This window comes from Bacillus sp. FJAT-27445, assembly GCF_001510665.1.
In the GTDB taxonomy this organism is placed as follows: Bacteria; Bacillota; Bacilli; order Bacillales; family Cytobacillaceae; genus Bacillus_D.
The window spans coordinates 1,828-59,498 of record NZ_LMTI01000005.1; the positions used below are offsets into that span (position 1 = coordinate 1,828).

Consider the following 57,671-nt stretch of genomic DNA (forward strand, 5'->3'; position numbering starts at 1 on the left):
TATATATATCGGCGGCATAGCCAAGTGGTAAGGCAAAGGTCTGCAAAACCTTTATTCACCGGTTCAAATCCGGTTGCCGCCTCCATATGAAGTCCAATTCATTTTATTATGCCGGTGTGGCGGAATTGGCAGACTCGCACGTCCCAATATAGTGTGCGAATAAAAACACCAGCATTTTAACTTTGCCCGAGTGGTGGAATGGCAGACACGTCGCACTCAAAATGCGATGCCGCGAGGCGTGCCGGTTCAAGTCCGGCCTCGGGTATCTTTGAATGTTTTAGGTTAAGGTTAATAACCGTAAAAAAGGCTCAAGAACGTTGATGTACCAACGTTTTTGAGCCTTTTTTGTATATCTTTTATATGATGCTAATCTAAACATTACTAAATATCATTATAATAATGATTATACCGTTGATTTTACCAGTGTCATCAAGGCCTCCAACAATACCAATAATTAGTATTGAATTCATTAGTATAGAAATTCTACGGCATTTAAAATTAATTTCCGTTAGACTCGACCAATTAATTCTACTTTAAGTCTTCTCTGATTGACTTTAAGTAATTGTAATGTAAAATGGTAGTCATTGAGTTATAATATTCTGATTTTTAAGAAAAAACCTCCATACCTCTTGAAAGGTGCGTGCTTAAATTGGAACAAGAGAAGAAAGTACAAGAAGAACAATCAGGTAGTCTGGAACGTATGGGTATTTCGTTAGCTAATTGGAGTGAGAAGTGGTTTCCAGATGCGTATATTTTTGCTGGCGTTGCAGTTGTAATCGTTGCCATAATTGCTTTGTTAATGGGAAGGACACCTGTCGAGGTGGGGGTCGATTTTGGAAAACACTATTGGGATTTGATTCCTTTTACAATGCAAATGGCTTTTATTATTATTACAGGCTACGTAGTGGCTTCTTCAAAACCTGTTCATAAGCTCATTGCTAGGATTGCGGAAATCCCTAAATCACCGAAAGTGGCTGTAGCTTTTGTAGCTTTCTTTGCCTTAGTTACATCACTAATTAGTTGGGGCTTTAGCTTAGTGTTTAGTGGCATCCTGATTAAAGAAATTAGTAATCGAGTCAAAGGTGTCGATTATCGAGCGATGGCAGCAGCAGGATTCTTAGGCCTTGGAAGTATTTGGGCATTAGGGCTTTCCTCATCAGCGGCATTATTAATGGCAACGAAATCTTCCATTCCTCCTGAATTGTATGAAATTAGCGGTACGATTCCAATGTCGGAAACGATTTTCACCTGGCAAAACTTAGTCATGATTGTTGTTCTAATTGTCTTATCCGTTTGGATTGCTTATGTGTCTGCACCTAATAAGGACAAGGCAAAGACTGCGGAAATGGCTGGTCTTGATTATAGCCGAGTAGAATCTCTTGAAAAGAAGAAGGCTGATAGACCAGGAGAATGGTTGGAATATAGCCCAATTTTAACTATTTTATTAGTTACTCTAGGCTTTCTTTATATTGGAAAAATTATGGTGGATACAGGACCAATCGCAGCACTAAATCTCAATAATTATAACTTCATACTTTTAATGTTTGGGTTACTTTTGCACTGGACACCGAGAAACTTTTTGAATTCAGTTTCTAACTCTGTGCCTGCTATTAGTGGAGTACTTATACAGTTTCCATTATATGCAGGGATTTTCGGAATTTTAATGAATTCAGGACTTAACGATGTATTAGTAAACTTCTTTCTTTCCATTTCGAGTGAAAATACTTTCCCAGTCATTGCAGGAATCTATTCAGCTGTTCTAGGACTCTTTTTACCTTCAGGCGGAGGAAAATGGATTGTTGAGGCACCGTACTTGCTCGAGGCTGCGAAAGAGTTAAATGTTAGTATGGCTTGGATCGTGCAAGTATATAATGCGACAGAAGCACTTCCCAACATGATCAACCCGTTCTTTATGTTACCGTTGCTGGGAGTATTGGGGATCAAGGCAAAGGACCTCGCTGGTTATTCAATATTACAATTGATTTTTCATGTTCCAGTTGTACTTTTCTTAGTTTGGATTTTAGCAAAAACAATGCCGTATGTTGCTCCTGTCTTCCAGTAATTTATTTCATTGCAAAATTCAGCCCAAAATAAAATTTCTTACATATATTCACAATTTTTTCGCCAATCCTCAAAGAACCCTTATACATCAAGAAGTTAGAGGGAATATTATACCCCGGCGACCGGTATTAACTAACGAAAGAATATTGTAGTATCAAGGCTTTTCACTTCATTGTGAGAAGCCTTTTTATTTATTTTCACTATAGAATATCCACAATCCTCGGTTTCACTTCAACTGCTCATAAAATAAGGGAGAAGGCTGCTTGATACCCGATTTTACAAAGCAGGGGCAAATCTCACTTTAGGTACGTAAGTAGGTTACATTACGACTTTCTATTAAGTTAATTACCAAAATTCTCATGCCAAAATACCTATTCCTCTATTCGTACACCTTTTACACTGAAAAACTTTTCGAAGAATTCCCCTTTATTTCTCGTAAGTTTTCACTTAAAAAATTAATTTCAAGCCCAAAAGCATCTTAGATTCGACTAGAGTCGCTCTTTTTCGGGAGCCAACAGTCAATATTTGTAGCTGAGGCTGAATAGCACAACTTAAGACCTACGACTTTTTTCGCTATCCCTAAAAATAGGAATTTAGTATAGTAATATTACTGAAAATTTTATGTTTTCAGTTAAAATTCATTGAAGGAGGATAGTATCTATTATTTTCTTTAGCAAAAAAGATAAGGGGGAAGGACATGAGTAAAAGAATTACTGCAATAATATTCGTTTTTTTGTTAGCATTTGGCAACAGTGGATTTGCCTCAATAGGCAATGTCACGCCGGAGCAATTGGATTTACATAAACCGACACTTCAAAAATCAAATCTTACAGCAACTGACCAACAAAGCGTTGATCCGGACAAAGAGGTCCGTGTAATTGTTGAATTGGATGGCAGCGCACCTGTTGAAACAGCAACAAAGAAAGGCGTAAAGTACGATAAACTGGCCAAAGCTGAGCGGAAGCAGCTGGAAAAAGCTGCGAAAGACAAGCAAAAGGCTGCAAAGGATAACATCAACGGAAAAAAACTCGGCATTAAATACGAGCAGGAATTCAATGCCATAGTAAACGGCTTTAGTGCAAAGGTAAAGTACAGTGATATTGAAAAAATCAAAGAAGTGCCAGAGGTAAAACAAGTATACCTCGCAACCGAGTACAAACTTCCTGCTGAAAAGCCGGATATGAAATACAGTAAAGAGTTGGTCGAGGCCCAGAACGCCTGGCGTGATTTCGGCTATAAAGGCGAAGGGTTGGTTGTCGGGATTATTGACTCTGGGGTTGACCCGTCCCATAAAGACTTCCTTTTAACTGATTCTTCTTCCGCTAAACTATCCAAAGGCGCGGTAGAAAACGAAATCACTGAGTCAAGCCTTCCAGGACACTATTTCAATGACAAGGTTCCATATGGCTGGAACTACATGGACAATAATGATGACATTCTTGATGGTAATGCCGATACGGGGATGCACGGAATGCACGTGGCCGGAACTGTAGCCGCCAATGGTGACGAAGAAAATGGCGGCATTAAAGGCGTTGCTCCAGAAGCGCAATTGCTTGCTTTACGTGTCTTTGGCGAAGAACAGGCATCTACATGGGGCGATATTTATATTAAAGCGATTGATGATGCGATTAAGCTTGGCGCTGACGTATTGAATATGAGCCTCGGTTCGACAGCTGGGTTCGTAGATGCGAATTCACCTGAACAGCAGGCGATTACACGTGCTGTGGACAACGGAGTAGTGATGTCCATTTCTGCTGGAAACTCAGCTTACTTTGGAAATGGCTATTTCTACCCATACGCTTCAAATCCTGATTATGGGTTAGTTGGTTCACCGAGCGTATCCAAAGATTCCATTTCTGTCGCATCATACGAAAATACTCGCATGGATGTAGATGCGGCTAATGTTTCAATTGATGGCGGGGATGCTGAACAAGTAATGTTCCTATCTGCCAGCCAGACTGCCCCTACAGTGGGTACAAGCTTTGAAATGGTGTATGGAGGATTAGGACAACCTGCCGATCTTGAAGGAAAAGAACTGAAAGGAAAGTTTGCATTAATACAGCGCGGGGGAATTGCGTTTACCGAAAAAGCAATAAATGCCCAAAATGCTGGAGCAGCCGGTGTAATCATTTACAACAATGCCGGTGGAACCGTTAATATGGCAACCGATGCTGCAATTACGATTCCGCAATTGTTCATGTTAAAAGCGGATGGTGATCGCTTTGCGGCAGCACTCCAAGCTGGGAAAGCTGTTACAGTGAGCTTCGATGGCGGAAAAATGACTGTCCCTAACGCTGAAGCAGGCAAAATGAGCGCCTTCACATCGTGGGGTATCACGCCTAACCTTGATTTCAAACCGGAAATCACCGCGCCAGGCGGACAAATTTATTCTACTGCTGATGGTAATGAATACCAGATTATGAGCGGCACATCAATGGCGGCCCCGCACGTATCCGGCGGTTCTGCATTGGTTTTGGAAAGAGTGGATAATGAATTCGGGCTTCAAGGAGCGGATCGTTCCAAACTTGCGAAGAAATTCTTATTGAATACTGCTAAGCCAGTTGTATTTGGAAAAGCACCTGTTTCACCACGCCGCCAGGGAGCAGGCCTAATGCAGCTTCATGCAGCATTATCAACGCCTGTAACCGTGACTGACTCTAAAACGGGTGAAGCAAAGGTTGCTCTGAAAGAAGTAAAGAACAATGTTGTAACGTTTGCGTTAACGGCGGAAAACTACTCTGACAAAGCCGTAACATACGATGTCAGTGCAAGTGCTCAAACAGATTCTCCTGTTACGGCAAGCGGTGTATTGGTATCAGCCGCGAACCTAACAGGTGGCCTTGATTTAGGGGCAATAGCGACAGTTAACGGAAAGACAGTCAGCACAATCGAAGTGCCTGCCAAAGGTAAAGCAACTATCGAAGTGTCTGTTGATGTCAGTGGCTTGGATGCAACGTTAAAATCCTATTTCACAAACGGCTATTGGCTGGAAGGGTTTGTTAAGTTGACTGACCCAACTGATACGAACCCTGATTTGGTTGTCCCTTACGTCGGCTTTAAAGGCGACTGGAATGCGGCTCCAATCCTTGATACTCCTGCTTGGGATCCTATGTCCTACTACGGATACACAGGCGTTCTGACACATGTTGGCGGCGGCAGCTACGACTATTTAGGTGTTGACCAGGCAACTGGTAACCTCAACCCTAATTTGATCGCCATTTCGCCAAATGGTGACGGTAAAAACGATAGTGCGACTTATATTCTATCCTTGATCCGTAATGCCAAAAAATTCGATTTAAATGTATTGAATGCTGACGGCAAGGTGGTAAAAGAAATCGCGTCTGAAGAATTTGTGCGTAAAAATTACTATGACGGCGGCAGGGGAGCCATGTACTACCTTTTCTCTGACTGGACATGGGATGGTAAAATGCATAACGGCAAAGTGGCTCCGGAAGGACAATATTACCTGCAGGTGAAATCGACACTTGATTATGAAGGTGCCAAACCGCAAATCGTGAATCTGCCTGTGAAGCTGGATGTTACTAATCCAAAACTTAAAACAGAATTAGGGAAAGACGGAAAAACAGTGGCAGTCGATATTTCCGATAAAACTAGCGGTGTCGCCTACTGGTATGTAAAAGTTGACGGAAAACTTCTTACGGAAGACCCATTTGTAAATGGGGAAACTTCCTTCGTACTCAAGGACCCAGTGAAAAATGGCCAAACTGTTGAAGTCATTGCCGTAGACAATGCAGGGAATGCATCGTCCAATACAGTTAAAGTGGGCAGTAACGGCAACAACGGAAATTCTAAGAAATAAAAATTAATTCTAAAAAGGAAGGCAAGCAACCATTCAGGCTGCTTGCCTTTTTACTATCTTCTAACAAGGATTTTTCCGTACCCGCCTAAAACATTCCGTATTCATTTGGCGAATCCTCTGGTAGGGGTTGGCCTACATCCCATAGTTCAACGATTTGATTATCTTGAAAACGAAAGATATGTACAACAACGCCTCCAAAATCATTAGGATTCTGCTTTACATGGGAGTGAACCACAACGATATCTTTTTCTTCAATTGCAAGTTTGACTTCAAGTATCTTTTGGGGGTTTTGAGCCGCATTTTCTTCCAATGCACGCATTAGCGATTCTGCATCCCCACGGAAATAGGGATTATGATGGCGGAATTCAGGTGCTATGTAGCTCTGGTATGCTTCACGGACTTTTCCTGAAGCGACCTGTTGCAGAAATGATACTGCTATCTCCTTTAGAGAGAGGTTGGATTTCTTATTCATATTCAATGCACTTATCCTTTCCAGGCAAGCATTATCCTATAATAGAGTTAATAGGAGTTTAAGGTATATGAAAATTTTAGTCAATTGAGGAACAATGTAGTAGGTAAACAAGCATAGTATGTTGAAAGTATTAGTATGATAAACCCGAAATGGGATAATGATTAAATTCTTATCATTAAGGAGGAAATCAGCATGGGCATTCGCTTTGAAGTAAAAAGAACCGCCAAGGTGCCCTTACAAGCAGCCTACGAGAGTTTGCTGGATCTTGATTCTGCACAGCATTGGATGATGGGATTTGTAGGAATTGATCGATTGAATGATGGGCCAATGCAGGTGGGGAGCCAGTGGAAGGAATCGAGAAGGATGTTTGGGAAAGTGGCGTCGGAACATTTTGAAGTTGTTGAACTCGAAGAACCAACTAAAATTGTCCTTCGCTGTGATGGAACAAAAGGAACAACGGGGAAAGGAGAATTTTTGTTTACATACAAACTTGCACCTTCAAATGGTCATACAGAGATTAAATTAAGCGGAGAAATAAAAGGGCTTACTGGTTTAGCAAAATTTTTCGGGAGAATGTTGGCTGGGACTTTTAAAAAAGCCTGTGAAAAAGACTTAGATTCGCTTATCGGTTATTTGGAGAAATAATATGATTAAAAAGGCCAATTTGCGAATAAAGAGATAAAGGAGTAACCATGACAATTATAAATAAATTAAATCTTGGAAAGTATAAAAATTTGGCTGTTTTAAATCAACCGGAAGATTATGATTTGTTTCATGGTTATAAAACGGAATTAACAGGAGGCCATGATGCCATTTTCATTTTTGTAGAAACGATGGAGGAAATGGTTAAACACACTCAAAGCATTATCAAAGAGCAGCAATTACTTGCAAAAGGATACTTGTTTTTCGCATATCCGAAAAAAGGCAATAAAAGGTATGAGACCTATGTTCACCGGGATGAAATCTTTCCAGCAATGAAAGTCGGCAAGGATGGCTATGTAGGCGACAGCGATTTAAAATTTTCGCGGATGGTAAGTATGGACGATGTATTTACTGTTGTGGGATTAAAACGTGAAAAAAAGACAGCTCAAAAGTCTTCAGCCGCAAGTCAGAGTGTTGGAGATTATGAGGAAAATGTAAAAGATATAGAAACACTGCTGGTTGACTATCCAAATGAGCTAAAATCATTTTTAGGACTAACCCCAGGCTATCAAAGGGATTGGGCCCGTTTCATTTTTTCCGCCAAGCAACAGAAAACACGTGAAAAGCGCCAAGAGCAAATGGTTGAAATCTTATCACAAGGGTATAAGTCTGTTGATTTATATCGGCAGCAAAAGAAGTAAATACAAAAATACCAAGTACCATTAGCAATTGGATAACGTAAATTTCAATGGCTTTTATTATGTTTTGAAGGAATGACAAATAAAATATTTAACTAACGCAAAACATTTTATTGTTTTCCATAGTGGAAACCTTTATAATTCTCATTAAAGAACTTGCTGTTCTTTAAATTAGATGAATGTGAGGGATTTCTTATGGCTAACAAACGAAAAAGTTTAGTCCGTATCCTGCTCTTGTCATCTGTCTTTACCTTCTCAACGGCCGCGGTTGCTTCTGCCCATTATTGCTATGTTGCAAACAAGCCTAACGGTGCTGGAGCTGTAACTGAGGAGGATTTAAAAGTTACTGGCAATGGAAAACTGGTTGCGCCGGGCGCATTTATTGATTTATCCTCAGAAGGGTTAAAAGATGTTTTTATCCGCGGGGGAGAGAAGTCTCCTGAACCATTTGTAGTTGGTGAAGGGTCGTTGCATAATTCACCTGCTACAGTAAAGGGCAGCCCGAAGAATGGAGTTCAGAAATATCCTTTTGATGAATAACACTGAGAGAAGCGTTTACCCTTTATAATCCTTGTTCTTATAACATGAAATTTTTATAAAAGATATTCACCATTGAGACCCATCGGAAAAGCTTAATAGCACTCTCCGATGGGTTTTTATGTAATCTTTTTTACATGGAGATTTTGCTGTTTCGTATAGACCTTTTTGTATTAAAAAATGGAGAACCGATCTTATTATCTTTTTCACATGAAATTCTCACGAAATAGTATTGACAGTAGTGTGTTCAAAGAGTAACATGAAGATTGTCATTTTTAATTTTTTCGACAAAATCCGCTAAGATTCTACTATGCGGGTGTAGTTTAATGGTAAAACATCAGCCTTGCAAACTGATGTAGTTGTTTGATTTACATCACCCGAAAAACTTAACTTTTTTACTAACGCAGTGTTTCGTAAAAGACGAGGCATTGCGTTTTTTATTTCCCTGAAAATATGACCTCATAAGATGCTTCTCCGCCGTGTATCTGGAGGAACATGTCCATAAGAGATTTCGATAACTCTTCGGCCTTTTCGCGTTCGATGGAAGGACGATGGTAAATAATTTGGATTGCGTTTTTTGTTCCTGTTGTTACAGGTGCACGGTCTGAGTCTACGAATGGGCTGCCGAATGGACCTTTATCATCAGAGGAAATAATGAGGTTTTCCAGTGAGTTCGTTCTTCCGTTTAAACCCTGGTATTCCTCTCCTTGCCCGCCGATTCGGACTGTAATGCTGCCCGAAAGTTTATCCAAATCGTATACACCAATCGGTACCTGGTACTGGAGTGAGAAGAAATTATTCAAGTCAATCGCGCTCTGGACGGAGGGCAGGTAGTTTTGTTTCTGGACCCGGCGGTAAAGCGCTTCAGCGGAATGCCTGTAGCGGTTCGGGTCCTTACCCGTTTGTTTGAAAACAGACCGCCACTCCTTGATCCCCTCCATGTCGGTTACGTTCTTATCCTCCAAATCAAAAAAGATGGATTCTTGAAAAAGCTGAAGCCTTCCCTTAACCATTTGCGGTGACTCGCCGATCGTGATGTTCCTGTATTGAATGATCCCTAGCTTAAAGCCGGTAATCTGTTCCGAAAGTTCGTTTGAAATGCTGATTTCCAAGTAATACACCTCCAAATTTGCCTGAAAATAGTTTATCATATAATGATGCGGAACTTTAATTTCCTGAACTATTATATAGATGATTCCAGTAAGGAAGGAGGCGCGAAAATGGATTACCGCCAATTGAAAAAAGATCTTATTTCCTATAGTAAGGAGATAGGGATTGATAAAATTGGTTTTACAACAGCGGCCCCATTCGATGAGCTGAAGAACAGGCTGGTCCGCCAGCAGGAGCTTGGCTATCAATCAGGATTTGAAGAGCCTGATATTGAAAAGCGGACAAATCCAGCACTCCTGCTTGAAAAACCGCGTTCGATTATCGCAATCGCGCTTGCCTATCCTTCTAAAATGTCCATAAGGGTCGAAAGTAAAAAGGGTTTGCGGCGCGGCATCTTTTGTCGGGCATCATGGGGCCTTGATTACCATCATATCCTGCGCGACAGGCTTGCCAAGCTTGAGGCGTTCCTTTCCGAAAGGGTGCCTGGGGCCCTTCTGAAATCTATGGTCGACACCGGGGAGCTTGCCGACCGCGCCGTTGCTGAACGGGCGGGAATTGGCTGGAGCGGTAAAAACTGTTCGATCATCACTCCTGAGTTTGGCTCCTATGTGTATCTTGGTGAAATGATTACGAGCATTCCGTTTGAGCCGGATACCCCAATAGAGGATAAATGCGGTTCGTGCACGAAATGCCTGGATGCCTGCCCGACCGGAGCACTCATACAGGGAGGCCAGCTAAATGCGCAACGCTGCATTGCCTTTTTAACGCAAACAAAAGGATTTATCCCAGAGGAATTTAGGGAAAAAATCGGTAACAGGATTTATGGCTGTGACTCATGCCAGACAGCCTGCCCTGAGAACAAGGGCCGTGACTATCACTTCCATGAGGAAATGGAGCCCGATCCCGAGATTGCAAAGCCTCTATTGAAGCCCATCCTGACGATTAGTAACCGTGACTTTAAGGAACGTTTCGGAAAGGTTGCAGGCTCGTGGCGAGGTAAAAAGCCGATCCAGCGGAATGCCATTATTGCTTTGGCCCATTTTAAAGATGAAACGGCGGTTGAAGAGCTTAAGGAAGTTGTCGAAAAGGATCCCCGTCCAGTAATGAGGGGAACGGCTGCCTGGGCGCTTGGAAAAATTGGCGGCAGGGAATCGTCATTTATTTTACAAAAGGCCCTTACGATTGAAAAAGACGAAGATGTTATTGCGGAGATAGAAAAAGGGATTAGCATGATTGAAGAATGAGGATGGCGCCGATGCCATCCTTTTTTGGTACACTTTGCAAATAGGTTCAACTTTTCTTACCTAAACAATAGCGCTGCTACATATGAATGGTAGGAAAGGGGGCGGTGAAAATGCGGGAGGCGCTTCAGGCACTGCTTGAAAAAAGGATTAAGGAATTTGTGAAGGATAAAGCGGAAAGGCATGCAGACGAAAAGGATGAGCGGAAGATACAGGCATGCTCCGATAGGAATGCAGCGATTGTTAAAAGCTATGCACGTGGAAAGATACTAAGACAGCATTTCAGCGGTGAAAATCAGACAGTCCTGTATGAAATTCATTTTCAACACCTGATAAAACAAAAGGAACATCTCTATTTAGAGGAAGAAGTTGAGGTCAGAGAGGCGAGCTTTCACAGAGGAATGGTTGTGGATGATTATGAAATCGTCCCGTCCCAATTGGAGGCGGCCATTTCTAGTGATTTATTCATACTGGAAATGGAGAGCGGTGAGCGGTCTTCGTATACATACGATAGGAGGAAGGCCGTCCAGTATGCGGAGCGCTGGTGGAACTCCTACAATCCCGCCTTTAAAAAGTTCGAAGTCGATTGTACCAATTATATATCACAATGCCTGCATGCTGGCGGCTCACCCATGAGGGGTTATCCCAACCGGGGGCAGGGATGGTGGATGCGGGGCAATAACTATAGTTACAGCTGGGCGGTTGCAAATTCACTTCGCTGGTATTTGGCTGGTTCAAAGGGAGGCTTGCGGGCGAGAGAAGTGGGGAGCGCGGACGAGTTGATTCCTGGGGACGTGATCTGCTATGACTTCCAGGGGGATGGCCGCTTCGACCATAATACAATTGTCGTTGCGAAGGATGCGAACGGGATGCCGCTCGTGAATGCCCACACCTATAACAGCCGAATGCGGTATTGGGAATACACTGATTCTTCGGCCTATACCCCGAAGATTAAATATAAATTTTATTCAATTATTGATGACAGCCGTGAATGGTTGTAAGGGAAAGCTTGAGTGGTATAATAACGGAGTGGAGTTTTATATGTATATAGAACACGTGGCGCCGCAGAATCGGCGTTCACGCAAGTAAAGTATGGGGTGAACCTTCTTGGCAGTGCATGTTGTATTATACCAGCCGCTAATCCCGGCCAATACCGGCAACATTTCGAGGACTTGCGCCGGCACAGGCGCCTGGCTTCATTTAATCAGGCCCCTTGGCTTTTCGACGGATGATAAGCAGCTTAAACGGGCGGGGCTTGATTATTGGGAGCATGTTAAACTTGTTTATCACGATTCCCTGGAGGACTTTTATGAGGCCAGCAAAGGCGGGGAATTTTACTATATAACAAAGTTCGGCGATAAACCGTTCTCATCATTTGATTTCAGTGACTCGGAAAAAGATTATTATTTTATTTTCGGCAAAGAAACGACGGGGCTTCCACAGGAAGTGATTGAGGCGAATCCGGAGAGATGCCTTCGCATCCCGATGAACGGGCACATTCGCTCATTGAATCTGTCAAATACCGCTGCAGTCCTCGTGTATGAGGCATTGAGGCAGCAAAACTATCCGGGTTTGATATAGGGCCTGATTGACAGGCTTTTAATAAAATCTTATAACCCTATCCTAGTTCCAGAATAATTCGCAGCAAGGGGGAGCGTTTGCCATGAATGAAACTATTTCGACCATCCTCGGCCACAGGTCGATCAGGAAATTCGAGGACAGGCCTTTATCGGATGAACAAATTAAAACCATTGTAGAGTGTGCCCAGGCTGCGTCAACTTCGAGTTTTATCCAGGCATATTCAATTATCGGCGTAAAAGACGCGGAGAAGAAACAACGGCTTGCCGAGATAGCAGGCAGCCAAATGTATGTTGAAAATAATGGGCACTTTTTCGTATTCTGCGCAGATCTATACAGGCATTTCCTTATCGGGGAAAAGGAAGGCAGGGAAGTGCTCGAATCCATTGAAAGCACTGAAAAATTTATGGTGGCCGTCATTGATGCCGCGCTTGCAGCGCAAAATGCAGCCGTTGCAGCAGAATCGATGGGCCTTGGCATTTGTTATATAGGAGGCCTTCGCAACAATTTGGAAGAGGTGCAGAAGGTGTTATCCACGCCGGAACGTGTCATTCCGTTGTTCGGCCTGGCTGTTGGCTATCCTGTACAGGACCCTGGAACGAAACCGCGCTTGCCTCTCAGGCATATATATCACGAGGATAGCTATGAGCAGAACCTGGATGCCTATAAGGCGGGTCTCGAAGAATATGACAGGCAAATCTCGGTCTACTATGAGGAACGGACAGCTGGGAAGCGCCGGGATACATGGAGCGGACAAATTGCGGGCATGCTGGAAAAACAGAGCAGGATGTATATGAAGGAATTCGTCAACAAAAATAAGATGAATTTGAAATAATAAAAAGTAAAAAGCTGCCGTTGCTGGCAGCTTTTTTTGTAACCATTATTTGCTGTTCGATCCCGGCTTATCATTGTATCCGGACGTGAAGATGGCTGCGAGGAATGCAGCGGTAACACCCAATATTAAAATCAGACGCATGTTATGTAAGCCCCCTTTGTCCTGGAAAATCAAAAGTTAAAGATATACACATCCATTATATCCTAACAAGGCCAATCTGGAAATGAATATACTAGTTTTTTTCAATACTAGGGAGACCAGATTTTTCCTGGTTGCCTGTTTGCATGTTCAAATCAGTGCCCGCATAGAGTATAGTAATCGTCTCTGATTTTAGCGACAGGGGGAGGACTTTATTTTATGGATATTTTAAGGAAAATTGAGATGTACAGAGAAGAGGAAGAAAAGCTGCGCTGGGAAGGCACCTTTGCAGAATACCTGCAGCTGCTGAAAGAAAAGCCATGGGTTGCCCAATCCGCGCATTCCCGGGTTTTCAATATGATTAAGGATGCGGGGATTGCAAAAGAGAAAGGCAAAAAGACATACGAATTTTTTAATCAGCAGCTATTTGGCCTTGAGGAAGCGCTAGAGAGGCTGGTTGAAGAATATTTCCACCCTGCCGCAAAACGGCTTGATGTCCGCAAGCGGATTTTGTTGTTGATGGGGCCGGTAAGCGGCGGGAAGTCAACGTTGGTGACAATACTGAAGCGCGGGCTTGAAGCATATTCCCATACAGATAATGGAGCGGTTTTCGCAATAAAGGGCTGCCCGATGCACGAGGATCCGCTTCATCTCATTCCGCATTATTTACGGAAGGATTTTTTCGAAGAGTATGGTATCCGGATTGAGGGGAACCTATCTCCGCTTAATATGATGCGGCTTGAGCAGGAGTATGAAGGCAGGATTGAAGATGTACAGGTAGAACGGATCTTTTTTTCGGAGGACAGGAGAATCGGAATCGGCACATTTAGCCCTTCAGACCCTAAATCCCAGGACATTGCAGATTTGACCGGCAGCATCGACTTTTCTACAATTGCCGAATATGGTTCAGAGTCCGACCCAAGAGCCTACCGATTTGACGGCGAGCTGAACAAAGCAAACCGGGGAATGATGGAGTTTCAGGAAATGCTGAAATGCGATGAAAAGTTCCTGTGGCATCTCCTTTCACTCACTCAGGAAGGCAACTTCAAGGCGGGAAGGTTTGCGCTAATCAGCGCGGATGAACTTATCGTTGCGCATACGAACGAAACGGAATACCGTTCGTTTATTTCAAATAAGAAAAATGAAGCGCTTCATTCCAGGATTATCGTTATGCCAATTCCATATAATTTGAAGGTTTCCGAGGAAGAGCGCATTTATGACAAAATGATTCGGGAGAGCGATGTTGCGAATGTGCATATCGCACCGCACACGCTAAAGGTTGCTGCAATGTTCACGATACTAACCCGGCTAAAGGAGCCGAAGAAGGGCGACATTGACCTTGTGAAAAAAATGAGGCTTTATGACGGTGAAAATGTTGAAGGCTATAACCAGGCGGACGTCGATGAACTGAAGAAGGAATACCAGGATGAAGGGATGAGTGGCATAGACCCGCGTTATGTCATTAATCGAATCTCGTCCACAATTATCCGCAAAGAGGTGGCCGCGATCAATGCGCTTGACGTGCTCCGATCATTGAAGGATGGACTGGATCAGCATCCTTCCATTACGGCGGAGCTGCGCGAGAAATATATGAATTATATTTCGCTTGCACGGAAAGAGTACGATACGATTGCCAAAAAAGAAGTCCAAAAGGCATTTGTCTATTCATATGAGGAGTCCGCCAAGACGCTGATGGACAATTATCTCGATAATGTTGAAGCTTATTGCAACAAGGCAAAACTGCGGGATCCATTGACAGGGGAGGAGATCTCTCCGGATGAAAAGCTAATGAGGTCAATTGAGGAACAGATTGGCATTTCCGAGAATGCGAAAAAGGCCTTCCGCGAAGAGGTGCTGATCCGGATTTCCGCCTATGCGAGGAAAGGGAAGCGGTTCGATTACAACTCGCACGACCGCCTCCGTGAAGCAATCCAGAAAAAGTTGTTCGCTGATTTGAAGGATGTTGTCAAAATAACGACTTCCTCGAAAACGCCTGATGAGCAGCAGCTGAAGAAAATCAATAATGTCGTGGCTCGCCTCATTGATGAACATGGCTATAATTCAACGTCTGCAAACGAGCTGTTAAGGTATGTTGGAAGCTTACTGAATCGTTAATCTTACACTCTAAAGAGCCGGGGACTTTTTCCGGCTCTTAGTTTATGCTTTTTATTTTCGGGGAAAAAGGTTGGTAGAGGTGAATCGCATGGATAAAAAGAATAAAGATGTAGGGCTTGATAAAGATTACCAGCCGGAAAATGGTTCAATGGCTCCAGATATGGAGGATATCAAAAATCTTGGCAAACAAATGGAAAACCGCCGCTCAAACAAAGAATTAAAAGAAGACGGTAAAAACCCGGATCCAATCCAGCATGTAAAAAAGGATGATTACCTCCGCTAAATGGCGGAGGATTTTTTTAATACCAGGAAATTTTAAAATAGAGGATTGTGGATAACTCAAAACAAGTTATTGTAAGTTACAGCTCGAGCTTCCGAGAATAATCATCGCAGGGACAGGCGATTCTTGCCTGTCGCGAAGCGGTCTGTACTTGTCGCGAAGGCGCTTACGCATTTTGTTCTTTTCCAAAAATTTTTCCGCGGACAATTTTCGAAATAATTTGTAAATTATCCACAGAAACGGCATAGGATAGAGTAATCAATATTACCAAAGTGTTTTGGAGCAGGTTTAAAAGAGGAAGGAAAAATTGAATAAGGGAGGGGTTTGGAATGATCGACGAGAGCAATCACCATTTTGTGATCTCAAAGGAAGATTGGTCCCTCCACCGAAAAGGCCAAGATGACCAGCAACGGCATCAGGAAAAAGTCCAGGAGGCAATCCGCAACAATCTTCCAGACTTGATTACCGAGGAAAGTATTATTATGTCAAATGGCCGCGATGTTGTTAAAATACCAATTCGTTCACTGGACGAATACAAAATTCGTTATAATTATGATAAAAACAAGCATGTCGGCCAGGGAAATGGCAAGTCCAAGGTAGGCGATGTTGTTGCCCGGGACGGGTCGGGCGACAAGAAAGGGCCCGGTAAAGGCCAGGGTGCAGGCGACCAGGCGGGTGAGGACTATTTTGAGGCGGAAGTATCGATGATGGAACTGGAGGAAGCCCTTTTCAAGCAGCTTGAACTGCCGAACCTGAAGAGGAAGGAACAGGAAGAGCATGTCGTGGAACATATCGAGTTCAATGACATAAGAAAGACTGGCCTGATGGGGAACATCGATAAAAAAAGGACAATGATATCGGCATTCAAGCGAAATGCGATGCACGGTAAGCCGGCGTTCCACCCAATTTACAATGAAGACCTCAAATTCAAGACATGGAATGAAATTATTAAACCTGATTCAAAAGCTGTCGTCCTCGCGATGATGGACACGAGCGGCTCGATGGGATTATGGGAAAAGTATATGGCGAGGAGCTTTTTCTTCTGGATGACCCGCTTTCTTAGGACTAAATACGAGACAGTCGAAATTGAGTTTATTGCCCACCATACGGAGGCGAAGGTTGTATCAGAAGAGGATTTCTTTTCAAAGGGCGAAAGCGGCGGAACGATTTGTTCATCTGCCTATCGAAAGGCACTCGAACTAATCACGAATAAATATGATCCTGTTAAATTCAATATATACCCATTCCATTTCTCGGATGGGGATAACCTTACCTCGGACAACGCCCGCTGTGTGAAGCTTGTCGAGGAACTAATGAGTGTTTCGAACATGTTCGGCTACGGGGAAGTGAATCAGTATAACCGCCATTCAACATTGATGACCGCCTATAAAAACATTAAAAATGAGAACTTTAGATATTATATCCTTAAACAAAAGGCAGACGTCTTCAACGCAATGAAAAGCTTTTTTTCCAATGAAGAAGAAAAGAAGTATGCTTGATAGAGAAAAAGCCAGCAAGAGCTGCTGGCTTTTTCATTTTTTACAGGAAGGCAAGTCTGTCAACCCATTCTAAGTTTCGTCCGCACCCCCGACCAGATGCCGATTGCTAGTCCGCCAAGTGTATCGGCAATCAGGTCTGTCATTGTATCCTTGTTGCCCCCTCCCTGCAGGTCCATCCCAAATAGCTGGTCTGAGCTGAATTCATAGATTTCCCAGACGACTCCGCCGAAAACGGCGAAGGAAAAGACGAATAGGAATACAAACCATGGGGAAATCAGGTTTCCCGCATCCCGGTGAATCATTCGTTCATACAGGGCTACACCCGCAAATCCTAGAATTGCTCCGCTGATGGCATGAAGGAAAATATCCCACCAACCAAGGCCGTACCATCCCCTTATCGAACCAAGGTACTGGGCACAGAAAAGAAAGATGATATAAGAAAGGACAAGCGGGAGATTGAATTTCCATTTGATGAAAAACCCTAGGATAAGAGGAACCGCTCCACAGCCGATTCCAGCGGCCGCTACGGAAAAACGGAACGAATCATTCTCGGCATGAAAGCGGAAAGCGAGCCAGGCCATGAACACCATGTAAAGCAGACTGAAAATAACAACAAGCTTGCGGCCCATTTAACCGCCTCCTTTATAAATGTGCCTTCCTTGCAGCTGCATAAATGCCAGCAAGCAGGCCTCCGGCAGTCCCGGCGAGCAGGTCGAACATCGTGTCCTTGTTGCCACCGTGCTGCATTGTATGGGTAAAAAGCTGGTCCCCTGTAAATTCATATATTTCCCAAATTACACTTGATGAAACCGCGAGCGAAAACGCAAATAAAAAAAGGATTGGCCGTGACACCGCATTTCTAGCTCGGCCAGGAACCCATAGCTTATAGAGAGCAATACCAATTAAGCCGACGAGGATTCCTTTATAGAAATGAATCGTTGAATCCCACCATTTATGCTTTAGGTAAAAAGACGCAATCGAACCGAGATAGATTGTACAGAAGATAAAAACATAGTAGCCGATAATTAGCGGAAGATTGAAAGGGTTCCTTTTGCTAAAAAGGAGCAATAGAGGCAGGGCGCTTACTCCAATCCCGCCTAAGGCTACCTGCCATCTGGAGTTGTCCCCTTTATGAAAATAAAAAATAAATAGGGCTCCTATGAATACTATAAATAAGAGGCTTAGCCCGATAATCCATTTTCGTTTCATCCATTTCACCTCATACAGGTCAGTATCCTTTAGTATTGCCAGTCTCAAGCAAAATGATGATACATTCCCTTCCAAATGGGATACTATTGGTGTATGAGACTTAGGAGGGAGGCGGAGCGGATGTGCCTCATTTTATTTGCGTATAAGGCCCACCCGCGTTTTAGGCTGATTGTGGCGGCGAACCGGGATGAAAGCTATGCGAGGCCGACTGCCGCGGCGGATTTCTGGAAGGATGAACCTGAAATCCTGGCAGGGCGGGACCTTGAAAAGATGGGAACCTGGATGGGAATCACCACGGACGCGAGGTTTGCGGCGCTGACCAATTACCGTGACCCAAAACAAATGAATGCCGTGGGAATGCTGTCGCGCGGTGAGCTTGTGGCCGGATTTTTAAAAGGGAAAGTGAAGGCAGGGGATTATATGGCTGGCCTTTCCGCGACAAGGGGACTGTACCCCGGCTATAATTTGCTGGCGGATGACGGCGAAAGCCTTTATTATTACTCCAATATTGAAGGTATAGTCCGGGAAGTGGAGCCTGGAATCCACGGAGTTAGCAATCACCTTCTCAACACGCCATGGCCAAAGGTTGAGCGCGGCAAAAAAGGGCTTGGTCAACTGCTTAAGGAGGACGCGGGCAGCCTGGAGCAGGAACTGTTCTCCCTTTTGCAGAATGTCGAGCCCGCCCCGGACTTAGACCTGCCGGATACCGGGATCGGCTTAGAATGGGAGCGGGTCCTCTCTCCGCTGTTTATCCGGAGTGAAGGGTACGGTACGAGGTGCTCCACTGTCCTGCTAGTAGAAGAGGATAAGCTATCTTACTCAGAGAAAGTATATAACTTGGATGGAATTGCCGAGAATAAGTTTAGTTTGCCTTTAACTTGATTAGGAGGGATTGAAGATGGGTTTTTTGGACGGATTAATGGGAAATGCTTCTGAGGTCAGCCTGCCGGAGGTTCAAAAGGAATATGCGAAGGTTCTGGCGCCAGGGGAGTCGATTGAAAAAGCGTACCAGCTTGTCAGGGACATGTTTATTTTTACAAATCGGCGGCTTATCCTTGTCGATAAACAGGGAATTACAGGGAAAAAGACGGAGTACCATTCCATTCCTTACGGTAGTATTACCCACTTCAGCATTGAAACGGCCGGCAGCTTTGACCTGGATGCGGAGCTGAAAATTTGGATTTCCGGCAATCCTATTCCACTTCAAAAACAGTTTAACAAAAGTTTGAATATATATGAGCTCCAGAGTGTTCTGGCAGCATATGTGTTGAAATAGCCAGCCGCATTTTCCTTTTAAAAGAGAGTCTATGGGGAAGCATTCTGCTATCATACGATTAAGTAGAATAAGGGGGAAGGAATATGAGTGTTTTGCCAATTGCATTTTCGCTTGTGGTCGTCGTCCTCGTTTTGGTGGCTTTTTATAAGGTATTTGTAAAAAAGAAAGGCATAACCCCGTCCTATACACCTTTTGATGAAATTACTGGACATTCACCTACAGCTTTTCGTGAAAACAGCGCGGAAGTTGTAATTGATGAAGGCTCGGGGGATGGCAAGGGGAACGGATAATGGGCAAATGGTTTGCGTCTCTATATGACATAGGAATGAGCGGTCTTGAAAAAAGGTCCTTTAGGAAAATACGGGAAAAGCTGTTGGAAAATGCATCGGGAAGGGTGCTAGAAATTGGCTCCGGCTCGGGAATCAATTTCCCTCTCTATAGGATGGCTGAAAGAGTTGACGCGATCGAACCGGATCCATTTATGATTCAAAGGTCTGAGCAAAGGGCAAACCAGGCAAAAGTGCCCGTTACAGTCCATCGACAAAATGCTCAGCAGCTTGAATTCCATGATAATAGTTTCGATGCGGTTGTGGCAACGCTCGTTTTCTGTACGATTCCGGATCCTGCCCAGGCACTGTCGGAATTGAAAAGAGTTTCAAAGCCTGGCGCCACGCTTCTATTTTTTGAGCATGTAAAAATGCCTCAGCCTGCTCTTGCAAAATTGCAGGAGATACTTAACCCGGCATGGAGGGCAGTGTGTGGTGGATGCAACTTGAATAGGGATACGGTTTCAGAATTAAAAAGGGCCGGAATAGAGATTGAAAAAACGGAAACGTATTACAATGGCCTTTTTATTACGATCCAATGTACGAATAATAAGTGTTAAAACGCCAGATGCCGGGAATGGTATAAGGAGAAACGTTTGCTGGGAGTGTTTCAGGATGCCAGTCTACTATATCCATATAGCCGTTCCGGTCGAAAAGCCAGGAAGTACATACATGAATGGAATGGAAAAAGTGAAAGCGGAGCCGTTCATGTTCGATATTCGGGACAGGTTCCGACTTTTCCACCGAGAGGGTGACCCAGTCCTGCAGCTTGCTGAAGATGACCGAGGCAATTGGTATTTTATGACCTTCTTTACCTCGAAAAGTTTATCAGGCTTGAAGTGGTCCAGACAATCAGCGCGGCCCGCGTATGTGGAGGAGGGGACAACCCTCCCGCTTATCAGCCTGCTTGAAGAGGAAGGGTTGAAGCCAAAGGAAGATGGGTTCGACAAGGCATTTGCCCATACGAGTGTGTTAGTGGAAAATCTCAGTAATTTCCCGCCGGAAATGCAAGCACGCCTTGCGAACACGGACGGCGAGGATGATCCAACCGTAGTCGGAAACATCCATTTCCTAAGGAATACTTTTGAAGGGAAAGAAACACGGTATATTTGCGGAGCGGAAACGGGTTCGTTTGCGACTGCGACCGAAAATGGGCCGTATTTCAAGGACATTCATCTTGAAACGAATGCATTCTTATACCTGCTTTTTTTCGTGTACTTTCAGGAAAACAATGAGCTGCCGTCTAAACAAATGGTCCCAAGGCTTCTCGGTAATCTATGGGCTTCGAAGCAGATGTTAAACTCAAACTGGAATCCCACTTTGCTGGAAGCGGAACAATTTTAAAAAAACGGGCAAAACCGACTTAAAAGGAGCTACAAAAAATGAAGGTGAAAATGAACCGCAATGCCGCAAAAGTATTGAAGGAAATGCTTAACAATGCGGAGGAGGGCAAAATATTCCGCGTCATCATTACACATATGCACGGCGACCATGCCCACTACGACCTTGTTCTAGATACTCCCAAGGAGCATGATGTGGTAGTAAAGACTGACAAGGATATCGACATCATCCTAGATTCGCGTGAGGAGCATTTGGACGGGGTTTGGATTCAGTATTTCTATGTCCCTCGTGAGGAGTTTGTGATTACGAATCCTTCGAAAGGTGCCCATCATCACCATTAAACGGGTGATGGTGCATCTTCCCCCTGGAAAGAAAAAATAGGAATTGACTTTCCAATAGTAATGCGCTAAAGTAGATGAAATTGAATAGTTATTCTTATCGAGAGAGGTGGAGGGAACGGCCCTTTGAAGCCTCGGCAGCAGGCCTGTACGGGTACTGTGCCAATTCCAGCAGGCAAATGGCCTGAGAGATAGGAAGAGAACGGACATCGCCCTCTTTTTATCAAAAAGGGTTTTTTTAATACCCGAAATGTGAGATGAGGAGAGATAACCAGATAAACTAACAGGCCTCTTCCTTATCGGGAGAGGTTTTTTCATAAAATCTTATAGATAGGAGAAGGAAGGAAAGTGGCAAAATTATCACAATTGGTCGAGAAGAGGAAAGAAAAGCTGATTGAAGAACTGCTCTCAAGGAATGTGTACAAAACATCGGATGAAAAGCATCTTTACGACGCACCTCTAAAGACTCTTGAAAACGAATACATGCTAATTTTGAAAAAAGAGGCCAGGCGATAATTGATACCGGCCTCTTTTTTCTTATTTCCATTCTAAAGACAAAAGCAATTGGTTTTTAAAAAGCTGGAGTAAAAACTCCGTATAGTACTCCTGCTTTAGGGAGACTTTTGCCTGTTTGTCCAGGCTTGTATAAAAGTAGGCATCAGTCAGGTCATCATTCCCGTAGAAATAGTCGCGGACTGAGGAAAAACTTTTTTCAAGAGCAGGGTCTGCAAAATTAAGCGTGAATTCTACATCTGTTCCATCCTGCTTCTCAACGATTTCTAAACGGGTCCGATCATATGTGTAAAGCAATTCCATTACAGGTTTCCCCCTCTTATTGTAGGTACCTAAAATAAACATAGACCGTACAAATGGCAATTGTCAGTAACATGAGCGGGAATGCGACGATAAGGTATTTCACGAAGGAAATTGGATGTTTTTCCTTAGCGGCCATTCCGGCAACAATGACGTTGGCGCTCGCGCCGATCAAGGTTCCGTTCCCGCCAAGGCATGCCCCGAGCGCAAGGCTCCACCACAGCGGTTCAAGGTCGGTAATTCCCATCGAGCCCATGTCCTTAATCATCGGAATCATCGTGGCGACAAATGGAATATTGTCAATGAATGCGGATGCGATGGCGCTGACCCAAAGAATTAGCAGCGATGTTGCTGTAACATCCCCACCGGTAAGTTCCATCGATTTTTTAGCGAGCAGTGAAATAACTCCTGTTTCCACTAAGCCTCCGACCAGTACGAATAAACCGATAAAGAAAAAGATGGTTAGCCACTCAACTTTTTTCATCGAATCCTCAAGATAATGTTCCCCGGTCATAAGGAGGAGGAGGAAAGCGCCGGCCAATGCGATCGTTGCGTTTTCGACTTGGATGAACTGGTGGATAAAAAAGCCGAAAATTGTTACCGCGAGAGCAAAAAGCGATTTCTTTAGCAAGACTGTATCGGTGATTTCCGCTTTTTCATCAAGGTTCATAATGCCTGCTCTAAGTTCTTCAGTGGTATGAAGCGATTTTCTGTAAAGGAAACCCAGGATCACAATATTAACGATTAGGGTAATAAACGCAATCGGAGCCAGGTTTACGATGAATGCTGAAAAGGTAAGCTCCTTTACCGCGCTTCCAATCATAATATTCGGAGGGTCTCCAATCAGCGTTGCGGTTCCTCCTATATTCGAGGCGATAATTTGAGTAATCAAATACGGCATCGGATTCACTTTTAGCTGCCTTGTGATACTGAAGGTAACTGGGACAATCAGCAAAACGGTCGTAACGTTATCTAGGAATGCGGAAGCCAGTGCGGTAATCAGCCCTAAAACTATGAGAAGCTTTAAAGGGTCACCTTTAACTTTCTTTGCCGACCAGATAGCCAAATAACGGAATAATCCTGTTTCAGCCGTGATTGCAACGATCAGCATCATCCCTGTCAACAGGCCAAGAGTGTTAAAGTCAATGTGCTGAAGCGCTGATTCCTGGTCGAGTATGCCCAAGAGGACCATGGCGATGCCCCCTGCCATCGCGATGATTGTCCTGTGGATTTTCTCGGTTACGATAAATGCGTATGCAACCAGGAAAACTCCAATGGCAAGCAATGCTTGGTTTGTCAAAATCCCCATCTCCCAATATTATAAGTTTAATTAAAAGCTTTTGAATTTTTAAAAAAAGCTTTTCTAAAATTATATTTAAATAAAAGTAAAAAAACAATAGCCCGAAAGAATGGGTGTAGAAGAATCTATCAGTTTTAAAACGATAAAGTGATGCCGGCCAGGTAAACCCTGGACCGGCTTTTTCATTGGAGAGTATGTGGAAAAAAACTTAAACAAAATGACAAAATCAAGGAAGTTAGAAATTTTGACATGAATAAACCGAAATTTTTATGAATTTTTTGTAAACATCAAGCTATACCAATTACCGCCATTATAAAATGTTGGTATGGATTTAGATAGTTGCATGCATTCTAATGGGCATACAAACGGACTGCACTTCTTCGTTTTAGCAATTCAATGAAGATTAGTAGAGCGGATACTTATGAGAAAAAACAAGTCAGCGCAAAAGGGCTACGGACTGGATGGATACGGGATGGAGACGATTGAAAAAATCAAGGCGGAATATCATGGCTTGCTTAAGCGCGTGAATGAATTGGAGCGAAAAGAAAAAGAACTTGCCAAAAAACTGCGGATAAGCGAGTCAATGAAGCTTAATATTCTTAATTCCCTGCCTCTTAATATATTTTTGGAAGACAGGGAAGGCAGGACGCTGTTCGCGAATGCGGAAGTTTTGAGAGTCCATAATATGCAACCCGAGGAACTGAATGGAAAAACGGTCTTTGATTTTTTTCCAAAGCATATAGCGGAAATCAACAGGAAGGATGACCTCGAGGTTTGGAGGCAGAGGAAACTGATATCAAAGGAGGTTCCGGTTGGTTTCCAAGGCGAGGAAAGGGTCATGTATACCGGAAAAACGATCATCCAAACAGAGAATGAGGATTTCTTATTGGGATTCGGACTCGACATTACCGATAGGGTCAATGCGGAACAAAAGCTGCGGGAGAGCGAGGAAAAATTCAGAAATGTGGTAGACCAGGCAGCAGACAGCTTTTTCCTAATCGGTCTAAGCGGTCAATTCATTAATATTAACGCCGCGGCCATTGAATTGCTGGGTTATGGTATGGATAAGATGCTTGCTATGAATGTCCGCCATATCTTTGGAATCCTTCCTGAAAAGATGGAGGAGCTCCTGGACAAAGCGGGTAGTCATTTTTCCTGCCATTTTGAGGATAGAATGGCGGCAAGTGACGGAAGAGAAATCCCGGTGGATATTAATTTCCGTCTAATCCGTATCGGTGAGGAACAAAACTTCCTTGCCCTTTGCAGGGATATCAGGGACCTGAAAAAATCCCAGGAGGCCATCCAGCATATGGCCTATCATGATGCTTTAACAGGCCTGCCAAACAGATGGTACATCCAATCTTTTTTAAAAGAATACTTCAGGGGCCTGAAACAGAAAAAACTTGGACTCCTTCTTCTTGATTTGGATCATTTTAAAGTAATCAATGACAGCATGGGCCACCACGCGGGCGATAAGCTGCTCCAGGAAGTCGCCGGCAGGCTTCACTCGGTTTGCTGCCAGGGCAATATTGTCGCCAGATTCGGGGGGGATGAATTTGTCGTGCTAATGCCTGAACTGAACAGCAATGAGGAAACGATTGTCGCGAGTGAAAAAATCAATCAAATCATGGCACAGCCCTTTTCCATCAACGGGCGTAAAATCCTGATCACGACAAGTATCGGGATTAGCATAAGTCCGAGGGATGGCAGCGAAATAAATATGCTCCTCAGGAATGCGGACCTTGCCATGTATGAATCGAAGGAGAATGGTCGAAATTGCTACCGGTTGTATGATAAGTCAATGGATACTAGGGCAATGGAAAGAATGGAAAAAGAAATCAGGCTGCGGCAGGCCCTTGAAACGAGTAGCTTCCTGCTTCATTACCAGCCCAAGCATAACCTGAAAACAAATGAAATGGATGGATTTGAGGCGCTAGTCCGCTGGAACCGGGAAGGTAAAATTCTTTATCCTGGAGAGTTCATCGATGTTGCCGAGGAGACGGGGCTGATTGTTCCGTTAGGGGAGTGGGTTCTCCGGGAGGCATGCAGGCAGTGCAAGGAGTGGCATGATCTAGGGTATGGCCATCTTTCTATCAGCGTTAATCTATCCCCGCTGCAGTTTCGGAAACAAAATCTTGAAAAGCTGATTGCCGGCATTCTCGAGGAAACCGGCCTACCAGCCCATGCTCTTGAACTGGAACTAACCGAAGGAACAGTCATGCATGAACCTGAAAAGGCTGCAAAAGTACTGTGCAACCTTAAGGCGCTGGGGGTAACAATCGCCATAGACGATTTTGGCACAGGCTTTTCTTCCTTGAGTTATTTGAAGTATTTTCCAATTGATGTTCTAAAAATTGACAGGTCCTTTATTATGGATTTAACTTGCCATAATACAGATGAATCAATTGCCTTAGCTGTCATAAATCTTGCAAATAGCCTTAAGCTAAAGGTGGTGGCTGAAGGGGTCGAAACGTTCGAGCAGCTTGCTTTCCTGGAGGGCAGTACCTGCAATTATGCACAGGGCTATTATATTAGCAGGCCTCTGGAAGCAGAAACGGCACTTTCTTTTATAAAAAAAAGCCAATTGCTTGTTTGAAAAAGGAGGAAGGCTCCGTTGAACCCGAGGCCTTCCTTCTACATTTAGTATGCTTTTTTCGTGAAATAACTTCTTTTCACCGGGGCACTTACATTACTGGGAATCCTAAACGCTTAAACTGGAATGGTAGGAAGGAAAATTTTAATATCCGTGCCTTCAGCGGGTTTACTGGAGACTTCAATTTTTCCTCCCAGGGACTGGACAATCCTCCAGACGACCATTAAGCCAAGACCGGTCCCCATTGATTTTGTTGTAAAATAGGGTTCGCCTAACCGCGATAGTTGGTCCGTATCCATGCCTGTGCCATTATCAAGGAAGGTGATTTCAACATTTCCATTCTTATTTGCCATTTCAATAATTAATACGCCTCCTTCAGGCATGGCTTCGATTGCATTTTTTCCGAGATTGACCAAAACCTGGCGAATTTTCTTTCTCTCGCACAATAAGACGGCTTCTTCGGGTGCGTTAATTTTGATTTGGACATTGTGCATGGTTGAATACGATTGGAGAATATCTTCCACCCAGTAGATTTCATCCTTTAAGGCCACCTCTTCCGGGGCATTCGGATATGGATTCGCAAGGATAAGGTACTCGTCAATGATATCCTTTGCACTGTCTATCTCCTGAAGAGCAAGGTTTATATAGTTTTCCCTATCCTCTGAGTCAGTTCCAGATTCCTTGAGGAGCTGGATGAACCCCCTGGAAACAGTAAGGGGATTCCGGATTTCGTGTGACACGCTGGCAGCCATTTCACCGATCATCTGCATTTTTGCTGCTTTGACCAGTTCATCTCTTATATTAATATTCTTCTTGATATACTCAAGAATTACTGCAGTTATTAGAATGCCTAACAGCTGCATTGCTACAAATACATAGGCGAATTCCCCGTACGTGAGCGGGACACTTGCCATTGACTTTGACAAGGCGAGCGCCATGGTGGAAAAGAAAATCGAAAATCCTGAAACGATGAGCAGCCTGGTTGAGAATGCTTGTTTGAAAAAACTTGGCCTGAATAAAGGAACAATAAGGAAAATGGCAGTCTGTGTGATCAGGTAAATATAAAAACCTTCACCACCCATTAGGAATCGGTAACCAAGTGTAAGGACAACGAGAAGCAGGCTATTTCTATATCCAAGATAGAGGCATGCGAAAATGATGGGAATCTGCCTTAAATCAAAAATGAATCCAACGGAAAAATTCACGGGAAACGTCATGCATAGAATGGCGGATCCGGCCGCAATTAGGTTCGCCAATAATAAATTCAACCGGTTTTTTGATAAATTCAGTTTATCTTCCCAAGTGCTCACAAGCAAAAGGGGAAGAAGGCTAATAAAAAATACGTTTAAGAGCAAATCTTTAACGACTTGATGCATAATTCGGCCTCCATTTCTTTACAGACTTATTGCTCTATAAAGGGTATAGGAAAATTTCTTTAGGAATTTAATATCATCGTTACACTAATAATAGTGGAAAACAATGTGGTAATGGAGCATTTTGGGTGTTTTCCACAAAACTGACAGAAATTCGCCACAAACATATGAAGATTATTCGAATTTCTGATGAAAGGAAAACAACATGGTGGAGTTTTTTTTATAATGGACCTATACAATACGGAGGTGGAAGAAAATGAATATTACCACGATCATTGAACTTGAAAATAGGGAAGTAGAGAATATGGCTGGCGGCAGGCTTGTCTTCGCGCAGGAGCGGATTGATGAAAACATCGTTGAAACCTGTGTGGATTGTTTCCAAGAGACTGGCACAGATGAAAAAATACCGACAGATGATGCCATGCAGCGTGTGTTTGACAAGCTAAAAGAGGAAGGGGTTATCCCCGAAAAGGTTGCAGAATTTTCTTATGAAATGCCTTCATGCGGCCAGTTGAGGAAAAAATCTGAAACTTCATTTGATATTCCGCAAAAAGTCATTCTGTCATTCATGAGCTAAAAAATAGCCGTGTACCAGCTTCCGTGCTCTAAAACACATCGTTGTTGAAAAAAGAAAACATGGAATTGCTTGCAGCCATCGAAGAGGAAATTGAAAACTGCTGGCAGTGCCGGAAGGAAAAGAACGACAGCCCATGCTGTAATATGGACGGGTTGAATGAATGCAAAGCGGTTCTTATTCCAATAAAGGACCGCTTTTTTTTTTAGGAAAACGGGATTAGAATGTTTTTTAGGGAAATTTCCGGTTTCGATTTCACTTTGGCCATCATTGATCATATTCAGTTCATCTAAAACTTCCAAATGAGCTGTTTTAGGATACTAGGAAATATATCGAGATTTTTCGTTCCTTTATCGAAAATTTTAAAGATATATCGAAAAATTTTGGGTGGATATCGAAAATTTCAATGCAGATATCGAAAACTATTACGATTAGGACGAATCACTCACTGAGTTATGGCGGTCGGCTTACGCTCTACTTATCAGGTGTGACAAAGGTCAAAGCCAGAAGGAGTTGCAGTGATTTATAATGGCATTGACTGGATTACCGGAAGAAAATATGTAAGCGTTTACAAATGGAAGAGAGTTGGGACAGCAATGAGGATTGATACTAGGATTACCATTCTGGCGGGGCATTTTGGAAGCGGAAAGACAGAGCTTGCCCTCAATTTGGCCCTCCGGGAACGGAAGGTACATGAAAAGGTCGCGATTGCTGATTTGGATGTAATAAATCCATATTTCCGGTCCAGAGATGTTTCAGGAATATTAACAGAGAATGGCATCGAACTGATTGGCCCGTCTGCAAGGCTGGCATCATCCGATCTCCCAGTGGTTTCAGGTGAAATATACAGAGTAATTCATGACCCTTCCTATCGGGTCATCATTGATGCGGGTGGAGAAAAAGACGGGGCAACCGTTCTTGGCCAGTATTACCACGAGTGGAAGGATATAGGGGCAACGATGCTGTTTGTTTTGAACGCGAACCGCCCCTATGTGAGCACCGAGGATGGGGCCATTGATGCGATAAAAGGAATTGAAAAAGCGGCTAGGCTCCGTGTAAGCGGAATTATTAACAATACGAACCTTGGCGGAGCGACAGCACCTGAAGATATTTTAAAAGGGGATATCCTTTCAGGAAAGGTTGCGCGATCACTCGATATTCCTGTTCTGGCTACAGCAGTTTCAAGGCAACTGGAGGACATGTCCAGCTTTGCAGGAAGGGAAGATCTATTCGTCATCGACCGCTTTATGAAATTGCCATGGGAATGAGGAGGAGAAAAGGTGGAACAACGAGTTGTATTTAATGAAATGTTTTGCAAATCTTGCAGCCTTTGCGTACAGGTATGTCCTGTAAATGTCATCTTTCTGGCAGATTACCTGAATGGAAAAGGTTACCGTCCCGCAACCGTAACCGAGCAGGAAAAATGCATCAGCTGTGCGAAATGCGGACAGATTTGCCCAGATGGAGTCATTACGGTATACCGTCCCGAGAAAAAGAAGCAGACCGTATAGGATAGATTGATAGAGTTGCGATAAACAATTTCCTATCGGCCAGGAAAGGGGAAAGACAATGGCAAAAGTGTTGATGAAAGGGAATGAAGTCATTGCGGAGGCAGCGGTCCATGCCGGCTGCAAGTATTTCTTTGGCTATCCGATTACGCCGCAAAGCGAACTTGTGGCTTATATGGCAAGAAGGCTGCCCGAAGTAGGCGGGGTGTTCCTCCAGGCAGAAAGTGAAGTAGCAGCCATCAATATGGTATACGGAGCGGCGGGAACAGGTGTCAGGGTAATGACGTCCTCCTCGAGCCCGGGATTCAGCCTCAAGCAAGAAGGGATTTCTTATCTTGTCGGGGCGGAGCTTCCAGCAGTTATAGTGAATGTTGTCCGTGGAGGCCCGGGTCTAGGGAATATCCAGCCCGCTCAATCGGATTATTTCCAAGTAACGAAGGGCGGAGGGCACGGGGATTATTATACCCCTGTCTTAGCTCCTTCAAGCCTTCAGGAAATTGTTGATTTAACACAGGATGCATTCAATATAGCAGATCGGTACCGGACCCCGGTGATTGTGCTTGGTGATGGAATGCTTGGACAAATGATGGAGCCTGTTGAATTTGGCGAGCGTAAGGAGAGGGCTGCAGTCCCTAAGGAGTGGGCAACGACTGGCACCCGCGGGGATGGGAACCGAAGGGTGATATCTTCGCTTGACCTCGATGCGGATGCGCTTGAAGCACGTAATATCAGGCTGCAAAAAAAGTTTGATGAAATTAGGGAAAATGAAGTGCGTTACGAGACCTATTTAACAGATGATGCTGAATTTATCGTGACAGCCTTTGGAACGGTGGCCCGAATTGCGGTGAATGCGATTAACAGGGCGCGCCAGGAGGGAATCAAGGTTGGCATGATTCGCCCGATTTCCCTATGGCCATTCCCCGTTCAGCCTTTTCATGAAACAAGGGACCGAGTTAAAACCTACCTGTCCGTTGAAATGAGTGCCGGGCAGATGGTTGAGGACGTTCGCCTTGCAGTGGAAGGGCGTGCGCCTGTCGAGTTTTATGGCCGAAATGGCGGGGTAGTGCCAACCCAGGAAGAGATTTTCGGCAAGATCTTTGAAATGGCGGGGAGGGTGTCTGTATGAGCATGAAGACTGTTTTTGAAAAGACAACGGGGCTGACTGAAAACCCGACCCATTACTGCCCTGGCTGTACCCACGGAATTATCCACAGGATGGTCGGGGAAGTGCTTGAGGAAATGGATATTCTTGAGGATACGGTGGGGGTTGCTTCCGTTGGCTGCTCCGTACTGTCCTATGAATATTTCAATTGTGATATGACCCAGGCTGCGCACGGCCGAGCACCCGCAGTTGCAACTGGCATTAAGAGAGTACTGCCCGACCGGTTTGTCTTTACTTACCAAGGAGATGGCGACCTTGCCTCAATCGGAATCAGCGAAGTGATCCACGCTGCGGCCCGTGGCGAGAATATTACAGTGATTTTTGTGAATAATGCCATATACGGAATGACTGGCGGGCAAATGGCACCAACGACCTTAATTGGCCAGAAGACCGCAACAAGCCCATTTGGACGGGATCCGCGCCTGCAAGGATCGCCAATCCGGGTAAGCGAAATGATTTCAACATTGGACGGGGCGGCTTATATTGAACGGGTATCCTCCCATGATGTCCCGAACATAATCAAAGCAAAAAAAGCAATCCGGCGCGCTTTTGAGACGCAGAAGAAAGGTCTCGGCTTTTCCATGGTGGAAGTCCTGTCAACATGCCCGACCAACTGGGGCCTTGACCCGCATGAATCGCTAGATTGGGTAAGGGATAGCATGGTTCCGGTTTACCCTCTTGGTATTTACAAAGGGGGGAATTAAGGATGCTTGAAGAAATCATCATCGCAGGCTTTGGCGGGCAAGGAATCATGTCTATGGGACAGTTGCTAGCCTATGCCGGTTTGCATGAAGGGAAAAATGTTTCCTGGCTCCCTTCTTACGGGCCCGAACAACGAGGCGGGACTGCAAACTGCGCTGTCGTGATAAGTGGGGAACCAGTGGGATCGCCGTTGGTCAGTTCACCGTCAGCGGCAATCGTCTTAAACAATCCTTCGTTTGAAAAGTTTGAGTCGAAGGTAAGGCAGGGCGGGGTTCTGATTACCAATAGCTCGCTTGTCACAGTCAAGTCGGCCCGCAATGACATACGGACGATTGAAATTGACGCGACCGGAATTGCAAACGACCTGGGAAATGGCAGGGTTGCAAACATGGTCTTGCTAGGGGCGTTTATCGAATCGACTGGAATCCTTGACTACAATTCGCTAATTGAATCGCTGAAAAAAGTTTTATCCTCTGATAAACACCATTTAATCGACCTGAACAGGCTGGCCCTTGCGAAGGGCGCCGCAATTGTCAAGGAAGCTTCCATGAGTTAATAATAGAGTGCCGGGGCTGTCTATAGTTGCTCCGGCCTTTTTGCGTTTTATTGTTGTTTTGAAGTAATTGCTAGGTTATTTTCCTGAAAGCGTGATACACTTCACTTAATTGAAAATCATTTTCATTTATGATTGAAACAGAAGGACAAAATTTTTAGGAGGCGTTTTGGAATGGAAAAACATTCACTTTCTGCATATATGGAGTACAACAGTGAAAAGTTTACAAAGAGGGTAGTTTTTAAAAAAGGTGAAAGCACCGCTTTTGTTCTGAACTTTACTCCAGGACAGCAGCTGCCACCCCATAAGCATCCCGGAACGGAAGTGTTCCTGCTGGTTTTGGGCGGTTCAGGAACATTCATGATTGATGGGGAGGAACTGCAGACTGCCGCAAATGATGTGGTCCATTGCAGCGGAGAAGAAACACTCGCATTCGCCAACAACGGCAGTGAGCCAGTCAGCCTGTATGTGGTTTTGACCAAAGTTCCGTCACCCGAGTATGCAAAGGATATTTAATGAGGAAAGTGCCTGGCCCTTGTGATGGGGCCAGGCACTTTGGTTTTTGCGATGTTTTATTCACTAAGTCGAACGAAAAGATGCTGATTCGGTCAAAACGGGCAGTGATTCGGTCAAACCAGAAAACGGGACCAATCCCCGTAAAAACCACAGGCGGCCCGGAAAGCGGACCGCCTGTGCTGTTCTGTCTCAAAAATATATTTTAAAGCCCCTATTCCCTGTCGCCAAGCGCTGCCTTTTTCCTCCCTTTTCCGAAGAACCACCAATTCCAGTCGCCGAGCAGTTTCATTAGCGATGGGACCAATACCATCCGGATAAGGGTGGCATCAATAAAGATCGCAATCGCAATCCCGACTCCAAGTTGTTTTACCGGCATGACGCCAGTAAATGCAAAAGCGCCGGTAACGACAATCATGATAGCTGCGGCAGAAGTAATAATTTTGCTTGTTGTTGTGAGGCCAAGGATTGTCGCCTTGCTGTTGTCGCCGGTTTCCAGGTAGTACTCCTGGATACGGGAAATCAGGAAGACCTCGTAGTCCATCGACAATCCAAAAACGAGCGAGAAAACAAACACCGGCAAAATCAGGGCAATGTCGGCCGGGTCCGCCCCAAAATGGCCCTCCTGGAAAATATATACGACAATCCCGAAGGTGGCTCCTAGACTAAGCATATTCATCAAAATCGCTTTAATCGGTATTAGTACCGATCGGAATGCCAGCATAAGGATGATGAAGGTGGAAATGAAAATTAAAATCAAACCGTACGGTGCTTTTTTGTAAATTTCATCAAAAATTTCCTGTTGGAATTTTATTTGGCCTCCGAAATATGCCTTCATGCCATAATCCTTTTCAGACCAGTCTCTTACCCACTCACGTGCCTTATCCGAATGCTCGCCTGTTTTCAAATAAACATTTACCAGCATTTTATCTCCTTTAATATAATGCTCCTTTACTTTTGAAAGCAGTGCTTGTCTGCTTGGATCTTCAGCGGACACCATCTTTAGCTGGCTATACTCCTTGCCATTGGCTATTCCCACTGCCGTAAAGAACGATTCGATTGAATCCACGGATTTGCTGTTTTCAAACTTGGCAATGGCCTCGCTTGCTGTATCGAGGTTTTTTTCTTCGTCCATTCTGCTGTCCGATTCCAAAACGACGGTGATTTTTTGGTAATCACGCTTTCCCTCAGGCTGGAACTCTTTTCGGAAAGTCTCGTAGGCAACCCGGGATTCGTATTTTTTAGGCAGCGAATCGGTACCAGGTATGGTTAGATGCATATCCTTTGCTGGAATGATTCCCGCCAGCAAAATGGAGAATGCGGCGAGCATCATGATAACCGGATGCTTCATCACAGTTTTGGCGAACGAATGCCAGCCGCTTTTTGTCTTATTTCGAGGTTTAATGACTGTAAATTTATTGATTCTCTCGCCAAGGAGGGAAAGAAAAGCCGGCAGGAACGTGATTGCGCATAGTGCGGAAACAAAAACGACAATCATTCCGCCAAGGGCAACGTTTTGGAAAATATCTATCTGGATGAATAGCAGTCCAGAAAGCCCGATAAAGACGCAAAAGGCAGAAAATACGATTGATCTGCCAGCTGTGGCTACAGTCACTTCGATGCTTTCCGCAACTGATTTGGTCTGCAGCTCTTCCTTGTAGCGGTTAATGATTAGCAGGGCAAAATCGATGCTTAGTGCAAGCCCAATCATCGGGACAATATTTAATATAAAGATTGATAAATTTGTGGTATGGCTGAAGAAATAGACGATTCCCATCGTCATCAGAATAGAAACGATACCAATTATCAATGGGACCGATGCTGCGACCAGCCCGCCGAATGCTAGGACCAGGACAATGAGGGCGATTGGCAGGCCAATCATTTCAGCCCGGGCCAAGTCCTTTTGGCTCGCTTCATTTAGGTCCCTTACGATAACCGGCTCCCCCGTCATACTTACACTTAACCCTTTTTTGTCCTTCAGATATGGTTCCAGCTCACGGATTTCATCCGCAAGGCTCCCAGCATCCCTGTCAAACGTTATTACGCCATAAGCATACTTCCCTTTCATCATGCCATCCAGATTAAAAGGAGATATCAGCCCTGATGCCGGCTTATATTTCTCAAGCCTTGTAAACGTTTCTTCAATATAAGAATGCCAATTTTCATCCGTCACACCCTTATCTTTTTCAAAAAGGAGGATAATGGTCGATTCAGGCTGGCCGAAATCTTTTTCAAGTATATCCCTTGTCTCATTATATTTACCGTCGTATTCAAAGCCGTTGCCGCTTAAGACCGATGGCAGCTTAAACGCGAAAACCGCCAAAGTAACAATTGCCGCCACCCAGACCGCCAACACCAAATATTTATATTTGTCTGCAAACCTTCCAAGACGCCTCACAGCCTTACCTCCTCATTCTCTTACCCAATACCTCCATTTTGTCATAATTCCAATTGCATTAAGATAGGTTTTTGCTATTTTTCCTAAAATCGTAAAGATTTCCGCCCAATCCTTTACCCATTTCCACAGTCTTCAAAATCCTTAAAAGATACAGTCCCTCTGTCAATTGATTGTTTTTTTGGTAAAATAAAGTGAACCTTTCCTCAGTGGGGTCTTCTTTCCCACTGAGGATTAGGTGAACCAATCGGACCTTTAGTGACAGTTGCCCTTTAGGGCTTACTGTCACTAAAGTGTGGGGTAGAGCCATGATACAGGATGCAGGTGAGGTATATGGAAAAAGACAAATTGTCCAAAATAATCGAAGCGGCCAAGCTTTATTATCTTCTTGATTACAATCAACATGATATCGCAAAAGTGCTAGGTGTTTCCAGGCCAACAGTCTCAAGGCTTTTACAGGCTGCAAAGTCGGAAGGCATTGTCCAAATAACGATAAAGGATCCAATGGAAAATGTCGAAAGCCTGGCTGACTCCCTTGAGAAAAAATTCGGCCTGAAAAGAGCGATTGTTGTTTCTATTCCCCAGTACGAGGGAACGATAATAAAGACTTTCCTGGGGGAAGCGGCTGCGGCTTATCTACATGATATTGTCAAGGATGGCGATATTATCGGAGTCACATGGGGGACAACCATATACCATGTTGCCGTTGAATTAAAGCAAATAGCTGTCAACAATGTGAAGGTTGTCCAGCTTAAGGGCGGGGTAAGCCATTCGGAAACGAATACATACGCATCCGAAACCCTTTACTTGTTCGGGAAAGCGTTTAATACCGCTCCTCATCATCTTCCGCTTCCCGCGATTGTTGACCACCCGGTGGTGAAGCAGGCAATGGAGGCTGACAGGCATATTAAACGGATTCTTGATCTTGGCAAACAGGCCAATATCGCCTTGTTTACGATTGGCCCGGTAAGGGAGGAATCTCTCCTGTTCCAGCTGGGTTACTTTTCACAGAGCGATTTGGACTCCTTGTATGGAAAGGCTGCAGGGGATATATGCTCGCGTTTTTTTGATAAGGATGGGGCTATTTGCAATGAAAGTCTGAATGACCGGACGCTAGGGATTGATCTTGGCGAGCTGAAAAAAAAGGAACATTCCATCCTGGTCGCCGGCGGGCAGAATAAGGTGGAGGGAATTTATGGGGCATTGAAAGGCAATTATGCAAATATACTGGTTACCGACCATTTTACTGCCCAACTTCTGCTTGAAAAATCAGAAGAAGTATAGTTATTGATAAGTTTTACATTTGTTCAAAATTGATTTTACAAATGTTCTTGATTTTTGTTATAGTTAAAGTGAAGAAAAAGGAGGTATTAGAATGTCTCAAAAAATTGCAGGCATGATTGATCATACATTATTAAAGGCAAACGCGACGAATGCGGAAATCACAAAGCTTGCCGAAGAAGCAAAGGAATTTAAATTCGCTTCGGTCTGTGTAAACCCAACATGGGTGAAGAAAGCGGCAGAACTGCTCGCTGAAGCACCAGAGGTGAAGGTATGCACAGTCATCGGTTTCCCGCTAGGCGCGAATACGCCTGAAACGAAAGCCTTTGAAACAAAAAATGCGATTGAAAATGGTGCCGGTGAGGTTGATATGGTAATCAATATCGGTGCGTTGAAGGACGGAGACTACGAATTGGTCGAGCGGGACATCCGCGCGGTAGTAGACGCCGCAAAAGGAAAAGCACTGACCAAAGTCATCATTGAAACAGCGCTTTTAACAGATGAAGAAAAAGTGAAGGCTTGTGAACTTGCGGTTAATGCAGGGGCGGATTTTGTAAAAACCTCGACTGGATTTTCAACAGGCGGAGCAACCTCCGCGGATATCAAGCTGATGCGTGAAGCTGTTGGCCCGGAACTTGGCGTAAAAGCATCCGGAGGCGTAAGAAGCCGCGAAGACGCGCTTATGCTGATTGAAGCGGGAGCAACACGGATTGGGGCCAGCTCAGGCGTGGCCATTGTAAAAGGCGAAACATCCGACAGTGCTTACTAACTTGACAAAATAATGAGGGAATAAAATGAAGGAAGTTCTTTTAGCATTGGCCGGAGGGATGGCAGTTGGAATCGTGTTTAAATTTATCAAGCTTCCACTGCCTGCGCCGCCGGTGTTTTCCGCTGTGGTAGGTGTATTCGGGGTATACTTCGGCGGTGTCGTCTATGAATGGCTACTAAGATTTTTCCATAGTTAAGCATACGGGGAGTGAACAGGATGAATGAAAAGGAGTTAATTCAAGAAGCTATAAAGGCAAGGGAGCTTGCGTATGTCCCTTATTCAAAATTTGCCGTCGGAGCCGCCTTATTGTCCAAGGATGGGCAGGTATTCCGTGGCTGCAACATTGAAAATGCTGCTTATCCGATGACAAACTGCGCCGAACGGACCGCAATTTTTAAAGCGGTTTCCGACGGTGTTACAGAATTCAAAGCAATCGCTGTTGTTGCCGATACCGACAGGCCTTGCTCACCATGCGGAGCCTGCCGCCAGGTAATAGCCGAGTTATGCGGTCCGGACATTGATATTATCCTTACAAATTTAAAGGGAGATATTTTACATGTTCGTTCGGAGGATATTTTACCAGGGGCTTTTTTGGCTAAAGATTTGACCTAAGAGCTCATTTTCGATTACACTAGGCAATTTCTTATGCAAAAATAAATAGGCAAATAATTAGAGCCGGCCATTAGCCAGCTCTTTTTTTAATGGACTATTTTGATACGTAAGGATTCCCTGTTATCCAGAAGCGCCAAGGATACTCCCTTGCTTCGCCGGAATTTCCGATTCCTATTCTGGGTCCCTCCGAAATGGATTCGGTAATGCGGCCCTTTGATATGAAAAGAGGCGGTTCAGTAAATTTTTTTCCGTAATCATCCATTGAAATTCCCAGCGCCTTTGTAAGCTTCCCCGGCCCGCTAGTCAATTTGACGGTTTCAGCCACTCCTCTCCGTTCATGCATTAGGGACTCTCCGTAAACCGGCTCTACTGCCCTTATGAGTACCGCTTCAGGATTGCCTTCACCCCCACTGACAACATTGACAAGGCAGTGGGTATGCATGACATAGGTATATACTCTGCCTGATTCACCGAACATAATTTCTGTCCGCTTTGTCCTTCGGTTCATATAACTGTGTGCCGCCCTGTCGCCGGGGCCAATGTAAGCTTCAGTTTCAACAATATATCCGGCTGCCAGTCCTTCGCTTGTTTCTTTTGCCAACACGCAGCCTAGCAGGGAACGGGCCAATAACAGGGTCGGCATCTCGAAAAATTCCTGGCCAAGCGCCTTGAATCCCGAAATATCCACTCCATCGTTGCTTATTTCCATAGGAACCTCCAAATTAATGATGCTTTCATAACACTTCCCTTACTTGGAGGATTTTAATCAAAAAAAACAGGGAAATGAATCCAAAGGTACAAAACCCTTTCACAAAATGTCTTTTGTTCTAAAAATATCCTTCGTTATGCAGTTGTTTCCAAGCTGTATAACTACTAAACTAGGAAGTGCAAATACTTAACTAAATAATGACAATAATCGGGAGAAATCCCTAAAATGGGACATGTTGGAGTTGGTAAGAATGGATATGAAGAAATTTGAAAAACTACTTTTGAATAAGGTAAAGAATCAATTGTCGGACTGGTTCGACGTACATGAAGCATCCCTGCCAAATGAAAATGAACTTTTTCGTTTCCTTCATTCAATTAAAGGAACTGCCGGTTCGGTCGGGCTTGAAGCTTTATCGGACATCGCTGAAGACTTGATGGCGCAAATCAGTGAAAACAGTAAACGGCAATGGAAACCTGACGATTTGAAAACTTTTTTAAACGGGCTCATCAGCCATACCTATGAATATGAGAATGACTCCCGTCTGAAAAATAGCGAGTCTCGGGAACATCTACCGGTTATCCAGATTATTAGCGCCGATGTTTCGAGAATTGTTCTAGCTAAAGAGGCTCTTGAGAAAAACGGTTGGATTGTCATGCCTTATACTGCCTTGGAAAAAGCGCTTAGGAGCAAATACGACCTTAGGCCGGACCTTATCATTATTGATAACAGGGAATCGATGGGACTTGCTATCCTGGATGAACTTGAAAAGCATCACTCAAAGCACTTTATTCCTAAAGTCGTGATTGGCCATGGAGGCAGATGGAAGGAAAGAATGGATGCCTACAAACGCGGGGCTGATGATTTTATTGAAATGCCGTTTGAGATGGAAGAACTTATTGCCAGGGTCGGCCGCCTGCTTGATAGAAAAGCACTGTTTGACCAGTCCGCCTTATTGGATGAATTGACAGGATTATATAATCGGAAGTTTCTGAAGGATACTTTTAAAAGAAACCTGGCGGCTCTTTCCAGAACAAAAAAAGAGTTTTGCCTTGCTGTATTGGATCTTGACCATTTTAAAGAAATTAATGATGAGTTTGGCCATTTGGCGGGAGACCAGGTACTCTCCTCATTTGCTGCATTTATAAAGGAAAAGACAAGGGGAACGGACAGCGTTTTCAGGCTGGGAGGCGAGGAGTTTGCAATAGTCTTTTCGGGAACTAGTATCAAGGAAGCAGAATCCATCCTGAACAGGCTGCTTGAAGGAATGAAGAAACTCGTGTTTTCAGAAAAAGGCAAATCGTTTTCGGTTACTTTTTCGGCCGGCCTCTTCTTAATCAACAGTGAAGCGACAACACTGGAGGAAGCCATAGGCGAAGCAGACCGGTCATTGTATTCAGCAAAAGCAAATGGCAGGGCTCAAGTAGTAACATCCGACGAGAAAATCGGAGAGGTATATAAAAAACCACTTCATATCTCTGTCATTGATGACGATGCAATTATCAGGTCCATGCTCTCAAAAATTATTAAAGGAATGGATGCCCCGAATTTCCAAACGGATGTTGAGGTATTCGAAAATGGACGCAAATTTTTGGATTCCAACCGCCTTGGGATGAAAGGTGACCACTTCCTAATTCTTGATGGTGTAATGCCGGTGATGGATGGCCTTGAAGTTCTCCAGAGGGTAAGGAAAGAGGCCGTGGGCGTGCCGGTAAAAGTCCTTATGTTAACCGGCCGGAAAAATGAATACGATATTGCCAGGGCATTGGAGCTTGGAGCGGATGATTATGTTACAAAACCTTTTAGCATCACCGAGCTGGAAGCAAGGATCAAAGTTTTGATCCAGAGGCCGAATTAATGGCGGCTGAATTATACGCATTAGCCTTACTGACAGCTGTATTCATTAGCACTCTTTTCCTGCTTTTGCTTTATCTCGCCTTGAGAAAAACAATGGCGAACAGAAATCGGAAACAAATTGAGCAATATAAAGAAAGATTTAATCCGTATCTTTTTGAGTACATCACGGAAGGTACGATAACAAGAAAGCTTGTCCCAAGAAGAGATGCCGAGAAGAAAGCAGTAGAAGAACTACTCGCGAAATATGCCGAAATCCTCGAGATGGGAGAAGAACGGAAAAACCTTGCCGATTGGGCAGGACTTCACCTCACTGATTATTACCGGAGCAGGCTGCAAAGCCGCAAATGGAGTTCTAGAATGAATGCCCTCTATTATATAGAGGATTTTAAGATGGATACCCTCCTCAAGGACCTCTTTAAGATGCTTGGGAAAAAGCGCACATCCCGCGACGAACTTATCCATATTTTAAGGATTCTTGCCAATTTCCAGTTCATTAACCTCTATGACTATTTGAATAGGAAATTTTCCTTTCTATCAGAGTTTGAATGCCGGAATATCCTTGTCAGGCTGGAGGATGGGCATTTTGATCAATTCACGCTTGGCTTCCATCAGGCAAGGGCAGAACTGCAAAATGCTTTACTGGATGTGATTGGCGTAAATAAAGACATTAAATATTTATCGTTTCTTGAATCCATCTTCCAATCCTATAGAGGGGAAACAAGATTGCGTGCGCTTAAGGCAATAGGATCGATTGGATATGTGAGCAATCTTGATGATTACCTGCCGCTCTCATCTTCCAGCAGCTGGGAAGAACGGATGCTTGCTGCAAGACTCATAGGTTCAATGAGGGATGAAAAAGGAATAGCGAACTTAAAAGAATTGATTCATGACCGTACGTGGTGGGTCCGTTCCCAGGCAGGTCAGGCGCTTTCAAAATTTCCAGGCGGAGGTGCGATTCTCCAGGAAATTGTTGATACAACAAAGGATCCGTTCGCCAGGGATATGGCCCTCGAATGGATCAATAAAGGAGTTTAACGATGCCGAATCTTGAGTGGCTCGATTTTGTAACTTTTTTTGGCTGGTTTATTGCCATTTATATGTGCGGGGTCATTGTTTTTTATTGTGTCATTCTGTTTTTCTCTGTTGTGCAGCTTCGAAGAGAATCGCAGCTTGATAGGGACCAGGCTTATATGGAATATACAAACGAGATTTATACGAAGCCGGTATCGATCATTGTCCCGGCATATAACGAGGAGGCGGGGGTCGTCCAAAGCGTCCGTTCCCTCCTGTCATTGAATTACCCGCTTTTTGAAGTCATTGTTGTGAACGATGGATCAAAGGACCAAACACTTGGAAAAATGATCGATCACTACGAGATGAAGGAAATCAGCAAAGTGATCCGGAAACAGCTTGACTCGAAACCGATCAGGAGAATATATCAGTCTTCCTTGCTCCCAAACCTTTATATGATTGACAAGGAAAATGGAGGGAAAGCGGATGCCCTGAATGCGGGGCTTAATTTTTCCAACTATCCTTATGTTTGCTCCCTGGATGGTGATTCGGTCCTTGAACGCGATGCTTTCCTGAAGGTTATGAAGCCTATCATCGATTCCGATGAGGAAGTAATTGCTTCAGGGGGAAGCGTCAGGATTGCGAACGGCTGTGAAATCAGGGATGGCCATATCCTAAAAATCGGGATCTCAAGCCATCCACTTGTTATTATGCAAATTATTGAATATTTGCGGGCGTTTTTAATGGGAAGGATTGGTTTGAGCAGGCACAATCTGCTGCTGATCATTTCCGGCGCGTTCGGAGTATTCTCCAAACGCTGGGTCATGGAAGCAGGAGGATATAAGACCGATACGGTCGGGGAAGATATGGAACTGGTGGTCAGGATGCACCGGCTAATTAAAGAAAAGGGATTGAAGAAAAAAGTTGTCTATGTCCCAGATCCTGTCTGCTGGACGGAAGTGCCGGAAGATTTGGCCACTCTCCGCCGGCAGCGCAGCAGATGGCACCGCGGATTATTTGAAAGCCTTTGGGCACATCGCAAACTGACTTTGAATCCGAAATACGGATCAATCGGCTTTGTTGCCTTCCCTTATTTCTGGTTCGTCGAGTTCCTCGGCCCAATCGTTGAGCTATCTGGCTATGTGTTCGTCCTGCTCTGCCTGTTCTTAGGCGGAAGCTATTTTGAATTCGCCATCCTTATCTTATTGCTTTCGCTTCTTTATGGTTCGGTCATTTCCATGGCCGCTGTCCTGCTTGAAGAATGGTCATTGACAAAGTACCCTCAAGTGCGGAACATTGTGAAGCTCTTTCTGTATTCACTTACCGAAACAATCTGGTACAGGCCTCTTACGGTCCTTTGGCGTTGTGAAGGAATATGGCAGGTAATCAAAAGGGATAAGAGCTGGGGAGAAATGAAAAGAAAAGGTGTATCTCAATGAGACTAATTAAAAATAAGCCCCGAATTATTGTTGTCCTGATTACAGCACTGTTTTTAGCAATGCTGACTGCCCCTTTTTGGCTCTGGCAGCTAAAGGCTTCAAAGGAACTGAATGTTTTCATTATCGATAAAACCGTTCCAGACAAGTCTTATCGGGAACATAACGGGCTCGTCTGGATTTTGAACAATGAAAAATACAGGACTGATGAAGGAGAGGCCTATTCAGCCAAAACAGGCTATAGCGGCTTTAAGCCGGAGGAAAATGGAAAGTTCAGCACAATTGGCCTGCCCGAGAATTTAAATAGGCAGGATGTAATCTACCTTGCAGACCAATATGGCGTATATGAGGAAGAGTTTCTTGGAAAAAACCAGCTTGGCAAACGGTCCGATATGCTATACGGCGGACTTCAGCCGGAAGAACTCGACCAAATTGAGAAGACACTTCATACAAGCGAAGGTATGACGTTTATCGCAGAATTCAATACATTCGGCAGCCCGGCAACTGCTGAAGTTCGTTCAAGGATGTCCAACCTTCTCAACGCCGACTGGACTGGTTGGATTGGCCGCTATTTCCCTGACTTGGCAAGCAAGGAGGTTCCAGTCTGGGCAAAAGAAAAGTATGGCGGGCAGACAGGCGGCTGGACTTTTTCCGGTCCCGGCTTCGTGTTTGTGAACAAGGAAGACTATGTGGTGGTTGCTCCTGAAAAGGAGTTGACCGGAAACGGAGCGGATTTCACTTTTACAAAGGCTGGGGAAAAAAGGTTTGGACGTAAGATCAATGCCACGTACCAATACTGGTTCGATGTCATTGAAGCAAGGGACAGTTCAGAAATACTTGCTTCCTTTAGCCTGCCGTTAAAGGCTAAGGAAAGGGAACGGCTGGAAGGGTTCGGGATTCCTTCTGTATTCCCCGCAGTCGTTTCCCATGTGAATGCACGATTCACTTCGTATTATTTTGCCGGTGATTTTGCTGATGAGGGTGAAGTTCCATCCATTTATCAAACCAAAGGTTTCACTGAATGGAAGGAGCACTTCGGGACAAAGGATTCGTTTTATTGGAAGGCATACGTTCCAATGATGAAAAACCTTTTTACACATGGGCTTCATGCAGGTGTAAAGCAGGATAAGGTTGAGATTGCCGAAAGTGGCGGTGTAAAGACAAACAGCAAGACTGGCCGTGATTATATCCAGATAAAACGGAAAGGCAAATGGGAAGACATACTCATTAAAGGGGTCAATATGGGGATTGCCAAGCCTGGGTATTTTCCTGGGGAGGCAGCCATCACGAAGGACGAGTATGCGCGCTGGATCAGGGCGATCGGCGCAATGGATGCCAATGCAATCAGGATCTATACGCTGCACCCGCCTGCATTTTATGAAGCATTAAAGGAATATAACGAAACGGCCCAAAAGCCTCTCTACCTGTTCCATGGGGCCTGGGTGAACGAGGAAGAACTTGTAAAGGGCCAGGATGCCTTCTTAAGTACAGCGGATATTAAAACCGAGATTACACACTTGATAGATATCATCCATGGGAACGCTGATCTGCCTGAGAGGAGAGGGCATGCATCAGGTTCGTATACCGCTGATATTTCAAAATACGTTCTAGGAATAATCGCCGGCATTGAGTGGGACCCGCAAATGGTTGTGTCAACGAACGAAAAGCATAAAGGGATGGAGCAGTACAATGGGGGCTATTTCAGGACGGCAGCGGCTAGCCCATTTGAAATTTGGCTCGCCCAGGTGCTTGATTACGCAACAAAATATGAAACGGATAAATACGGCTGGCAGCATTCCATGAGCTTTACAAACTGGGTGACGACAGATCTTTTGAAGCATCCTTCTGAGCCGCTTAAAGAGGAGGATCTCGTTGCGGTAAATCCAAACCACATTTTAGGAAAAAAAGAGTTTAAAGCCGGTATGTTCGCTTCTTATCATATATATCCGTATTACCCGGACTTCTTGAATATTGAGGAGTCGTATTTGAAGTATAAGGATGCTGATGGTAATCCGAATAACTATGCGGGTTATCTGAACGAGTTGATCAAGGAACACGACATGCCTGTTGTCGTGGCCGAATTCGGTGTGCCTTCTTCAAGGGGCCTGACGCATTCCAATCCGTTTGGAATGGGACAGGGAAAGCATTCGGAACAGGAACAAGGGGAAATAAACTCCACCCTGTTCAAATCCATTGTTAACGAGGGTTATGCCGGTGGAATGGTCTTTTCCTGGCAGGACGAATGGTTCAAGAGAACATGGAACACAATGGACTTTGACAATCCCCACAGAAGGCCATTCTGGAACAATCTGCAAACGAATGAGCAGCATTTTGGGCTTCTCAGTTTTGATCCTGGAATAAAGGGCGCTTCCCTTTATCCGGATGGGAAGGCCGAAGACTGGACAAAGCTTGGCATTAAACCTGCCTATGAAGGCGGAAAGGGGTCCATAAAGGAAGCCTATTTTGGAGCGGATGCTGGCTATCTCCATTTCATGCTGAAGCTTAACGAGCCTGCCAGCCTTGAGAAGAAGCCAATCCGGCTCTTATTGGATACGGTACCGGGCCAGGGCCAGACAAGGATAAAAAATGAAGTTGGCGAAGTGCTTGAAGCCGCGACGGGAGTAGATTTCCTTGTAGAACTCGCCGGTGAAGGTAAATCGAGGATAAAGGTTGACAGTTACTATGATTCTTTTTACTACGAATATGGAAACCGGCTGAAAATGATACCTGAAAAGCCGAATGCGGGTAAAAAGGACAATGGTGTATTCCATCCAATCAGGCTCGCCCTGAATAAAAAAATGATCCATCCCCTTACAAAGGATATATTGCCTTTCGAGGATTACGAAACAGGTCTGTTGGCTTATGGAACCGCTAATCCAATTGACAAGAATTATAATTCCCTTACCGATATCAGCATAAGCAGTAATGGGGAAATCATCGAAGGCAGGATAGCTTGGCAGCTATTGAACATAAAGGACCCTAGCCAGAAGGAGGCAATGGGTGACTTTTGGGCGGGAGGCCTTGAAGAAAATAGTGTATCGATTGAGGGAATAAAGATTGCTCTCGCTCAGACCGAGAAAGGAAAGATGGAAAAGGCATTTCCGGCAAATAATGGCGATTGGTATGATTTCAATTGGAATAAATGGCAGGAGCCTTACTTCCATGAAAGGCTGAAGGCATCCTACTACATCATGAAGGGTATTTACAAATCGATTGGATTGGAGGGGGAACGGAAATGAAACGCATTTTATTGGCGGAAGACGAAGAAATTTTACGGATGCTGGTAATGGACACGCTTGAGGACAGTGGCTTTTCAATTGATGAAGCCGCCGATGGCCAGGAAGCGCTCGATCTTATCAAACAGAACACATATGATTTAATCATCCTTGATTACATGATGCCAGTGTACACGGGGCTTGAAATTATTGAAATGATCCAGAGCAAGGCTAGGAGCGAGGGGACGAAAATCGTGATGCTGTCAGCGAAAAGCCAGCAGTATGAACAGGAAAAGGTACTCGCCGCTGGGGCGGATTACTTTATTTCAAAGCCCTTCAGCCCCGCGCAGCTTTTAGGGAAGGTCGAGGAAATACTGAATGGGGAAAATTAGGGATTACGTAAATAAAAGCCTCTCGAGAAGATTTGTCGTTATGATGGGCGCGTTCCTTGTCTTTTTCCTCGTTGGCACTGGCATTCTGCTTTCCATTCTGAATGTTCTGAGCAGTTCTTATACAGAGGAAAGGACCGCCCTTAAGAAAAAGACAATGGCAGCCCAGGATATTAGTGAATCTTTCAACCAGGCTTTCTTTGATGCCAGGGGCTATATGGCCTTCGGCAATAAAAATATGAGAGATAGTACAATTGCAAAGGAAGAAGAAATTAGAAGGTTTTCAGATGATTTTGGACTGAAGGCATCATCAGAAAGGGATTTAGTATTCCTTCAAAAAGTAAAGGGTTTCTCCGACTATTATTTTGGCGAAGTCCTTCCGCCTGTATTTACGGCATATGAAAATGGGGCGAAGGGGCATGAGCTTGCGGAGGCAAATCCTGAAGTTACCAAGAGGGTAAGGGACTTTAAAATCTACCTTAGCGATTATCTGACCGGTCTCGAGGATGAGTTGGACAACCGGTACAGCAAGCTGATACGAACGCAAACGTATGTGATGTTTACATTTATCTTATTTATTGTTGGAATCCTCCTTACGGTTCTGGCCATAACAAGGTTGATGCTAAACCAGGTTGGCAAGCCGCTTTCCGAGCTTTCCGCCGCCGCAAATGACATTGCCGATGGTAAACCGGCCATCCTGCCAAGGGCGGAAAACAGGGAGGATGAGATAGGGGTTCTTTCACTCGCCTTCCGGGTCATGACCGAAAAAGTAATGGAAAAGGAAAAGGATCTGCTTGAGCAGAACAATACGCTGATAGACCAAAAGGAAGAGCTCCATGCCCAGCAGGAGGAGCTTGAAAAGACGCTTCTCGTATTAAGAAAAAATGAGGCAAAGCTTAGCAGCAGAAATGAATTGATAAACAGGATGTCCAGGTCGATGAACAAAAAAGAAGTGCTTGGCAGTGTTATTTCAAATATGTGCAAAATCCTGAATGCGGATAAAGGGATTATTGTGCTGATATCCGATTATTCCTATGCCGCCGAGGGCGTTTCCCCGGAGGGAAGCAAAAAATTTATTGGGCACTTAAAGGAAGGGATGCTTGAAAGGCTTGCCGCTGAAAAAGGAGCTGTTTTACTCAGCAGGCGTACACGGCCAGAGGAGGAAGGCCTGCATGAGGAAAGCTTTTATTGCCAAGACCTTTATTTGCCAATCTTTTCTAATGAAAAAGAAATAGACGCGGTAATGTGCTTCACCCGAATGGGTCAGCCTTTCAGTGAAGAGAATTATGACGATTGGCGTGTATTATCTAAAAATATAGGTATAGCGGTTGATAAAATTGCCCTTTTTGAACTATCCGAAAGGGAAAGAAGTCTCAATCAAAGCATTCTTGATACAATCAAGGAAGGAGTCCAGCTCGTTGATAAAGCGGGTATGATTCTCCAGGTGAATGGCCAATTTTGTGAAATGTTTAGTAAGAAGGGCAGACTGCAACAAGGAATGGACCGGGAGCAATGGACATCCATGCTCGATTTCTTTATTGAAGAAAGCGATGACTTTTTCGTCTACTTAACTGAAGCCTTGTCAGGAGATGAAATAGGAGAGTCACAAACCTTTACCTATACAAAAAAGGATACTGGCCAGGTTATCAAGGTTTACAGCAAAGCGGTTTGCCACGGTGGTGAAAGGCTTGGAACTGTTTTTGTCCATAGAGATATTACAAAGGAATTCGAAGTTGACCAAATGAAATCGGAATTTGTCAGTACTGTAAGCCATGAATTAAGAACACCGCTCGCCAGTATTCTTGGCTTTAGTGAGCTTATGCTGAACAGGGAACTGAAACCCGAGCGGCAAAAAAAGTACACAGCGACAATTTTGAGCGAGGCCAAACGGCTGACCAGCCTGATTAATGACTTCCTTGACGTGCAAAAAATGGAAGCCGGGAAAATGAATTATGATAAAAAGCAGGCGGACATAAATGAACTACTTAATCATGTTGTTGAAATATACAAGGATATGTCTGCTAAGCATGAAATCCACTTAGATGCTCCGGAAGAGGCACTCGTTGTCGGGGACAAGGAAAAGCTTGGCCAGGTTTTCAGGAACCTGCTCAGCAATGCGATTAAGTATTCACCTGATGGCGGAGTGGTCAATGTCTCGGTTTATCGGGACAAAAGCAATATCCATATTGATATCACAGACCCTGGAATCGGGATTCCGGAAGAAGCAATTGGCAAGCTGTTCACCAAATTTTATCGGGTGGACAACTCAGACCTTCGCAAAATAGGAGGGACAGGCCTTGGCCTGGCTATTGTCCAGGAAATTGTCAAAGCGCATCGGGGCACTATTAAAGTCAGTTCCGTTCCGAATGTGGGTTCTACCTTTACTGTAACGTTCCCTGCCTATATGGAAAAAATAGAGGAGAAGCTTGAAACAGAGGAAGGCAACGGTTCTGGTTACCGGGTAATGGTGATTGAGGATGATTCCAGCCTTGGTGAGCTTATTGTCCAAGAACTAAAAGAAACTGGCTTTCGAGTCAACTATTTTGCCAATGGAGCAACCGCTCTTGAAGCAATGGGGAAACAGCCGCCAGACGCTCTTGTCCTTGATATTGTCTTAGAGGGTGGGGGGATGGACGGATGGGAAATAATGAACAGGATGAAGCAGAGCGCCAACCTGAAAAACATTCCAATAATTATTTCCAGTGCCCTGGATGAAAAAATACGAGGGCTGAATCTTGGTGCCCATGAATATCTTGTGAAACCATACAAACCGAGCCAGCTATCAAAAACCATTATGCAAACCCTTTTGAATTTGGGTAAATCAGGTCAAATTTTCATTCCGGGCAATGGCATTCAAGAATAAAAAGTGAAACAAGCAGCCCCCTGCATTTAGAGGTAATTGTCACTGAATCTTCCTGATTTTATCTGCTCATTTGAGGTATAATAAAGTGAATCTTCCATCAGCGGTGGTTTTCCGCTGAGTTATTGTAAATGTGTTTAAGGGATTTAAGATGGAAGGGACTAACAAAGGGGCGGAAAAAATGGACATTAAGAAAGATTATCGAATCGAAAAGGATTTCCTCGGGGAAAAGGAAGTTCCGAATGAAGCCTATTATGGAGTTCAGACGATGCGGGCGGTTGAAAATTTCCCGATCACAGGCTATAAAATCGATTCGAGCCTAATAAAATCAATGGCAGTCGTGAAAAAGTCTGCTGCCATGGCCTGCAGGGATACAGGGCAGCTTGATCAAGGTATCGCCAACGCAATTATCGAGGCTTCGGATGAGGTAATTGAAGGCCAGTGGCATGACCAATTCATCGTCGACCCGATCCAGGGAGGAGCCGGGACATCGGTAAACATGAATGCGAATGAAGTGATTGCCAACCGTGCCCTTGAACTGCTGGGAAAACCAAAGGGCAGCTATCAATATATCAGTCCGAATACGCATGTAAATATGGCTCAATCCACTAACGATGCATTTCCTACAGCAATCCACATCGCTGTGCTGTCTTCGCTTGAAGGGCTGCTTGCCAATATGGAAGCACTTAACGCGGCATTTGTGGAAAAGGCGAAGGAATTTGACGATGTCATTAAAATGGGCAGGACACATTTGCAGGATGCGGTTCCAATCCGGCTTGGCCAGGAATTCCAGGCGTATGCGAGAGTGCTTTGGCGTGATGTTGAAAGAGTACGGAATTCACGTAAGCATCTTTACGAGGTCAACATGGGTGCGACCGCTGTCGGGACAGGCTTGAATGCGGATCCTGCCTACATCGAAATGGTTGTCGGCTACCTTGCCCAAAATAGCGGTTTTCCGCTCGAGAAGGCAGAGCACCTTGTCGATGCTACACAAAATACGGACTGTTACCTGGAAGTATCCGCGGCACTTAAGGTTTGTATGATGAATATGTCAAAGGTGGCGAACGATCTAAGGATGATGGCTTCAGGTCCAAGGGCGGGCCTTGGAGAAATCATGCTGCCACCGCGCCAGCCAGGTTCATCAATCATGCCAGGAAAGGTAAACCCCGTCATGGCTGAGGTGCTGAACCAGGTGGCATTCCAGGTTATCGGCAACGACCATACCATCTGTCTCGCCTCGGAAGCGGGCCAATTCGAGCTGAATGTCATGGAACCAGTTCTTGTATTTAACCTCCTCCAGTCGATTAAGATCATGACAAATGTGTTTGATGTATTCCGCAAGTATTGCCTCGAAGGTATCGAAGCAAACAGGGAAAGGCTTGAAGAGTATGTCAATAACAGCGTTGGAATCATAACCGCAATCAACCCGCATGTCGGCTATGAGACGGCTGCCGCCATTGCAAAAGAAGCCATTGAGACCGGAAAGTCGGTCCGTGAGCTATGTCTAGAAAAACAAGTTCTTACAGCATCAGAACTCGATATCATTCTTCATCCATTCGAAATGACCGATCCGGGAATTTCAGGGAAAGAATTGTTAAAAAAGAAGGTATTGGTTGAAGCTTAATTGAATGGCAAAAGGCATCTTCAAAACTGAAGATGCCTTTTTCTAATTTATAATAGTTCTCCGGCCATTTTGTAAATGATACTGCGGGAAAGAAGGACAGGCTTGAAGGTATGGGCCTGTGCAATTGATTTCATATTTTCGGTATAGCCCATGCAATCAAGGACAATTGCCATGGCGGGAAGCCTGTCCAGTTGCTTTACTGCGTCTATCAGAATTTGTTCGTTAAATATATAGGGTGAGCAGGCTGCCGGGAGGGCATTAAAGCCTGCTCCCATCCATTTATTAATAATTTCTCCTCCCTGTTCGGGAAGGGGAAGAATTACTCCGAGAGGACCGCCTCTTAACAATCCTTTGACTGCAAAATTGAGTAGAAAGTCTGGATAAATAATAGGAATTTCACTTTTAAATAAAGGGAATCTCCCGGTACAGGCAAGTATGATGAGGGAAACTCCTTCTCCGTGCAGCTCATCTATCAATTCTTGGATGATCGGTAGAACCTTTTCCTTCGCCATAGTGGCACTTTTTCCATTGCGCAGGCGGGAAATGAGGACTGTGTGTCCTTCTTCCGGCTTAAGTGTCCGAATTTCTTCAACTGTTTTTCCATCCAGGACACCCTTTTCCACAATCCTCGTTCCTGCAGGAAGGTGCTTCCGAATATCCTCGGTCATATCACCTCTTGGGGTTTGGCCAATGGTAATCACGCCGACCGTTTTTTGCATGCCAATCACCTCTGTATACCATAGGCTTTATTCCCATTGATATAGGTGGCCACAACTGTTGAGCGGCTGTCGAAAGGGTGGTGCGACCAGAGGACAAAGTCGGCATCTTTACCGGCTTCGATAGAACCGACGCGGTCCTGTATACCAACGAGCCGTGCCGCTTCGCTTGTTATGCTCTTTAAAGCCGCCATTTCATCAAGCCCGAATTTTACCGCTTCCGCCGCGCAAAGGATTAAATATTGAATTGGGATAAACGGATGGTCGGTCATGATGGCGAAGGGAATTCCAGCTTCATGAAACATTTTTGGAGCGGCTGGCGTTGAATTTCTCGTTTCATACTTTGTAGAAGGAAGCATGAATGGCCCAAGGGTGACGCTGGCGCCGCTATCCTTTATCGCATCAAGCATCAGATGGCCTTCCGTGCAGTGCTCGAGGGATAACCCAATTTGAAACTCTTTGGCAATCCGGATTGCCGTAGCAATATCATCACCACGATGGCAGTGAAGGTGGAGCGGCATTTTTCCCTCCAATACTTCAATAAATGGGCTGAGGTCAGTCCTTTTTTCCATGTGGGAAGCTCGTTCCCCTGCAGAAAGATCCATCGCTTTTTGAAAACCATTTCGAATGATTTGCGCAACACCCATCCTCGTATAAGGGGTTTTATTATAGGATTGCCCAAAGACATTCTTTGGATTTTCTCCGAGCGCGCCTTTTAATCCGCTTCTTTCAACAATTAACATTTCTTCGAGTGAGGAACCTCCTGTTTTAAGAATGCTCCATACACCGCCTATCGGATTGGCGCTCCCGGTACCCGTTTGAACGGTCGTTACCCCGCCTTTCCTGGCGAATTGAAATGAAAAATGGTTTATATTGATGCCGTCGATGGCATCCATCAGCGGAGTAAATGGCTCGGAGTATTCACATGCATCGTTGACATGCTCATCAATTTCACCCCAAATGCCGACATGCGTGTGGATGTCAATCAGGCCGGGAGTGATAACCATCTTGGCGGCGTCTTCAATCCTTGCATCAGCGGGAATGTCCGTATTTACCCCGGCCTTGATGATTTTTCCGTCCTTTACCCATAAATCGGCGTTTGACAAGACTGTATTTTCCTTATCCATTGTATAGATTTCAGCGCCGCGAAATATTGTAAGCATCTAATCACTCCCCCCTGTAAACTTCTTTACCTTTTATAAACGTTCGTTCAACTCGCGCTGTTAACTCAAGAGGATGCCTATTCCAAAGAACGAGATCCGCAAACAGTCCTTTTTCGATTCTTCCAGTTAGATGATCCACTTTTAAAAGTCTGGCAGCATCCTGAGTAAGTCCGTTTAAGATTGTTTTCACGGGAACCCCTGCCTTGAGTGCTAAAGCCCCTTCAAGCTGCAAGTGTGTAACCGAACTTACTGGATGGTCGGTTGAAAAAGTAAAGGGCACATGCTGCTCATAAAGTGAACGGAAGAGTGTCCAATCCAAATTCCTTAGTTCACCTCTGTCCATGGGCTGAAAGCAAGGGCCAGCAATAACAGAAGAGACGATATTGGATGGCAGTCCCGCACAAAGCGGGAATTCCGTTCCATGAACCAGGTTGAATTGGATGCCAAATTCTCCGGCAATCCGAAAGGCAGTTGCGATATCATCAGCGCGATGGGAACGGATAAAAATAGGGGTTTCCTGCAAATTGTATTGAATTTGGAGGGCCTTTAACGATTCCCTTATCTTTTTCGCAATCCCCATACGTGTGAGTGGAGTTTTCGTTTTGCCCCAAAAGGCATTTTTCGGAACATCACCCATGGAGAAGGTGAAACCAAGGTTCTTCTTCAATACCATTTCATCCACGGTTGTCCCGTGGGTATGGATAACCGATGATTTTGCCCCGACAATGGCCTCGGGGCTGGAAACTACATGAGAAGCGGTCACCCCTGAAGCAACTGCATCCTGAAAAGCCTTGTCAAATGGGTAAATCCCGTCGATCACATCCATATCCCAGCCTTTTTCCACGTTTGGCTCGTATCCATCATTGCCTTCCCAACGGACGCCAATTTCCTTTAAGCCAATTTGGGAACATGAATCAATCAAGCCTGGCGTTAAAAATAGACCGGCTGCATCGATTATTTTACAATCAGGCAAAGGCGAATCAGAAGGGAGGATTGAAGATATTAAGTTATCTTCAATCAGAACGGTATTTTTGGAAAATTCACCAGTCTGGTTATTATAAACATTGGCGTTTATAATGGCGGTCATTGACATGAAATATGCCACCTTTCAATTTTAGAATAAGAACAAAATGCGTAAGCGCCTTGTTTAGCCCCGACCAGATTAAGACGGGGCCCGCAGGACACTGAATGTCATCCCCGAATTCGCCCACGCACGAAGGAAATGCGAGCATTTCCGAGGACGGGCCTGCCCTCCGGAGGGAACCGGCTTAAGACCTCGAGGGGCTAGGCGCTCCTCGAAAAAGCTACCGCTTTTTCTTCGTGCGATGCCTATGCTTCCGAAGCTTACTCTTGTGGAGCTGGATTACAATAACTTATTTCGAGTTATTAACAATGTTCTAATTTATACTGGTAAGCAAAGAAAAAGCAGAGAGATTTCCCTCTCTACTTTTCTGTATCAAAAAATAAGAATGCTTATAATTTGTCTAGCTCCAGCGCCCAGCGCCTAGTGTACTTCTGTCCCCTCGCTACGATAAGTCAACATCGATTCGCATTCGCTCATCGTGTTTCCTTTATCTCCATCGGGGCCCTCCAGTCCATACGGCGCTAAACGGGCGCTTGCGCTTTTCTTTATTTCTCCATCCATACGTTTGTTCCGTTAGGTGAAACGATTTTAATGGAAGAGTCAGGTGAGACTTCGAAGCCATGCACTTTTTTGCTTACTCCTGCTGTAGCGTCCATGGTTTCAAGCTCAATTCTTGGTACATCCTTCATAATGATTTCAAGGGCCTGCTGATAAAGCTTCGCGCGTTCGTTCTGATCGACTGTTTCGGATGATGCCCGGTTCAGAAGTGAATCAACCTCTGGATTTGAATAGCCTTTGCCGTTTCCAAGAGCGCCAAGCTGGTCAGTGTGGAACAATTGATACAAGAAGAAATAAGGATCCGGATACCAGGTCCACCCGCCAATTGACATCGGCGCATTTCCTTTCGCAACTGTGTCGCTGTAAGTTCCCCATTCCACCACTTTCAGTTCAACATCGATGTTCAGGTTTTCCTTCATCTGGTTTTGGAAAATGGTCCCGTATGGTACACGGGCTTCGGCCAAGTAGAGCTCTGTTTTAAATCCTTTTGGATAGCCTGCTTCGGCAAGAAGCTTCTTCGCTTCTTTTGGATCGAATGTTGGAGTAAGTTTTTCTAAGTCTTTGCTATATCCCCAAGACCCTTTTGGAAGCGGCATGAACGATTTTTCTGCTCCGCCCCATTTGTTTACTCCTTTTACAATTTCTTCAATATCTGTACCTTTATAAATTGCCTCACGTACTTTAGGGTCGGCTGTTGGGCCTTTTTTATTGTTTAAATCCAAGTAGGTAATTGCGAGAGATGGTGTGGATTGCAATTCAAGCTTAGCATCGGTTTTAACCAGTTCACGGTTTTGTCCTTTAATGTCCATTCCGATATCAAGGTCGCCGGAACGGAGGGAGTTTGTCATCGTGTTTGGTTCAGGGATAATCGTGAAATTTACTCCATCCAGATGGGGTTTTTCTCCCCAATAGTTTTCATTGCGGACAAGCTTGATCTGGGAATCCTTTTGCCAACTCTTGATTTGGAAAGGACCAGTGCTTATTAAATGGCTGCCAAAAGAATCTCCCCAGCCTTCAACCTCTTCCTTTGGAACAATGAGGTTCCCGCCATCTGTCAGCATTGCGAGCAGGGCGGCATTTGGCTCGCTCAAATGGATGGCAACCTCGTTTTCTCCTACTACTTCAACACTTTCAACACCGCGCAGGCGGTTCATTGCTGATTCTTTTGCAGAGCGTTCAAGGCTGTACTTTACGTCCTCAGCTGTCATTTTCCTGCCGTCTTGGAACTTACCAGGCTGGAAGAAAACATCGTCACGAAGTTTGAAATTATATACCTTCATATCATCTGAGACGGACCATTCGGTTGCAAGGGAAGGGACGAATTCACTTAGTTCCTTGTTGTAAACAACCAGTGTATCCCCAATTTGAAGCATAACCTGCGATTCATATAGACCCGTATACTTTATCGGGTCCAATGTTTTCGGGTTGGCGGATAGGCCCACCCTTAAAGTGCCTCCATCCTGTGGCTTTCCTGTAGCAGCAGATTTTTCTTCATTAGAAGAGGATGACCCGGAATTGCTTCCCGAAGAACATGCGCTCAAAGCTAGAATGACTACAATGAGAGCCATAAAGAATAGACGACTGCGAAACCTTTTTTTCATCTTTGTTGCTCCTTCCATATGTTTCTAATAGTGAACCATCAATTCGAATAATGAATTTAAAAATAAACTTAACATATTCAAAAAATTAAGTAAACAAGTATTTAAAATATTTTAATAATAATCTTTTTTAAATTAATTCATTATTTACAAAAATTAATCACGGTGCTAAACTTACTTTTAATTCATTAAACGAATCAATGTTTCAGATAGTGAAATAAAAGGAGGTTGCTTATGGGCAAATATATAATTAGAAGATTAGTTGATTTGGTACCCACGATTTTTGTCGTGGCAGTTATTGTCTTTATTATTACGCGGATGATTCCTGGAGATCCTGCGGCTGTTATGCTCGGCCCGCAAGCAAGTGTGGAAGATATAAAAGCTCTAAGGGAAAGCCTGGGATTGAATGATCCTATATATGTTCAATTCTTTCATTATATCGGTGAGTTGTTAACTGGTAATTTTGGGGTTTCGCTTACCTATAATGAACCGATTGTTCAACTAATAATGGAACGTTTCCCAAATACCCTTATTCTTGCTATCAGTGCTCTGATTATTGCGTTCCTCATAGGGGTTCCGGCGGGCATCATTTCCGCTTCGAGGCAAAATTCTTTATTGGATTACTCCGTCATGCTCGTTTCCCTAATAGGTGTTTCAATGCCGATCTTTTGGCTTGGGGTTATGCTGGTCCTTTATTTCAGCGTAAATCTTGGCTGGTTTCCGGCAACAGGAATGGGGGACATAAGCGAAGGGATTATACCTTACTTAAAGCATTTGGTTTTGCCAAGTATCACGCTTGCAACAATTCCCATGGCGACCTTTGCCCGGATTACCCGGTCAAGCATGCTTGAAGTCATTTCGCACGACTATATTAAGACCGCCCGTTCAAAGGGGTTAAGTGAGTTTATTGTAATTTGCAAGCACGCTTTTAAAAATGCCTTAACTCCGCTTTTGACCGTACTTGGTATGCAAATTTCGGCCCTGCTTGGCGGAGCTGTACTTACAGAAACAATCTTCAGCTGGCCAGGAATGGGACGTTTGATTGTCGATGCAATTGATAAAAGGGATTTTGTTGTCGTTCAAGGAACTGTCCTCTTTATCGCAGTAATCTTTGTCCTTGTTAACTTGCTGGTAGATGTCATGTACAAAGTAGTGAATCCAAGAGTGAATTACTCTTCCGGTAAAGGAGGGAACGAATAGATGGCTGGAATACAAAGTTCAGTTACACCGGCTCAGCCAAATGAAATTCAGGTTAAAAAGGAAGCGGGATTATTTAAGAAGCTTATCCGAAACCGGCTGGCTGCCGTAGGGCTTACGATAGTAACAACAATGGTTCTCGTTGCTATTTTCGCCCCGCTGATCGCACCGTACCCTCCCAATAAAATGGATATAGCGAATTCATTGGCTGTTCCAGGTTCTAAAGGGCATCTTCTCGGAACGGATAACTATGGGAGGGATTTGCTAAGCCGTTTGGTTTATGGGGCAAGAATTTCCCTGATCGTTGGGGTCTCAGCTGTCGTTTTCGGTGCATTTTTTGGCACCCTGCTTGGACTTGTGTCCGGCTATTTTGGAGGAAGGCTTGATTCGGTCATTATGAGGACCATGGATGGCTTATTTGCATTCCCGTTCATCCTTTTGGCAATCACGTTAATGACAGTACTCGGCCAGGGGCTTGTAAATGTAATCATTGCCATTGGAATCGCCAACGTGCCAGGGTTTGCGAGAATTGTACGCGGGCAGGTGCTTAGCGTGAAGGAAGAGGAATTCATTGAAGTAACTAGGTCTTTGGG

General features: G+C 44.4%; 53 protein-coding genes, 2 tRNA genes and 1 riboswitch (1 of these 56 running past the window's edge). Of the genes, 42 read left to right on the forward strand and 13 right to left on the reverse strand.

Features of this window, described 5'->3' with window-relative positions; all coding sequences use genetic code 11:
* Positions 1-10 precede the first annotated feature (10 nt).
* The 4 genes from AR337_RS14630 (at position 11) to AR337_RS14645 (ending at position 5,881) form a co-directional block, all read left to right on the forward strand.
* Positions 11-85 (forward strand) — tRNA-Cys (locus AR337_RS14630).
* Positions 86-184: 99 nt separating this feature from the next.
* Positions 185-265, forward strand: a tRNA-Leu gene (locus AR337_RS14635).
* A gap of 384 nt (positions 266-649) precedes the next feature.
* A complete protein-coding gene (locus tag AR337_RS14640; RefSeq protein WP_253701778.1) occupies positions 650-2,062 on the forward strand; it encodes a short-chain fatty acid transporter in 1,413 nt (470 codons plus the stop codon).
* Positions 2,063-2,758: 696 nt separating this feature from the next.
* Positions 2,759-5,881 (forward strand): S8 family serine peptidase, encoded by a 3,123-nt coding sequence (locus tag AR337_RS14645; RefSeq protein WP_059172772.1) that lies wholly within the window; start codon positions 2,759-2,761, stop codon positions 5,879-5,881.
* A gap of 85 nt (positions 5,882-5,966) precedes the next feature.
* Here AR337_RS14645 and AR337_RS14650 read toward each other — a convergent pair whose 3' ends face one another.
* Positions 5,967-6,353 (reverse strand): ester cyclase, encoded by a 387-nt coding sequence (locus AR337_RS14650; RefSeq protein ID WP_059173270.1) that lies wholly within the window; start codon positions 6,351-6,353, stop codon positions 5,967-5,969.
* A gap of 192 nt (positions 6,354-6,545) precedes the next feature.
* On the opposite strand from AR337_RS14650, the gene AR337_RS14655 reads away from it, so the two are divergent.
* The 3 genes from AR337_RS14655 to AR337_RS14665 all read left to right on the forward strand — a co-directional run bounded on the left by AR337_RS14655 (position 6,546) and on the right by AR337_RS14665 (position 8,233).
* Complete coding sequence (locus AR337_RS14655) at positions 6,546-6,998, forward strand: SRPBCC family protein (protein ID WP_059172773.1); 453 nt, start codon at positions 6,546-6,548, stop codon at positions 6,996-6,998.
* 47 nt (positions 6,999-7,045) lie between these two features.
* A complete protein-coding gene (locus tag AR337_RS14660) occupies positions 7,046-7,696 on the forward strand; it encodes a YdeI/OmpD-associated family protein (RefSeq protein WP_059172774.1) in 651 nt (216 codons plus the stop codon).
* Positions 7,697-7,888: 192 nt separating this feature from the next.
* Positions 7,889-8,233: a hypothetical protein gene (locus AR337_RS14665; RefSeq protein WP_059172775.1), complete on the forward strand. Its 345-nt coding sequence runs from the start codon at positions 7,889-7,891 to the stop codon at positions 8,231-8,233.
* A 434-nt stretch (positions 8,234-8,667) separates the two neighbouring features.
* Here the strand turns inward: AR337_RS14665 and AR337_RS14675 are convergent, their stop codons facing one another.
* Positions 8,668-9,342: a B3/4 domain-containing protein gene (locus AR337_RS14675; protein WP_059173271.1), complete on the reverse strand. Its 675-nt coding sequence runs from the start codon at positions 9,340-9,342 to the stop codon at positions 8,668-8,670.
* Positions 9,343-9,450: 108 nt separating this feature from the next.
* Between AR337_RS14675 and queG the strand changes: the two genes are divergently transcribed.
* From queG to yhbH, 7 genes are all read left to right on the forward strand, one after another.
* Positions 9,451-10,584: a tRNA epoxyqueuosine(34) reductase QueG gene (queG, locus tag AR337_RS14680; RefSeq protein WP_059172776.1), complete on the forward strand. Its 1,134-nt coding sequence runs from the start codon at positions 9,451-9,453 to the stop codon at positions 10,582-10,584.
* Positions 10,585-10,694: 110 nt separating this feature from the next.
* Positions 10,695-11,582, forward strand: a complete 888-nt coding sequence (locus AR337_RS14685; protein ID WP_059172777.1) for an amidase domain-containing protein — start codon at positions 10,695-10,697, stop codon at positions 11,580-11,582.
* Positions 11,583-11,688: 106 nt separating this feature from the next.
* On the forward strand, positions 11,689-12,162 hold the full coding sequence (gene trmL, locus AR337_RS14690) for a tRNA (uridine(34)/cytosine(34)/5-carboxymethylaminomethyluridine(34)-2'-O)-methyltransferase TrmL (RefSeq protein ID WP_059172778.1): 474 nt from the start codon (positions 11,689-11,691) through the stop codon (positions 12,160-12,162).
* Between the two features lie 82 nt (positions 12,163-12,244).
* A complete protein-coding gene (gene nfsA, locus AR337_RS14695; protein ID WP_059172779.1) occupies positions 12,245-12,994 on the forward strand; it encodes an oxygen-insensitive NADPH nitroreductase in 750 nt (249 codons plus the stop codon).
* A gap of 357 nt (positions 12,995-13,351) precedes the next feature.
* A complete protein-coding gene (locus AR337_RS14700) occupies positions 13,352-15,247 on the forward strand; it encodes a PrkA family serine protein kinase (protein WP_059172780.1) in 1,896 nt (631 codons plus the stop codon).
* An 88-nt stretch (positions 15,248-15,335) separates the two neighbouring features.
* Positions 15,336-15,530, forward strand: coding sequence for a hypothetical protein (locus AR337_RS14705; protein WP_059172781.1), 195 nt, complete (start codon positions 15,336-15,338; stop codon positions 15,528-15,530).
* Between the two features lie 326 nt (positions 15,531-15,856).
* A complete protein-coding gene (yhbH, locus tag AR337_RS14710; RefSeq protein ID WP_059172782.1) occupies positions 15,857-17,026 on the forward strand; it encodes a sporulation protein YhbH in 1,170 nt (389 codons plus the stop codon).
* Between the two features lie 59 nt (positions 17,027-17,085).
* Here the strand turns inward: yhbH and AR337_RS14715 are convergent, their stop codons facing one another.
* Both AR337_RS14715 and AR337_RS14720 read right to left on the reverse strand, forming a co-directional pair.
* Positions 17,086-17,655 carry a hypothetical protein gene (locus AR337_RS14715; protein WP_059172783.1) on the reverse strand — a complete coding sequence of 190 codons (570 nt, stop codon included), beginning with the start codon at positions 17,653-17,655 and terminating at the stop codon, positions 17,086-17,088.
* Between the two features lie 13 nt (positions 17,656-17,668).
* Positions 17,669-18,235, reverse strand: a complete 567-nt coding sequence (locus tag AR337_RS14720; RefSeq protein WP_059172784.1) for a hypothetical protein — start codon at positions 18,233-18,235, stop codon at positions 17,669-17,671.
* A 120-nt stretch (positions 18,236-18,355) separates the two neighbouring features.
* On the opposite strand from AR337_RS14720, the gene AR337_RS14725 reads away from it, so the two are divergent.
* The 7 genes from AR337_RS14725 to fbpA all read left to right on the forward strand — a co-directional run bounded on the left by AR337_RS14725 (position 18,356) and on the right by fbpA (position 22,032).
* Positions 18,356-19,117: an NRDE family protein gene (locus AR337_RS14725; RefSeq protein ID WP_059172785.1), complete on the forward strand. Its 762-nt coding sequence runs from the start codon at positions 18,356-18,358 to the stop codon at positions 19,115-19,117.
* A gap of 16 nt (positions 19,118-19,133) precedes the next feature.
* The gene (locus tag AR337_RS14730; RefSeq protein WP_059172786.1) at positions 19,134-19,511 is read left to right on the forward strand and encodes a PH domain-containing protein; all 378 of its coding nucleotides are present in this window, start codon (positions 19,134-19,136) and stop codon (positions 19,509-19,511) included.
* 83 nt (positions 19,512-19,594) lie between these two features.
* Positions 19,595-19,801, forward strand: a complete 207-nt coding sequence (locus AR337_RS14735) for a DUF3951 domain-containing protein (RefSeq protein WP_059172787.1) — start codon at positions 19,595-19,597, stop codon at positions 19,799-19,801.
* On the forward strand, positions 19,801-20,397 hold the full coding sequence (locus tag AR337_RS14740) for a class I SAM-dependent methyltransferase (RefSeq protein WP_059172788.1): 597 nt from the start codon (positions 19,801-19,803) through the stop codon (positions 20,395-20,397). Before AR337_RS14735 ends, AR337_RS14740 begins: the two co-directional genes overlap by 1 nt.
* Before the next feature lie 55 nt (positions 20,398-20,452).
* A complete protein-coding gene (locus AR337_RS14745; protein ID WP_059172789.1) occupies positions 20,453-21,181 on the forward strand; it encodes a hypothetical protein in 729 nt (242 codons plus the stop codon).
* Between the two features lie 38 nt (positions 21,182-21,219).
* Positions 21,220-21,519 (forward strand): hypothetical protein, encoded by a 300-nt coding sequence (locus AR337_RS14750; RefSeq protein WP_059172790.1) that lies wholly within the window; start codon positions 21,220-21,222, stop codon positions 21,517-21,519.
* Positions 21,520-21,610: 91 nt separating this feature from the next.
* Positions 21,611-21,714, forward strand: a riboswitch (SAM riboswitch).
* Positions 21,715-21,864: 150 nt separating this feature from the next.
* Positions 21,865-22,032 (forward strand): Fur-regulated basic protein FbpA, encoded by a 168-nt coding sequence (fbpA, locus tag AR337_RS22785; protein ID WP_253701781.1) that lies wholly within the window; start codon positions 21,865-21,867, stop codon positions 22,030-22,032.
* A 21-nt stretch (positions 22,033-22,053) separates the two neighbouring features.
* Here the strand turns inward: fbpA and AR337_RS14755 are convergent, their stop codons facing one another.
* Both AR337_RS14755 and AR337_RS14760 read right to left on the reverse strand, forming a co-directional pair.
* Entirely contained in the window at positions 22,054-22,332 is a 279-nt protein-coding gene (locus AR337_RS14755; protein WP_059172791.1) for a hypothetical protein, read from the reverse strand.
* A 16-nt stretch (positions 22,333-22,348) separates the two neighbouring features.
* Complete coding sequence (locus AR337_RS14760) at positions 22,349-23,629, reverse strand: ArsB/NhaD family transporter (RefSeq protein WP_059172792.1); 1,281 nt, start codon at positions 23,627-23,629, stop codon at positions 22,349-22,351.
* Positions 23,630-24,050: 421 nt separating this feature from the next.
* Between AR337_RS14760 and AR337_RS14765 the strand changes: the two genes are divergently transcribed.
* On the forward strand, positions 24,051-26,225 hold the full coding sequence (locus tag AR337_RS14765; protein WP_253701784.1) for an EAL domain-containing protein: 2,175 nt from the start codon (positions 24,051-24,053) through the stop codon (positions 26,223-26,225).
* Between the two features lie 113 nt (positions 26,226-26,338).
* Here the strand turns inward: AR337_RS14765 and AR337_RS14770 are convergent, their stop codons facing one another.
* The gene (locus AR337_RS14770; protein ID WP_059172793.1) at positions 26,339-27,598 is read right to left on the reverse strand and encodes an ATP-binding protein; all 1,260 of its coding nucleotides are present in this window, start codon (positions 27,596-27,598) and stop codon (positions 26,339-26,341) included.
* A gap of 253 nt (positions 27,599-27,851) precedes the next feature.
* Here AR337_RS14770 and AR337_RS14775 point away from each other — a divergent pair, with 253 nt between their 5' ends.
* The 7 genes from AR337_RS14775 (at position 27,852) to AR337_RS14810 (ending at position 32,610) form a co-directional block, all read left to right on the forward strand.
* Positions 27,852-28,172, forward strand: coding sequence for a hypothetical protein (locus tag AR337_RS14775; RefSeq protein ID WP_059172794.1), 321 nt, complete (start codon positions 27,852-27,854; stop codon positions 28,170-28,172).
* A 515-nt stretch (positions 28,173-28,687) separates the two neighbouring features.
* Complete coding sequence (locus AR337_RS14785; protein WP_059172796.1) at positions 28,688-29,437, forward strand: ATP-binding protein; 750 nt, start codon at positions 28,688-28,690, stop codon at positions 29,435-29,437.
* A 12-nt stretch (positions 29,438-29,449) separates the two neighbouring features.
* On the forward strand, positions 29,450-29,680 hold the full coding sequence (locus AR337_RS14790; RefSeq protein ID WP_253701786.1) for a 4Fe-4S binding protein: 231 nt from the start codon (positions 29,450-29,452) through the stop codon (positions 29,678-29,680).
* 58 nt (positions 29,681-29,738) lie between these two features.
* Entirely contained in the window at positions 29,739-30,803 is a 1,065-nt protein-coding gene (locus AR337_RS14795) for a 3-methyl-2-oxobutanoate dehydrogenase subunit VorB (protein ID WP_059172797.1), read from the forward strand.
* Entirely contained in the window at positions 30,800-31,543 is a 744-nt protein-coding gene (locus AR337_RS14800) for a thiamine pyrophosphate-dependent enzyme (RefSeq protein ID WP_253701789.1), read from the forward strand. The genes AR337_RS14795 and AR337_RS14800 overlap by 4 nt, the downstream gene beginning before the upstream one ends.
* Positions 31,544-31,545: 2 nt before the next feature.
* On the forward strand, positions 31,546-32,097 hold the full coding sequence (locus tag AR337_RS14805; RefSeq protein WP_059172798.1) for a 2-oxoacid:acceptor oxidoreductase family protein: 552 nt from the start codon (positions 31,546-31,548) through the stop codon (positions 32,095-32,097).
* A 171-nt stretch (positions 32,098-32,268) separates the two neighbouring features.
* A complete protein-coding gene (locus tag AR337_RS14810) occupies positions 32,269-32,610 on the forward strand; it encodes a cupin domain-containing protein (protein WP_059172799.1) in 342 nt (113 codons plus the stop codon).
* A 211-nt stretch (positions 32,611-32,821) separates the two neighbouring features.
* Here AR337_RS14810 and AR337_RS14815 read toward each other — a convergent pair whose 3' ends face one another.
* On the reverse strand, positions 32,822-35,005 hold the full coding sequence (locus AR337_RS14815; RefSeq protein ID WP_059172800.1) for an MMPL family transporter: 2,184 nt from the start codon (positions 35,003-35,005) through the stop codon (positions 32,822-32,824).
* Between the two features lie 330 nt (positions 35,006-35,335).
* On the opposite strand from AR337_RS14815, the gene AR337_RS14820 reads away from it, so the two are divergent.
* The 4 genes from AR337_RS14820 to AR337_RS14835 all read left to right on the forward strand — a co-directional run bounded on the left by AR337_RS14820 (position 35,336) and on the right by AR337_RS14835 (position 37,664).
* Positions 35,336-36,286 carry a sugar-binding transcriptional regulator gene (locus AR337_RS14820; RefSeq protein ID WP_059172801.1) on the forward strand — a complete coding sequence of 317 codons (951 nt, stop codon included), beginning with the start codon at positions 35,336-35,338 and terminating at the stop codon, positions 36,284-36,286.
* Between the two features lie 91 nt (positions 36,287-36,377).
* Positions 36,378-37,052: a deoxyribose-phosphate aldolase gene (gene deoC / locus AR337_RS14825; protein WP_059172802.1), complete on the forward strand. Its 675-nt coding sequence runs from the start codon at positions 36,378-36,380 to the stop codon at positions 37,050-37,052.
* 25 nt (positions 37,053-37,077) lie between these two features.
* A complete protein-coding gene (locus tag AR337_RS14830; RefSeq protein ID WP_059172803.1) occupies positions 37,078-37,248 on the forward strand; it encodes a XapX domain-containing protein in 171 nt (56 codons plus the stop codon).
* Between the two features lie 20 nt (positions 37,249-37,268).
* Positions 37,269-37,664, forward strand: coding sequence for a cytidine deaminase (locus tag AR337_RS14835; protein WP_059172804.1), 396 nt, complete (start codon positions 37,269-37,271; stop codon positions 37,662-37,664).
* 94 nt (positions 37,665-37,758) lie between these two features.
* On the opposite strand, the gene AR337_RS14840 is transcribed toward AR337_RS14835, so the two are convergent.
* A complete protein-coding gene (locus AR337_RS14840) occupies positions 37,759-38,373 on the reverse strand; it encodes a DNA-3-methyladenine glycosylase (protein WP_059172805.1) in 615 nt (204 codons plus the stop codon).
* Positions 38,374-38,623: 250 nt separating this feature from the next.
* Here AR337_RS14840 and AR337_RS14845 point away from each other — a divergent pair, with 250 nt between their 5' ends.
* From AR337_RS14845 to aspA, 7 genes are all read left to right on the forward strand, one after another.
* Entirely contained in the window at positions 38,624-40,228 is a 1,605-nt protein-coding gene (locus AR337_RS14845) for a diguanylate cyclase (RefSeq protein ID WP_059172806.1), read from the forward strand.
* Positions 40,228-41,262, forward strand: coding sequence for a HEAT repeat domain-containing protein (locus AR337_RS14850; RefSeq protein ID WP_059172807.1), 1,035 nt, complete (start codon positions 40,228-40,230; stop codon positions 41,260-41,262). Before AR337_RS14845 ends, AR337_RS14850 begins: the two co-directional genes overlap by 1 nt.
* A gap of 2 nt (positions 41,263-41,264) precedes the next feature.
* A complete protein-coding gene (locus AR337_RS14855; RefSeq protein ID WP_059172808.1) occupies positions 41,265-42,677 on the forward strand; it encodes a glycosyltransferase in 1,413 nt (470 codons plus the stop codon).
* A complete protein-coding gene (locus AR337_RS14860; RefSeq protein WP_059172809.1) occupies positions 42,674-45,913 on the forward strand; it encodes a hypothetical protein in 3,240 nt (1,079 codons plus the stop codon). The genes AR337_RS14855 and AR337_RS14860 overlap by 4 nt, the downstream gene beginning before the upstream one ends.
* Positions 45,910-46,281, forward strand: a complete 372-nt coding sequence (locus AR337_RS14865) for a response regulator transcription factor (RefSeq protein ID WP_059172810.1) — start codon at positions 45,910-45,912, stop codon at positions 46,279-46,281. Before AR337_RS14860 ends, AR337_RS14865 begins: the two co-directional genes overlap by 4 nt.
* Positions 46,268-49,141 carry an ATP-binding protein gene (locus AR337_RS14870; protein ID WP_059172811.1) on the forward strand — a complete coding sequence of 958 codons (2,874 nt, stop codon included), beginning with the start codon at positions 46,268-46,270 and terminating at the stop codon, positions 49,139-49,141. The genes AR337_RS14865 and AR337_RS14870 overlap by 14 nt, the downstream gene beginning before the upstream one ends.
* A gap of 178 nt (positions 49,142-49,319) precedes the next feature.
* Positions 49,320-50,762 (forward strand): aspartate ammonia-lyase, encoded by a 1,443-nt coding sequence (gene aspA / locus AR337_RS14875; protein ID WP_059173275.1) that lies wholly within the window; start codon positions 49,320-49,322, stop codon positions 50,760-50,762.
* A 47-nt stretch (positions 50,763-50,809) separates the two neighbouring features.
* Here the strand turns inward: aspA and AR337_RS14880 are convergent, their stop codons facing one another.
* The 4 genes from AR337_RS14880 to AR337_RS14895 form a co-directional block, all read right to left on the reverse strand.
* Complete coding sequence (locus AR337_RS14880) at positions 50,810-51,481, reverse strand: AroM family protein (protein WP_059172812.1); 672 nt, start codon at positions 51,479-51,481, stop codon at positions 50,810-50,812.
* A 5-nt stretch (positions 51,482-51,486) separates the two neighbouring features.
* Positions 51,487-52,641 carry an amidohydrolase gene (locus AR337_RS14885; RefSeq protein ID WP_059172813.1) on the reverse strand — a complete coding sequence of 385 codons (1,155 nt, stop codon included), beginning with the start codon at positions 52,639-52,641 and terminating at the stop codon, positions 51,487-51,489.
* Positions 52,642-52,645: 4 nt separating this feature from the next.
* A complete protein-coding gene (locus tag AR337_RS14890) occupies positions 52,646-53,734 on the reverse strand; it encodes an amidohydrolase family protein (protein ID WP_059172814.1) in 1,089 nt (362 codons plus the stop codon).
* A 536-nt stretch (positions 53,735-54,270) separates the two neighbouring features.
* Positions 54,271-55,884, reverse strand: a complete 1,614-nt coding sequence (locus AR337_RS14895; RefSeq protein ID WP_059172815.1) for an ABC transporter substrate-binding protein — start codon at positions 55,882-55,884, stop codon at positions 54,271-54,273.
* A gap of 231 nt (positions 55,885-56,115) precedes the next feature.
* On the opposite strand from AR337_RS14895, the gene AR337_RS14900 reads away from it, so the two are divergent.
* Positions 56,116-57,081: an ABC transporter permease gene (locus AR337_RS14900; protein WP_059172816.1), complete on the forward strand. Its 966-nt coding sequence runs from the start codon at positions 56,116-56,118 to the stop codon at positions 57,079-57,081.
* Positions 57,082-57,671: the 5' portion of an ABC transporter permease gene (locus tag AR337_RS14905; protein WP_059172817.1), read on the forward strand. 304 nt of this gene lie beyond the right edge of the window; 590 of the gene's 894 nt are visible here — the first part of the coding sequence; its start codon is at positions 57,082-57,084; its stop codon lies off the right edge, out of view.

Coding starts and splice junctions, on each gene's coding strand:
- AR337_RS14645 (WP_059172772.1), top strand. CDS start 2,759: ATGAGTAAAAGAATTACTGCAATAATATTCGTTTTTTTGTTAGCATTT.
- AR337_RS14650 (WP_059173270.1), bottom strand. CDS start 6,353: ATGAATAAGAAATCCAACCTCTCTCTAAAGGAGATAGCAGTATCATTT.
- AR337_RS14655 (WP_059172773.1), top strand. CDS start 6,546: ATGGGCATTCGCTTTGAAGTAAAAAGAACCGCCAAGGTGCCCTTACAA.
- AR337_RS14660 (WP_059172774.1), top strand. CDS start 7,046: ATGACAATTATAAATAAATTAAATCTTGGAAAGTATAAAAATTTGGCT.
- AR337_RS14665 (WP_059172775.1), top strand. CDS start 7,889: ATGGCTAACAAACGAAAAAGTTTAGTCCGTATCCTGCTCTTGTCATCT.
- queG (WP_059172776.1), top strand. CDS start 9,451: ATGGATTACCGCCAATTGAAAAAAGATCTTATTTCCTATAGTAAGGAG.
- AR337_RS14685 (WP_059172777.1), top strand. CDS start 10,695: ATGCGGGAGGCGCTTCAGGCACTGCTTGAAAAAAGGATTAAGGAATTT.
- nfsA (WP_059172779.1), top strand. CDS start 12,245: ATGAATGAAACTATTTCGACCATCCTCGGCCACAGGTCGATCAGGAAA.
- AR337_RS14700 (WP_059172780.1), top strand. CDS start 13,352: ATGGATATTTTAAGGAAAATTGAGATGTACAGAGAAGAGGAAGAAAAG.
- AR337_RS14705 (WP_059172781.1), top strand. CDS start 15,336: ATGGATAAAAAGAATAAAGATGTAGGGCTTGATAAAGATTACCAGCCG.
- yhbH (WP_059172782.1), top strand. CDS start 15,857: ATGATCGACGAGAGCAATCACCATTTTGTGATCTCAAAGGAAGATTGG.
- AR337_RS14715 (WP_059172783.1), bottom strand. CDS start 17,655: ATGGGCCGCAAGCTTGTTGTTATTTTCAGTCTGCTTTACATGGTGTTC.
- AR337_RS14720 (WP_059172784.1), bottom strand. CDS start 18,235: ATGAAACGAAAATGGATTATCGGGCTAAGCCTCTTATTTATAGTATTC.
- AR337_RS14725 (WP_059172785.1), top strand. CDS start 18,356: ATGTGCCTCATTTTATTTGCGTATAAGGCCCACCCGCGTTTTAGGCTG.
- AR337_RS14730 (WP_059172786.1), top strand. CDS start 19,134: ATGGGTTTTTTGGACGGATTAATGGGAAATGCTTCTGAGGTCAGCCTG.
- AR337_RS14735 (WP_059172787.1), top strand. CDS start 19,595: ATGAGTGTTTTGCCAATTGCATTTTCGCTTGTGGTCGTCGTCCTCGTT.
- AR337_RS14740 (WP_059172788.1), top strand. CDS start 19,801: ATGGGCAAATGGTTTGCGTCTCTATATGACATAGGAATGAGCGGTCTT.
- AR337_RS14745 (WP_059172789.1), top strand. CDS start 20,453: ATGCCAGTCTACTATATCCATATAGCCGTTCCGGTCGAAAAGCCAGGA.
- AR337_RS14750 (WP_059172790.1), top strand. CDS start 21,220: ATGAAGGTGAAAATGAACCGCAATGCCGCAAAAGTATTGAAGGAAATG.
- AR337_RS14755 (WP_059172791.1), bottom strand. CDS start 22,332: ATGGAATTGCTTTACACATATGATCGGACCCGTTTAGAAATCGTTGAG.
- AR337_RS14765 (WP_253701784.1), top strand. CDS start 24,051: ATGAGAAAAAACAAGTCAGCGCAAAAGGGCTACGGACTGGATGGATAC.
- AR337_RS14770 (WP_059172793.1), bottom strand. CDS start 27,598: ATGCATCAAGTCGTTAAAGATTTGCTCTTAAACGTATTTTTTATTAGC.
- AR337_RS14775 (WP_059172794.1), top strand. CDS start 27,852: ATGAATATTACCACGATCATTGAACTTGAAAATAGGGAAGTAGAGAAT.
- AR337_RS14795 (WP_059172797.1), top strand. CDS start 29,739: ATGGCAAAAGTGTTGATGAAAGGGAATGAAGTCATTGCGGAGGCAGCG.
- AR337_RS14800 (WP_253701789.1), top strand. CDS start 30,800: ATGAGCATGAAGACTGTTTTTGAAAAGACAACGGGGCTGACTGAAAAC.
- AR337_RS14805 (WP_059172798.1), top strand. CDS start 31,546: ATGCTTGAAGAAATCATCATCGCAGGCTTTGGCGGGCAAGGAATCATG.
- AR337_RS14810 (WP_059172799.1), top strand. CDS start 32,269: ATGGAAAAACATTCACTTTCTGCATATATGGAGTACAACAGTGAAAAG.
- AR337_RS14820 (WP_059172801.1), top strand. CDS start 35,336: ATGGAAAAAGACAAATTGTCCAAAATAATCGAAGCGGCCAAGCTTTAT.
- deoC (WP_059172802.1), top strand. CDS start 36,378: ATGTCTCAAAAAATTGCAGGCATGATTGATCATACATTATTAAAGGCA.
- AR337_RS14830 (WP_059172803.1), top strand. CDS start 37,078: ATGAAGGAAGTTCTTTTAGCATTGGCCGGAGGGATGGCAGTTGGAATC.
- AR337_RS14835 (WP_059172804.1), top strand. CDS start 37,269: ATGAATGAAAAGGAGTTAATTCAAGAAGCTATAAAGGCAAGGGAGCTT.
- AR337_RS14840 (WP_059172805.1), bottom strand. CDS start 38,373: ATGGAAATAAGCAACGATGGAGTGGATATTTCGGGATTCAAGGCGCTT.
- AR337_RS14845 (WP_059172806.1), top strand. CDS start 38,624: ATGGATATGAAGAAATTTGAAAAACTACTTTTGAATAAGGTAAAGAAT.
- AR337_RS14850 (WP_059172807.1), top strand. CDS start 40,228: ATGGCGGCTGAATTATACGCATTAGCCTTACTGACAGCTGTATTCATT.
- AR337_RS14855 (WP_059172808.1), top strand. CDS start 41,265: ATGCCGAATCTTGAGTGGCTCGATTTTGTAACTTTTTTTGGCTGGTTT.
- AR337_RS14860 (WP_059172809.1), top strand. CDS start 42,674: ATGAGACTAATTAAAAATAAGCCCCGAATTATTGTTGTCCTGATTACA.
- AR337_RS14865 (WP_059172810.1), top strand. CDS start 45,910: ATGAAACGCATTTTATTGGCGGAAGACGAAGAAATTTTACGGATGCTG.
- AR337_RS14870 (WP_059172811.1), top strand. CDS start 46,268: ATGGGGAAAATTAGGGATTACGTAAATAAAAGCCTCTCGAGAAGATTT.
- aspA (WP_059173275.1), top strand. CDS start 49,320: ATGGACATTAAGAAAGATTATCGAATCGAAAAGGATTTCCTCGGGGAA.
- AR337_RS14880 (WP_059172812.1), bottom strand. CDS start 51,481: ATGCAAAAAACGGTCGGCGTGATTACCATTGGCCAAACCCCAAGAGGT.
- AR337_RS14885 (WP_059172813.1), bottom strand. CDS start 52,641: ATGCTTACAATATTTCGCGGCGCTGAAATCTATACAATGGATAAGGAA.
- AR337_RS14890 (WP_059172814.1), bottom strand. CDS start 53,734: ATGTCAATGACCGCCATTATAAACGCCAATGTTTATAATAACCAGACT.
- AR337_RS14895 (WP_059172815.1), bottom strand. CDS start 55,884: ATGAAAAAAAGGTTTCGCAGTCGTCTATTCTTTATGGCTCTCATTGTA.
- AR337_RS14900 (WP_059172816.1), top strand. CDS start 56,116: ATGGGCAAATATATAATTAGAAGATTAGTTGATTTGGTACCCACGATT.